Origin of the sequence: Lactobacillus sp. UMNPBX16, from assembly GCF_002553775.1 — a bacterium.
GTDB classification, from domain to species: Bacteria; Bacillota; Bacilli; order Lactobacillales; family Lactobacillaceae; genus Lactobacillus; species Lactobacillus crispatus.
Genome location: NZ_PCYU01000005.1, coordinates 1 through 57671, shown reverse-complemented (window position 1 = coordinate 57671; position 57671 = coordinate 1). Strand labels below are relative to the sequence as shown.

Annotated in this window: 51 protein-coding genes, 1 pseudogene and 1 other annotated feature (1 of these 53 running past the window's edge); of the genes and pseudogenes, 26 read left to right on the top strand and 26 right to left on the bottom strand. The window is 36.6% G+C overall.

What is annotated here, in order from left to right; translation table 11 throughout:
- The 4 genes from CP367_RS01225 to CP367_RS01210 all read right to left on the bottom strand — a co-directional run.
- Positions 1-1123 carry the 5' portion of an ABC transporter ATP-binding protein gene (locus tag CP367_RS01225; protein WP_089145716.1) on the bottom strand. It extends 464 nt beyond the left edge of the window, so the window shows 1123 of its 1587 coding nt (coding positions 1-1123); it begins with the start codon at positions 1121-1123; its stop codon lies beyond the left edge, outside the window.
- 365 nt (positions 1124-1488) lie between these two features.
- Positions 1489-3615 (bottom strand): ATP-dependent Clp protease ATP-binding subunit, encoded by a 2127-nt coding sequence (locus CP367_RS01220; protein WP_089145717.1) that lies wholly within the window; start codon positions 3613-3615, stop codon positions 1489-1491.
- Positions 3616-3944: 329 nt separating this feature from the next.
- Positions 3945-4835 carry an alpha/beta hydrolase gene (locus CP367_RS01215; protein WP_057726678.1) on the bottom strand — a complete coding sequence of 297 codons (891 nt, stop codon included), beginning with the start codon at positions 4833-4835 and terminating at the stop codon, positions 3945-3947.
- The gene (locus CP367_RS01210) at positions 4816-6123 is read right to left on the bottom strand and encodes a PTS sugar transporter subunit IIC (protein ID WP_089143215.1); all 1308 of its coding nucleotides are present in this window, start codon (positions 6121-6123) and stop codon (positions 4816-4818) included. Before CP367_RS01210 ends, CP367_RS01215 begins: the two co-directional genes overlap by 20 nt.
- Before the next feature lie 93 nt (positions 6124-6216).
- On the opposite strand from CP367_RS01210, the pseudogene CP367_RS01205 reads away from it, so the two are divergent.
- From CP367_RS01205 to CP367_RS01195, 3 genes and pseudogenes are all read left to right on the top strand, one after another.
- A pseudogene (locus CP367_RS01205) lies at positions 6217-6917 on the top strand (ABC transporter ATP-binding protein).
- A gap of 9 nt (positions 6918-6926) precedes the next feature.
- Positions 6927-9467 carry an ABC transporter permease gene (locus tag CP367_RS01200; protein WP_180706819.1) on the top strand — a complete coding sequence of 847 codons (2541 nt, stop codon included), beginning with the start codon at positions 6927-6929 and terminating at the stop codon, positions 9465-9467.
- A 46-nt stretch (positions 9468-9513) separates the two neighbouring features.
- Positions 9514-9750 carry a hypothetical protein gene (locus tag CP367_RS01195; protein WP_005721863.1) on the top strand — a complete coding sequence of 79 codons (237 nt, stop codon included), beginning with the start codon at positions 9514-9516 and terminating at the stop codon, positions 9748-9750.
- 102 nt (positions 9751-9852) lie between these two features.
- Here the strand turns inward: CP367_RS01195 and CP367_RS01190 are convergent, their stop codons facing one another.
- Positions 9853-11469, bottom strand: coding sequence for a polysaccharide biosynthesis protein (locus CP367_RS01190; protein WP_089143213.1), 1617 nt, complete (start codon positions 11467-11469; stop codon positions 9853-9855).
- 289 nt (positions 11470-11758) lie between these two features.
- Between CP367_RS01190 and CP367_RS01185 the strand changes: the two genes are divergently transcribed.
- The gene (locus CP367_RS01185; RefSeq protein ID WP_005719986.1) at positions 11759-12709 is read left to right on the top strand and encodes a GH25 family lysozyme; all 951 of its coding nucleotides are present in this window, start codon (positions 11759-11761) and stop codon (positions 12707-12709) included.
- 71 nt (positions 12710-12780) lie between these two features.
- Here the strand turns inward: CP367_RS01185 and CP367_RS01180 are convergent, their stop codons facing one another.
- The 9 genes from CP367_RS01180 to CP367_RS01140 form a co-directional block, all read right to left on the bottom strand.
- Positions 12781-13497, bottom strand: coding sequence for a DUF975 family protein (locus tag CP367_RS01180; RefSeq protein ID WP_060464163.1), 717 nt, complete (start codon positions 13495-13497; stop codon positions 12781-12783).
- 315 nt (positions 13498-13812) lie between these two features.
- Positions 13813-14754: a serine hydrolase gene (locus CP367_RS01175; protein ID WP_089143211.1), complete on the bottom strand. Its 942-nt coding sequence runs from the start codon at positions 14752-14754 to the stop codon at positions 13813-13815.
- Positions 14754-16040, bottom strand: coding sequence for a D-alanyl-lipoteichoic acid biosynthesis protein DltD (gene dltD, locus CP367_RS01170; RefSeq protein ID WP_089145286.1), 1287 nt, complete (start codon positions 16038-16040; stop codon positions 14754-14756). The genes CP367_RS01175 and dltD overlap by 1 nt, the downstream gene beginning before the upstream one ends.
- The gene (dltC, locus tag CP367_RS01165) at positions 16033-16272 is read right to left on the bottom strand and encodes a D-alanine--poly(phosphoribitol) ligase subunit DltC (RefSeq protein ID WP_089143209.1); all 240 of its coding nucleotides are present in this window, start codon (positions 16270-16272) and stop codon (positions 16033-16035) included. Before dltC ends, dltD begins: the two co-directional genes overlap by 8 nt.
- Before the next feature lie 58 nt (positions 16273-16330).
- The gene (gene dltB, locus CP367_RS01160) at positions 16331-17569 is read right to left on the bottom strand and encodes a D-alanyl-lipoteichoic acid biosynthesis protein DltB (RefSeq protein WP_089143208.1); all 1239 of its coding nucleotides are present in this window, start codon (positions 17567-17569) and stop codon (positions 16331-16333) included.
- Positions 17569-19083 carry a D-alanine--poly(phosphoribitol) ligase subunit DltA gene (gene dltA, locus CP367_RS01155; RefSeq protein ID WP_089145288.1) on the bottom strand — a complete coding sequence of 505 codons (1515 nt, stop codon included), beginning with the start codon at positions 19081-19083 and terminating at the stop codon, positions 17569-17571. Before dltA ends, dltB begins: the two co-directional genes overlap by 1 nt.
- Positions 19084-19098: 15 nt before the next feature.
- A complete protein-coding gene (locus CP367_RS01150) occupies positions 19099-19251 on the bottom strand; it encodes a teichoic acid D-Ala incorporation-associated protein DltX (RefSeq protein WP_054832847.1) in 153 nt (50 codons plus the stop codon).
- 148 nt (positions 19252-19399) lie between these two features.
- Positions 19400-19696: a hypothetical protein gene (locus CP367_RS01145; RefSeq protein ID WP_013087054.1), complete on the bottom strand. Its 297-nt coding sequence runs from the start codon at positions 19694-19696 to the stop codon at positions 19400-19402.
- A 25-nt stretch (positions 19697-19721) separates the two neighbouring features.
- Complete coding sequence (locus CP367_RS01140) at positions 19722-20858, bottom strand: YncE family protein (RefSeq protein ID WP_089143206.1); 1137 nt, start codon at positions 20856-20858, stop codon at positions 19722-19724.
- Positions 20859-21441: 583 nt separating this feature from the next.
- Here CP367_RS01140 and cbpB point away from each other — a divergent pair.
- From cbpB to CP367_RS01100, 6 genes are all read left to right on the top strand, one after another.
- On the top strand, positions 21442-21912 hold the full coding sequence (cbpB, locus tag CP367_RS01130; protein WP_089145290.1) for a cyclic-di-AMP-binding protein CbpB: 471 nt from the start codon (positions 21442-21444) through the stop codon (positions 21910-21912).
- 128 nt (positions 21913-22040) lie between these two features.
- Complete coding sequence (locus tag CP367_RS01125) at positions 22041-23903, top strand: heavy metal translocating P-type ATPase (protein WP_089145718.1); 1863 nt, start codon at positions 22041-22043, stop codon at positions 23901-23903.
- A gap of 145 nt (positions 23904-24048) precedes the next feature.
- A complete protein-coding gene (locus CP367_RS01120; RefSeq protein WP_060461825.1) occupies positions 24049-24705 on the top strand; it encodes a hypothetical protein in 657 nt (218 codons plus the stop codon).
- 60 nt (positions 24706-24765) lie between these two features.
- Positions 24766-24822: a sequence feature (sodium ion sensor (DUF1646 type); this cis-regulatory element may regulate processes involved in with the transportation of sodium ions), on the top strand.
- A 38-nt stretch (positions 24823-24860) separates the two neighbouring features.
- A complete protein-coding gene (locus CP367_RS01110; RefSeq protein WP_005721869.1) occupies positions 24861-26030 on the top strand; it encodes a cation:proton antiporter in 1170 nt (389 codons plus the stop codon).
- 107 nt (positions 26031-26137) lie between these two features.
- The gene (locus tag CP367_RS01105) at positions 26138-26446 is read left to right on the top strand and encodes a type II toxin-antitoxin system Phd/YefM family antitoxin (RefSeq protein WP_005719967.1); all 309 of its coding nucleotides are present in this window, start codon (positions 26138-26140) and stop codon (positions 26444-26446) included.
- Entirely contained in the window at positions 26433-26702 is a 270-nt protein-coding gene (locus tag CP367_RS01100) for a Txe/YoeB family addiction module toxin (RefSeq protein WP_089143204.1), read from the top strand. The genes CP367_RS01105 and CP367_RS01100 overlap by 14 nt, the downstream gene beginning before the upstream one ends.
- A gap of 24 nt (positions 26703-26726) precedes the next feature.
- Here the strand turns inward: CP367_RS01100 and CP367_RS01095 are convergent, their stop codons facing one another.
- Entirely contained in the window at positions 26727-28295 is a 1569-nt protein-coding gene (locus tag CP367_RS01095) for an ABC transporter ATP-binding protein (RefSeq protein WP_089145719.1), read from the bottom strand.
- A 345-nt stretch (positions 28296-28640) separates the two neighbouring features.
- Positions 28641-29258 (bottom strand): DUF4097 family beta strand repeat-containing protein, encoded by a 618-nt coding sequence (locus tag CP367_RS01090; RefSeq protein WP_065990193.1) that lies wholly within the window; start codon positions 29256-29258, stop codon positions 28641-28643.
- A 94-nt stretch (positions 29259-29352) separates the two neighbouring features.
- On the opposite strand from CP367_RS01090, the gene CP367_RS01085 reads away from it, so the two are divergent.
- Positions 29353-30213 carry a helix-turn-helix domain-containing protein gene (locus CP367_RS01085; protein WP_089145720.1) on the top strand — a complete coding sequence of 287 codons (861 nt, stop codon included), beginning with the start codon at positions 29353-29355 and terminating at the stop codon, positions 30211-30213.
- Positions 30214-30290: 77 nt separating this feature from the next.
- On the opposite strand, the gene CP367_RS01080 is transcribed toward CP367_RS01085, so the two are convergent.
- Both CP367_RS01080 and CP367_RS01075 read right to left on the bottom strand, forming a co-directional pair.
- On the bottom strand, positions 30291-30647 hold the full coding sequence (locus CP367_RS01080; protein ID WP_089145721.1) for a hypothetical protein: 357 nt from the start codon (positions 30645-30647) through the stop codon (positions 30291-30293).
- Between the two features lie 227 nt (positions 30648-30874).
- Positions 30875-32143 carry an MFS transporter gene (locus CP367_RS01075; protein WP_089145722.1) on the bottom strand — a complete coding sequence of 423 codons (1269 nt, stop codon included), beginning with the start codon at positions 32141-32143 and terminating at the stop codon, positions 30875-30877.
- 106 nt (positions 32144-32249) lie between these two features.
- Between CP367_RS01075 and CP367_RS01070 the strand changes: the two genes are divergently transcribed.
- Positions 32250-33119, top strand: a complete 870-nt coding sequence (locus tag CP367_RS01070) for a helix-turn-helix domain-containing protein (protein WP_089145723.1) — start codon at positions 32250-32252, stop codon at positions 33117-33119.
- A gap of 28 nt (positions 33120-33147) precedes the next feature.
- On the opposite strand, the gene CP367_RS01065 is transcribed toward CP367_RS01070, so the two are convergent.
- The gene (locus tag CP367_RS01065; RefSeq protein ID WP_013087063.1) at positions 33148-33801 is read right to left on the bottom strand and encodes a CPBP family intramembrane glutamic endopeptidase; all 654 of its coding nucleotides are present in this window, start codon (positions 33799-33801) and stop codon (positions 33148-33150) included.
- Positions 33802-33892: 91 nt separating this feature from the next.
- Between CP367_RS01065 and CP367_RS01060 the strand changes: the two genes are divergently transcribed.
- The 3 genes from CP367_RS01060 to ppc all read left to right on the top strand — a co-directional run bounded on the left by CP367_RS01060 (position 33893) and on the right by ppc (position 40195).
- Positions 33893-34996 (top strand): YdcF family protein, encoded by a 1104-nt coding sequence (locus CP367_RS01060; protein ID WP_089145724.1) that lies wholly within the window; start codon positions 33893-33895, stop codon positions 34994-34996.
- A 14-nt stretch (positions 34997-35010) separates the two neighbouring features.
- The gene (locus CP367_RS01055) at positions 35011-37350 is read left to right on the top strand and encodes an ATP-binding cassette domain-containing protein (protein ID WP_089145725.1); all 2340 of its coding nucleotides are present in this window, start codon (positions 35011-35013) and stop codon (positions 37348-37350) included.
- Positions 37351-37456: 106 nt separating this feature from the next.
- Positions 37457-40195: a phosphoenolpyruvate carboxylase gene (gene ppc / locus CP367_RS01050; protein ID WP_089145726.1), complete on the top strand. Its 2739-nt coding sequence runs from the start codon at positions 37457-37459 to the stop codon at positions 40193-40195.
- Positions 40196-40285: 90 nt separating this feature from the next.
- Here the strand turns inward: ppc and CP367_RS01045 are convergent, their stop codons facing one another.
- Entirely contained in the window at positions 40286-40891 is a 606-nt protein-coding gene (locus CP367_RS01045; RefSeq protein ID WP_005719951.1) for an ECF transporter S component, read from the bottom strand.
- A 305-nt stretch (positions 40892-41196) separates the two neighbouring features.
- Between CP367_RS01045 and CP367_RS01040 the strand changes: the two genes are divergently transcribed.
- The 5 genes from CP367_RS01040 (at position 41197) to CP367_RS01020 (ending at position 47235) form a co-directional block, all read left to right on the top strand.
- Positions 41197-42291 (top strand): BMP family protein, encoded by a 1095-nt coding sequence (locus tag CP367_RS01040; protein WP_023487778.1) that lies wholly within the window; start codon positions 41197-41199, stop codon positions 42289-42291.
- A gap of 141 nt (positions 42292-42432) precedes the next feature.
- Positions 42433-43518, top strand: a complete 1086-nt coding sequence (locus tag CP367_RS01035) for a BMP family protein (RefSeq protein ID WP_013087069.1) — start codon at positions 42433-42435, stop codon at positions 43516-43518.
- An 81-nt stretch (positions 43519-43599) separates the two neighbouring features.
- Positions 43600-45138, top strand: a complete 1539-nt coding sequence (locus CP367_RS01030; protein ID WP_023487779.1) for an ABC transporter ATP-binding protein — start codon at positions 43600-43602, stop codon at positions 45136-45138.
- On the top strand, positions 45131-46279 hold the full coding sequence (locus CP367_RS01025) for an ABC transporter permease (protein WP_005726928.1): 1149 nt from the start codon (positions 45131-45133) through the stop codon (positions 46277-46279). The genes CP367_RS01030 and CP367_RS01025 overlap by 8 nt, the downstream gene beginning before the upstream one ends.
- Entirely contained in the window at positions 46279-47235 is a 957-nt protein-coding gene (locus CP367_RS01020; RefSeq protein ID WP_005719946.1) for an ABC transporter permease, read from the top strand. Before CP367_RS01025 ends, CP367_RS01020 begins: the two co-directional genes overlap by 1 nt.
- Before the next feature lie 102 nt (positions 47236-47337).
- On the opposite strand, the gene CP367_RS01015 is transcribed toward CP367_RS01020, so the two are convergent.
- Positions 47338-48165 carry an aldo/keto reductase gene (locus CP367_RS01015; RefSeq protein WP_013087072.1) on the bottom strand — a complete coding sequence of 276 codons (828 nt, stop codon included), beginning with the start codon at positions 48163-48165 and terminating at the stop codon, positions 47338-47340.
- A gap of 126 nt (positions 48166-48291) precedes the next feature.
- Between CP367_RS01015 and nagB the strand changes: the two genes are divergently transcribed.
- From nagB to CP367_RS00995, 4 genes are all read left to right on the top strand, one after another.
- Entirely contained in the window at positions 48292-49011 is a 720-nt protein-coding gene (nagB, locus tag CP367_RS01010; RefSeq protein WP_005719942.1) for a glucosamine-6-phosphate deaminase, read from the top strand.
- Positions 49012-49305: 294 nt separating this feature from the next.
- Positions 49306-49953 carry a deoxynucleoside kinase gene (locus tag CP367_RS01005; RefSeq protein WP_005721875.1) on the top strand — a complete coding sequence of 216 codons (648 nt, stop codon included), beginning with the start codon at positions 49306-49308 and terminating at the stop codon, positions 49951-49953.
- Between the two features lie 17 nt (positions 49954-49970).
- Entirely contained in the window at positions 49971-50657 is a 687-nt protein-coding gene (locus CP367_RS01000; RefSeq protein WP_013087073.1) for a deoxynucleoside kinase, read from the top strand.
- Positions 50658-50770: 113 nt separating this feature from the next.
- Positions 50771-51229, top strand: a complete 459-nt coding sequence (locus tag CP367_RS00995) for a hypothetical protein (protein ID WP_089143196.1) — start codon at positions 50771-50773, stop codon at positions 51227-51229.
- Positions 51230-51276: 47 nt separating this feature from the next.
- Here CP367_RS00995 and CP367_RS00990 read toward each other — a convergent pair whose 3' ends face one another.
- Positions 51277-52077 carry a Cof-type HAD-IIB family hydrolase gene (locus CP367_RS00990; protein ID WP_005726925.1) on the bottom strand — a complete coding sequence of 267 codons (801 nt, stop codon included), beginning with the start codon at positions 52075-52077 and terminating at the stop codon, positions 51277-51279.
- A gap of 228 nt (positions 52078-52305) precedes the next feature.
- Here CP367_RS00990 and CP367_RS00985 point away from each other — a divergent pair, with 228 nt between their 5' ends.
- Positions 52306-53613 carry an NCS2 family permease gene (locus CP367_RS00985; RefSeq protein WP_005719937.1) on the top strand — a complete coding sequence of 436 codons (1308 nt, stop codon included), beginning with the start codon at positions 52306-52308 and terminating at the stop codon, positions 53611-53613.
- 62 nt (positions 53614-53675) lie between these two features.
- Here CP367_RS00985 and CP367_RS00980 read toward each other — a convergent pair whose 3' ends face one another.
- The 4 genes from CP367_RS00980 to CP367_RS00965 form a co-directional block, all read right to left on the bottom strand.
- Positions 53676-54875 (bottom strand): ATP-binding protein, encoded by a 1200-nt coding sequence (locus tag CP367_RS00980; protein ID WP_089145727.1) that lies wholly within the window; start codon positions 54873-54875, stop codon positions 53676-53678.
- A gap of 275 nt (positions 54876-55150) precedes the next feature.
- A complete protein-coding gene (locus tag CP367_RS00975) occupies positions 55151-55417 on the bottom strand; it encodes a hypothetical protein (RefSeq protein WP_061205036.1) in 267 nt (88 codons plus the stop codon).
- A 211-nt stretch (positions 55418-55628) separates the two neighbouring features.
- Positions 55629-56231: an ATP-binding cassette domain-containing protein gene (locus CP367_RS00970; RefSeq protein WP_061205035.1), complete on the bottom strand. Its 603-nt coding sequence runs from the start codon at positions 56229-56231 to the stop codon at positions 55629-55631.
- 4 nt (positions 56232-56235) lie between these two features.
- Entirely contained in the window at positions 56236-56769 is a 534-nt protein-coding gene (locus CP367_RS00965) for a hypothetical protein (protein WP_061205034.1), read from the bottom strand.
- Between the two features lie 562 nt (positions 56770-57331).
- Here CP367_RS00965 and CP367_RS00955 point away from each other — a divergent pair.
- The coding region (locus tag CP367_RS00955) for a transposase (RefSeq protein WP_199160531.1) at positions 57332-57671 on the top strand (340 nt) is incomplete at its 3' end.

Below are 57671 nucleotides of genomic sequence, written 5' to 3'. Positions count from 1 at the left end.
CATTTAATAAAGTTTTGAAAATTGTTGACTTTCCTACACCAGATGGTCCCTCAATCATCACATGACTATTACCTTTAACAGCAAAATTAATATCTTTTATCAATGCATGATCATACCCAAAACTAGCGTGATCAAATTCAAGTAAAAGATCCTTAGATAGATTTTGATAAGTTAAATTATTAATTTGTTGCTGCTTAGATTTATCAATCTCTGCTTCCAAAAGTGGAGTGGATGAATTAATCTGATTCAAGAACTGAACAGAACTCAAAATAGGACTCGTTACCCTATCGGCTGCCAAATATAGCGAAATAAAGGCACCAACTGTGATTTGACCATTCATAATAAACAACACACTAACTAATAGGGCAATAATTGTTGAAATCACATAAGTGGTATTTGATAATAAACGTGAAGTTTCTTGATGCAAGTTCATTTTAAAATACGCATTTTCTTCTTGCTTAAGCGAATGTGTAATTAGCTTTTGCATCTTAGCTGTAACGCCATAATTATTAATCAGATGAAAACCTTTAACTCCTTCCGAAACTTCTAAGTTGTACTTCTTATATTTAGCGGACCACTTCTTGGTTCCCTTTTCTAGCCATTTTTTAGTAAGCCTGGGAACAACCGTTGGTAAAAAACCACAAATAAGGTAGACCAATGCTACCCAAGAATTAATATAAAGAATATAGATTAGAGTGATCAATGCTTGTTCAAAGCAATAAATTACCATTACTACCGCATTGATAAACTGATTTTCAATTTGCTTTACATCTACATCTATAAAGGAAATTACTTTCGATTCATCGCGATTATCACTGGCAGTAATAAACTTATCATAAGCATCTGCACGCAATTTGGTATTAGCAACTTGAATAATTTTTAAATTAAAATATTGCCAAAACCAAAAAGCAATATTAGTAAATGTCATTGCCACAAAGAAAAGTGCAATAACTAACCAAACTCGATTAAATTGACGTTTTGTTAAAATATTCGTAAGAATTCCCATAACGGCGGGGGAAATAATGCCATCTAAGCCAGTAAAACCGCTAGCTATAACTAAGCCTAGCCACAAAGATGAGTGCCCTTTAAAAATATCTCGAAGATATATAAATTTTTGCTTCATAATTATTCCTCATTGAAGATCTTTTTTAATCATATTCAATACCGCTTCTTAAGTAGTTACTTACAAATCAAAATGAATTCCTTAAAAGAGCTTCTTTATTATCGTCTAAACAAAGATAATGAAGAATTAATTTTGTTTATAGTTTCCTTACCTGAGGTACTTAATCTGCCTAAAGTATCTCATAATTTTTCTGAACTTTTTCACCGAATTAAAAGCTTATAATTATCTCATTTTTTATATTTTTATAATACTCTTATTTTAATTTCAGATCAAACAACTTTGCAGAAATGCAAAACTAATTCAATTTCTGCACAAAAAGAGGATATTCCCTAGGAAATATCCTCTTTTTCTTTATTAACTATTAATTAATCTTCTTTTTTATCTTCGGCTTTAGTTTTGTCTTCCTTAATTTTTTCTTCAATCTTTGGAGAAATATCGAAGATTGCTTCACCGTTTAAGTACAAGTGCTTGTCATCTGCAGTGAATTCGATCTTCTTAGTGTCAGGCTTTTGTAAGATCAACTTAGCAGCTGGAGTTTCAAGATTTTGTTCAACTACTCTTCTAAGTGGACGAGCACCGAACTTCTTGTCGTAGCCCTTTTCTGCCAAGAATGCCTTAGCTTCGTCTGAAACTTCTACCGTTACACCCTTCTTAGCAAGAACATGAGACATCTTCTTCAAGTAAATGTTGATGATCTTGCCCATGTCTTGTTCAGTAAGTGAGTTGAATGGAACGATTGCGTCCAAACGGTTCAAGAATTCAGGTCTGAAGTAGTTTTCAAGGGCTGAGATTAACTTGTCTTGGTCAACCTTGCCATCTTCAAGCAACTTGTCTGAGAAGCCGGCGTTTGAAGTCATAATCAAGATAGTATCCTTGAATGAAACAGTTCTACCTTGTGCGTCAGTCAAACGACCATCATCCATGATTTGCAATAATGCGTTGAAGACTTGTGGGTTAGCCTTTTCAATTTCATCAAACAAAATTAATGAGTATGGTTGGTGACGAACTTTTTCAGTTAATTGACCACCTTCACCATAGCCAACGTAGCCAGGTGCAGAACCAATCAACTTGTTAACAGCCATTTCGTCTTGGTATTCACTCATGTCCAAACGGATTAAGTGTTCTTTGTTACCAAATAATTGAATTGCTAATTGTTTTGCAAGTTCAGTCTTACCAACACCGGTAGGACCAGTAAGTAAGAATGAACCAGTAGGACGATCGCTGTCTTTAAAGATTTGCTTACGAGCAATAGCGTCAGTAATTACATCGATTGCTCTGTCTTGGTCAATAACGTTTTGCTTTAACTTCTTAGCAAGGTCTAAGTTTTTTTGAGCTTCATCAGCGTGAAGTTCACTCATTGGGATCTTAGTCTTTTGTTCAATAATTGCGTAGATGTCTTTTTCAGTTACTTCTGGAGTATTCTTAGAATCTACATTCTTAAGTTGTTTCTCAAGTTCAGCAATCTTACTCTTAATTTCTGAAGCCTTGTCGTAATCCTCTGCCTTAGCAGCTTCAGTCTTCTTAGCTTCAAGAGCTGAGATTTGGTTCTTTAAGCTCTTTTCATCAGTTGGTTGTACAAGCAATGCCTTCTTAGCACCAGCTTCATCCATCAAGTCGATAGCCTTGTCTGGTAAGTAACGGCCTTGAATGTATCTTTCTGATAATTCAACAGCTAATTTAAGACTGTCGTCACTGTATTTTACGTGGTGGTAGTCTTCGTACTTCTTCTTTAAGCCTTCCAAAATCTTAACAGCTACATCAGTAGATGGTTCTGGAACTTGAACAGCTTGGAATCTACGTGATAAAGCTGGGTCTTTTTCAATTCTTTGGAATTCACTAGTAGTAGTAGCACCAATTAATTTCAATTGACCACTTGCCAAAGCTGGCTTCAAGATGTTAGCTGCATCCCCATTGTTGTTTTCTGAATCAGTAGAACCAGCACCAACGATGTTGTGAATTTCATCGATGAATAAAACAATGTTAGGATCGCTCTTAGCCTTATCAATAACCTTCTTTAATCTTTCTTCAAAGCTACCACGAAGACTTGAACCAGCAACCATGTCATTAATGTTTACTGAAATGATATGCATGTTAGCCATTTTAGCTGGTACATTGCCTGAAGCAATTCTTTCAGCTAAACCTTCTACAATAGAAGTCTTACCAACACCAGCAGGTCCGATTAAAACAGGATTGTTCTTCTTACGTCTTGAAAGAATTTCAATTACGTTATCGATCTGTTCATCACGACCAATTACTGGGTCAAATTTATTGTTCTTAGCTTCCTCAACTAAGTCAACACCAATTGGCTTTTCATTGGGTTGTTGTGGGTTCTGTTGAATTGTTTGTGGTGCAGCACCCATGCTGCTGGAGTAATTAATTGGAATTGAACCTGAACTGCCTTTGCTATTTCTTCTAGTGCCGAAGTCATCATTAAAGAATGAGCTGTTCAATTCGTTAAATAAGTTATCAAAGTCATTGTCAAAGTATGCCATATGTGCAACACTCCCTATCTCAAATTTACGTCTTTAGCACTCTAGCTTATCGAGTGCTAACTCATTACATTTAATAGTATATCATGTTATCCACAGATTGCAAGCTAAAAAGCAAAAGTTTTCCACATCTTCTTTATTTTTTGTGATTTTTATTAAAAAAGCACCACAAATGCTGTAATATAAACATTTGTAGTGCTTCACAAATTATAAAGAATTTCTTAAGATGGGCAAAAATTGATGATTATTTTGCTTAAAACTGTTGAATTTTAAGGAAGTTTTCCACAGATAAGAATAAGTTTATTACCATAAACTATTTCTGCCTACCTCTATTATTGCCCTTTTGCTTGTCCAGTATTTTGCGGTTCGCTCAACTTTCTCGGCTCAAGCAAATACTGTTTAATTACTTTGATTACCTGCTTATTCTGAGGTAAATCCGAGTGATCCGCTTCTACACCCGTTACTGTCATTGCAGTATAGCTCTTGACTTGATTCTGAAAAATATATTTTCCGGCTGCTACGCTAGCTTCTGGTACAATTCCATCAGACTCATAATTTTTTCCACCAGATAAGGAATAAACAATCAAGTTTTTCGGTAGTTTATCTTTGTTCTTGATAAAGGTTTCTAGCATTTGCGTTTTATGATTAATATTTTTTTCACCAAAATTATATGGCGTTCCTAGCGTCATCAGACGTTTGATTTTAATTTCATCAGAATAGTAACAGTAGTAATGTTCTAACCAATAGGTCCAGATCAAGCCACCGTTAGAATGCCCAAAGGCTTTAAAATTATTAAACTTATAGCTCTCTGATAAGGCATAAAAGGCTTGATCAAACCAGCTGGCTTGCTTCTTAATATTGCTATAACCATCGTGATTATTTTCAAAACCGACAATAATGAAAGGTTCGTTGTCGTTTTTATTGATTTTGCCTGAATATGATAGCGTTCCATTCGTTGAAACTTTAATTTTAAGCACGCTATGCTTAGTCGGTGTGTTCTGATTTAGCTGCTTCACTAATTGGTTAAAACGTTCAGTCGTTGCACTAGAACCTGGAATCATAATTACTGGTGACAAAAGCGATTTGCGTCTTTCAGCTCTAGCGTGGTTATCAGCCTTCATCCAAGAATAACCCGGAACAGCCAAAGCTACTAATAAGACTAAGACGATTGCCAACCATTTAAAATTAGGATTTTGAACTAAATTAATCATTCTTTTCTTCATAATCCTTTAGTCCCCTTTCAAGTCGCAAACCTAATTTCATAGTTGGAATAAACATTATTATATCTAAAATGAATAACAAAATAGAAAATACCAAGTTGCTCCAGTCACCATTGGAACCAAAGAAAGAGACCAAAATTCCTGGTGTCCCACTTAAAACGGGGTAAGCACAAGGTTGAATTAAATGGCAAAAAATTGCTCCAGCGGCTAGTAGAATATTAATAATTGGAATAATCACAATCGCCGGCAGTAACAATGGATTTAAAATAATCGGCATCCCGACCATCATGCCTCCAGTTGAGCCAAAAGCTGCTGGAAGCAGGTTAACCTTGGCAATATTTTCACTATCCTTATTTTTACTATAAATTAGGATAATTACAATCATCGCTAAAACAATACTCGCACCACCCATTTCTGCATAAGGATAAAACAAAGAACTACCCAAATACTTATATGGCACATTCCAAGCACTCCCATGTTTTAAGGCAAAATTTAAGTTAGCTGCTGCTGAAATACTATTAGAAGTAGTTGACAAAGAAGCTAGAGGATAACCTATTCCCATCCAGCTAAGTAAAAAGACTGGGATAGTCAGTAAAGCTATTAACAAAATATTATTTGATTCCTGTATTTGAGTAACTAGGCCTTTAAAAGTACTAGAATTCAAAAATTTGATTTGAAATTCATAAATTATAATCCCCAGAACTATCCCACAAAAAATTGCAAATATTGTCGGGATAAACGCATTCCAGGCTCTTTCCTTAATTCTAGCGGCATGTTCAAAATCGACTGGCTTGTGTTCCTTTCCTAGCCAATGAAAAATTTGCCCTACACCATAGCCAATTAACAAGGCCAGCAAGACAGCATTAATTTTTAAAACACTGGAAGAAAATGGTGAATGATCGCTGGCATTATTAGCTAAATTATTGGCATAAGCACAAAACATGATAACGATGACAGCCGTCATCCCGGCCATGGTTGAATCTTTACGGTATAAACGCGCAGTATAACGTGCCGCAAAATAAGCCGCATAAATACCAAATAAGCCGAAGGTTACCCGAACCATCCCCCGACTGACAAATGCTCCCGCATACCAAAAACGATCTGGCAAAGTGATATCAAAATTAAAAATATTGTAAATAAAACTATCGGGCGAAAAAAAGGCATCTCTGAACAACTTAAAATATGCCCCAATTACCGCGATCGGCATCAGCATAACCAACGTTCGCTGAAAAATTCTAAAGATTGCCAATCTTCTTAGTTTAAGAAAGATATTTGTGATTCTGTTTACCATGGTATTTCCTTTACCTATTTATTATAAATATGATTGAATAAAGTTAATTAAAACAATTATTAATTATACATCTATACTAGAAAGCTGATTATGATGGCTTACATTAACTTAAAAAATAATACTAAAATTTACCAATCTGGTGACACAACCATCTATGCCAATAAGAACATTACTTTTTCTATCGATAAAGGCGAACTAGTCATTATTCTCGGCTCATCAGGAGCTGGAAAATCTACTTTGCTTAATATTTTAGGCGGAATGGAGCCAAATACAAGTGGCGATGTAATTGTAGCGGGAAAAATATTGCAAAATATAACGCTAAAGAATTAACTACCTATCGGCGCAACGACGTTGGCTTTGTTTTTCAATTTTATAATTTGATTCCCAACTTAACAGCAAAAGAAAACGTTGAATTAGCTGCTCAAATTGTCCCTGATGCGATGAGCGCCGATGATGCCTTGCAGTATGTTGACCTAGGGCGACGAGAAAACAATTTTCCCGCTCAACTATCAGGCGGTGAGCAGCAACGTGTGGCAATTGCCCGAGCCATCGCTAAAAAGCCAGCCTTACTTTTGTGCGATGAACCAACCGGTGCCCTTGACTATAAAACAGGCAAACGAATTTTAAAAATTTTGCAAAATATGAGCCGGCAAAATGGCTCGACGGTCTTGATTGTAACTCATAACGCCGCTATTGCCCCAATTGCTGATAAGGTCATCCGTATTCACGATGGAAGTATTCAAAAAGTCCAGCATAATCTACATCCCGCTGACATCAGTACAATTGAATGGTAGGTGAGCGACATGCAAAAAACTATTCTATGGAAAGATGCTTGGCAAGCAATCATTCATTCACTTGGCCGTTATATCGCCATTATTCTATTAATTGCACTGGGGACTTTTGCTTTTACAGGCTTAAAAATGGCTGGTCCTGATATGCGAACAACAGGGGCAGACTTTTTTGCCAAACATAACTTAGCTGATGTCACTGTCACTTCAAACTATGGCATTAATTCAACTGATCGCCTTACTATTCAGAATTTACCGGAAGTAAAAGAAGCTACCTTCGGCTATTTTCAAGATGTTAAAATTAAAAATCAACCTGATACGCTCCGCATCTTTTCTCAATCAGATAATCTTTCAAGTTATGAATTGATTAAAGGTCATTTTCCTAAGAATAAAACAGAGATTGCACTGTCATATTTATTGCAGAAAAAATATCGCTTGGGGCAAAACATTACTTTTAATAAACCTGGCATTTTAAAAAATAAGACTTACAAGATTGTTGGCTTCGTCAAAGCTAGTGAGTTCTTAGATAAAAATCAAATCGGTCAAACCAACATTGGCAGTGGCCATTTAACTGGAATTGCGGTTGCTAATCATAACGCCTTCGCCGCACCAGTTTATCAAATTGCCCGAATCATTTTCAAAAATACCGCCAATTTAAGTCCCTTTAGCATAGCTTACCGCAACCGTGTTTATAACGATCAAACCAAATTGCAAACTGCTTTAAACCAAAATCGAGCCGACAAATATGACAAATATCGGGCCATGTATCAAAAGCAATATCGACAAGCTACAGCTAAACAATTACTTAAACGTGGCATCGTAGTTAACCCGGCGCAAATTAAAGTACCACAAAACAAGCTTAAAATTGCTTATCCTAACTACGTAATCAACAGCCGTGAAGAAAGTCAGGGTTATGCTTCTTATCGAGCAGATTCTGAACGAGTTGAAGTTTTGGCTAATGTCTTTCCTGTTTTCTTGTTTGCTGTAGCGGCTTTGGTCAGCTTAACTACAATGATGCGTTTTGTTGAAGAAGAACGGACTAATATTGGTACGCTAAAAGCACTAGGCTATGGTAATGGAGCAATTGCCATTAAGTTCTTGCTCTATAGCACCTCAGCTGCAATTTTAGGTGTTATTCTGGGGGCTAGCTTAGGTTACACCTTTTTGCCTAACTTAATCATCAAGGCCTATTTAGCTAGCTCAACCTTAGGAACTGATTACCAGCTGAATTTTGCTTGGGGACCACTATTAATTTCATTGACGATTGCACTACTTGCAACAACCGTCGTTTCAATGATTACTTTAGCTCAAACTCTGCGTGAACAGCCTTCAGCTTTACTTTTACCTAAACCACCTAAAAATGGTTCACGTATTTTACTAGAATATATTCCATTTTTATGGAAGCACATGAGCTTTTCAGCTAAGGTAACAGCCCGCAATATTTTCCGTTATAAGAGCAGAATGCTGATGACCATCCTAGGCGTTGCTGGTTGTACTGGATTACTAGTAATGGGATTTGGTATTCGTGATTCGCTACAAGGAATTGGCAATATTCAATATTCTGAAGTACAAAAAAACGATGTTATCGCTTTGAAGAATCGCCATGTTAACACGACTGAGCGACAAAAATTAAACAAAATTTTTACCAGCCATGATGTTACGCAAACTACTGCTGTACAATATCAACAATTGACTAAACACCTTGATAGCACTGGAGCAACTGAAAATGTAATGCTAATTGCGCCACAATCAACTAAAAGCTTTAGCAAATCTATCAATTTGCAAGAACGTCAAAGCAAGAAAAAACTTGTTTTGTCAAATAATGGTGTAGTCATTTCAGAAAAATTAGCTACTATCTTGCACGCTCATAAAGGTTCAACAATTTCCTTAAAAAATGAACATGGGAAACTACTTAAGTTCAAAGTTAGTGGAATCTGCGAAATGTATCTCGGTCACTATATCTTTATGAGCCCAGCTGAATATGCCAAAGCAACTGGCAAAAAATTTACTACTAATGCTTATTTAGTAACCATGGCCAAACATTCCCCAGGAAATATCAGCCATATTAGTCAAAAAATGATCAAAACAGGCGCAATCGAAACGGTTGTCTCAACTTCATCAAATAGAGAATTGCTGAGCAGTTTTACTGGTAGTCTAAATGAAGTCATTCTAATCCTAATTTTAATTTCAGGGATGTTGGCCTTAGTAGTCATCTATAACTTAACTAATATCAATGTCGCTGAAAGAATTCGCGAATTATCGACTATCAAAGTGCTAGGATTTTACGATAATGAAACAACGATGTACATTTATCGCGAAACAATCATCTTATCGGCACTAGGAATTATCGTAGGCTTTGGCTTTGGGTGGTGGCTACACCACTTTATTATCACTAGTTTGCCACCAGATGTCGCGATGTTCGATCCGAATATGTACCCGTTGAACTTCGTCTTCTCTGCGCTAATTCCCGCTATTATCACCGCTATTTTAGCAATTGTTGTCCATCACAAGATCAAGCGAATCAACATGCTAGATGCCTTGTCCTCCATTGATTAAGCGCTGTTATGCTATAATAATCACTATAGAAAAGGGTGGAAAAAACATGCCAAGAAAGCACTTTGAATTAAACAGTGATGTTAATAAATTAATCGAAAAATATGATGAAATTAATAATGTTGATTTCAATAAGTTAGTTAACAAGGCCTTGAGATTCTACCTTGTTAATCAAATGAACTACAAAGATGTTCAAGACGCCCTGAATAAAGCTGATAACGAAGCTTCTAAGTATATTGATGAAGCAATGCGTTCCAGCATGGGTGATATTAATCGAAATTATTAGAACATAACTAATCATGGAAAAAGCCATCTGTTTTGACAGCAGGTGGCTTTTAGTATTCATTACAAGATAATTTATTATAAAAACAACTAATTGATAATTTCTTTACTCAAAATGCTTATACCGATAATATCGATAACCTATCTTTTTACCAAAAATCGTCTCCGAAGTTTTCATCCAATTAGCCAGCAAAACATAAATGCCTAAAAAGACTAAACCGAAGATTGCTAAATAACCAAAACTACCAACACGGCCTAAGTCGTTGAAACGATAGCCAAATAAAATTTGGTAAACAAAGAGCAGGATAATGTAAATCTCGTTTGAAACAATGATCGGCAACAAACTCCCCATCTTAACGCCATATGTCTTATTAAGCTTGTGATAACTGAGCCAAATTACCAGTAAGAACGAAATATCAGTTGAAAGAATTGCACCATCTGCATTCATGAACATAGTCATCGGTACTTGCAGAATTATTTTTACTAAGACACCTTCAACCATATAGATCACAGCCAGTTTGTTCATGTTCAAAGCTAAAAGCAGTGTTAATGAATTCATCACCAAACCAGCAAACAAACTTTGAACAATATTTTCAACCAAATAATACGCACCTAAACTATCGTGTGAGAACAAGACCGTATAAATTGGAGAAGCCGCAAAAGCACCAAGTGCAACAACCGGAAGCAAGACAAATAATAGTAGTCTATAGTTCTCTAAAAGCAGCTGTCTAATGCTTTCTTGACTATCATTAGCCTTATACTTAAGCCCTGCTAAAAGCGGCAGACTAGTCTCAGAAACGGCTGTCGCAAGTGAAATAATCACCGTGGTAATCTTGCTTGGATTAGCCGAGAAAATTGTGTACAAGTAACTAACATAGCTTTTACTCATATGACTGAAGCTAATCAGGATTTGTTTAAACAAAAGTTGATCAACTAATTGCGTAACAGTAATGAACGATCCCAGCAAAACAAACGGAATTGAGGCATACCATAAGTTAAGCAAACTACGAGAAACATTATTAAGTGCTCTGGGCTCGCTATTTTCAATTAATTCTCGGTAATGTCCCCACTGCTTGCGCATATATGCAAAAAGATACAGGTAACTAGCTATAGCACCAACACAGGCGCCAAACACACTGAAATAAACCGCCGTTACGTAATCATGATGGAAGACTTCAATAATCAACAAAGTAGCCAGCAAAATAAACAAAATTCGAGCAAATTGTTCCCATAATTGGGAAATCCCATATGGCTTCATATCATTATTTCCCTGAAACCAGCCTCGAACCATACTCATTGATGGCAGAATTACTACGGCTGGCACTAATACTCGAATAGAAATTGTTGCACTAGCCACTGAATCCACTGGACTATTTTTGGCAATCATTGGTGCCGTCACATAAAGCAAAATACCACACGCTATTCCCATGACCAGCATAATAGCGAAGCCTAATTTGGTAATGTACAAACTGTCTTTATATCTATTTTGCGAATTTAATTGCGATACTTCCCGGGCAATAACTGAAGGAAGTCCTGCCGTCCCAATTGATAAAAACAGCGCATACGGCGTATATGACGAATTGAACAGCGCCTGTGCGTTTAATTGGTTGTGGTAGCTTCCCAGCATAATTAGCCAGGGAATCAAATAAACAACCCCGAGAATTCTAGATACAATGCTACCAAACGATAGCCAAAATGAACCGGATAGGATTTTTTTATTCAATAGAATAGCCTCAAATCTACGTTAGTTTCTCATTGTGCCTTCTTATTATACGTGGATTTTATAACTTTGTGGGAAATATGTACCAACTAGTTACCCTTTTTTAACAAATTTTTCAGCTCTAATAATACAAATCAGTTACATTATTTACTATATTGTTACCCAGCCTTTAATTTTACGTTAGACCCCTTGACCTAACCTTCTTTAATTATTATCCTTAAAATGTTTCTGTTAAAGGTCATAATTAGACAAAAATAATAATGTATTAAGAATATTCATCGGGGGAATTAAGTTGTCATTCAAGAAAAAGATTATCACTAAATTAGCTTATGTTGCTATGCTTTCAACTACTGGCGTTGCCGCAGCTGCAATCGTGCAACCACAAGCACATGTCCAAGCTTCTACCACTTCAGTTGCTGCTCGCTCACTCGGAATCGATGTTGCTAGTTACCAAAGTGCTGATCTTTCAGCTCACGCTAAAAGCGGTGCTAAGTTTGCTGTTGTTAAAGTAAGTGAAGGTACCAGCTACAGAAATCCTAAGGCTAGTGCTCAAATCGCTAGTGCCCGCGCTAAGAATATGATGCCAATGGGCTACCACTTTGCTACATTTTCTGCTAATAGCGCTGCTGCTAAAAATGAAGCCAACTACGCAATCGCATCAGCTAAGGCTGTTGGTCTTGGTGCTGGCTCATACCTTGCATGTGACTATGAGTCAGGTGACGGCAACAATATCTATGGTGGTAAGAATCCTACTGCTAATGCAATTAATGCCTTCATGAGCAAGGTTAAAGCTGCTGGTTACAAGCCACTTCTTTACGCTAGTTCATCAGTTTTAAGAAACAACATTAACACTAACTCTGTTGTTAACAAATTCCCTAACTCATTATGGGTTGCTGCATACGCTGTTTCAGGTCGAGTAGACAATCCTAACTTTGACTACTTCCCATCAATGAAGGGTGTTTCAATTTGGCAATTTACTGACAACTGGCGTGGTCTTAACGTTGACGGTAACATTAACGTTTTACCTCTTACTTCATCAGGTAGCGCTGTTTCTCAAGCACCTAAGAAGGCTCGCGTATTAAAGAAGAAGGCTCATGTATACAACAAGGCTGGTCACCGTACAGGCAAGACTATTAAGAAGGGCACTTCTATCACTACCCATGGCAAGAAGAAAACTATCAATGGTAAGAAATACTACAAGATTGCCAAGAATCAATACATTAGATCAGCTAACCTTTACTAAAAAGGCAAAATAAGTCATCAAAAAATGCACCAGGTAGAAATTACCTGATGCATTTTATTTTATCCAATTTTTTACTTGGCGAATTGTTCACCAGCTAAGTTACGGTAGAAGTTAGCCTTAGCTTGACGGTAATATGGGTTAACCCACAATAAACCGATCCCGCAGGAAATAATACCAAGTAGCCACCAGCCGATGAAACTTAAATCAAAAATAAACAAGTCCATCTTATGGCCATCCATCAACTTACGGCTGGCACTGATAGCTTCTGTGGCAGTCGGCTCATGACCACTATCTAGCATGTCACGCAAGATATATGGTGTCATTGCATATGAATAAGCCTTGATCAGCCCTGGAATAATCAGTAACCAAGTCCACAAAATAAGAAAAATTTCATACAAAATATAAGTTAAAAAGTTACTCTTAAAGTTTCTGGTAAATGGACTAAAGATACCTGAAAGAACATTTTCCTTAGTACCACTATCTCTAAAATGCAAGATAGTATAAATTACACCCCATGTGATTAAACCAATTGCAACTGAAACTACCAAAGTAATCAGCCATGCAAAAGGATTAACTCTTACTTTGTCTAGGTACATCAATTCAGCATTGTTACCGAAGCGGCGGACAATACCGTACACGATATCTTCGCCCTTTTCAAAAAAGTTTTCGATATCGGTCAAAATATAAACGATTAGCCAGCCAACAAATGACAGCAAAACTGCCCAGCCCCAGTTACCACGTAACTGGTCTCTAGCTTGTTCTTTTAATTCTTTTCTTGTAGTAGCCATTTTCTCTCCTCCTCACTTTTCTAATCATGAGTATTGTCGCCTAAAATCAGGGCAGAATCAATTAAAAGGACATCAAAAAAGCCTAATTCCACCAACATCGGAACTAGGCTCACACAGTGTTGACCGCCACTCTGACCACATATAGAAGATAACATTTTCGCTACCGGAGAAAATGACTACTAATAGCGACGGTACATGATAGATTTTAGCATTCAACTACCTAAAAAACAAGCAAAAAGACGGGTTGAATTAGCGGAATGGATACCAAAATTTACGGATAAAAAAGACGAGGTCTAAACCTCGTCTTCTTCATTACTAAAATTCAAGCATCATCGTCATTGCACGATTGATCTTCTTTTTAATCTTTTTAAACTCACCAGAAGCAGTATGATTATCCTGCAAAATGATCATGTTCTGGCCATCTTTAGTTGCCCGCATAAAGGTATAATACCCTTCACCAGCACCATTAGCAGCTTTATAATGCTTAAGATTATAAAGCCCGCCATTGTAGTAGCTAGGAGCTTGACCTTTGAATAGGACCTTTCTACTCTTGTTACTCAATATCTTGCCAGTCAGAATATACTGCATGGTCTTAGCTAAATCTGCGTTAGACATTACGATTGAACCAGCACCCAGCTCATTGTGAGCATCCTTAACGGCTTTAGCATGGTTCACTTTGACATATTCACCCTCACGCATTTCATAGCCTGGTACCCAATGACTAGCCAATAACTTAGCCTTGTCTGACCACAAGAACTCACTATGGGTTAGATTCAGTGGCTTGATATATATGTCATGGAACAATTGCTCGTATGACTTTTTCTCAAGCTTGGACAAGATTCCACAAAGGAAAATATAGTTTACTGAAGTATAGTGCCACTTACCTAATTTGCTAGCATCAAACACAGTATATTGTGCATCATGCTTGATATTCTCTTCATCAGAGATAAACTCAGGCGTACCTAATTGTTGACCAGCTTTCAAATCCAGCCCTGATGTCATATCAATTAAGTTGCTAATCTTGACTGAACTAGCACCATCTACATTTGGGTAGAATTTTGAAAGTTTATCGCTAAGCTTCAACTTTCCTTTCTCTACCTCATGCATCACCATTGCAGCTGTCATTGACTTTTGAACTGAATTGATCAAATAGCTAGTGTCAGGTTTATTGTCCGTCGCATAATTAAGCAAAACTTTGCCATGATTTATTACTAAAACTGAGCCTTTAACGCCCACATGGTCAATAGCCTGGCGCACTATTCCGCTTTTAAACGGTCTTTATTGCTTAAATCAACTCGCTTAACGTTATCCTTGTTTTGCCACTTCTTGGAGTAGAAGTAGTTAGACATATCATAGTCATAACGCTTATTAGGTTCCTTCATGAATGGACGAACAGCTTGATCAACTGCAACCCAGCCTTTCCAGCCTAGGTGAATAGTATCTTGCATAAAGTACTTTTCATTGCCTCGTCTTGAAAGATCTGCAATATTTTCAAAGCCTTGACTGGTTAACTGGTGTTCCATCTTGGCAACTGATTCTTGGTACATCTTGTTGGACAAACCAGTGTACTTCATCCACTTACCATTAATTGGTGGAATAATGAACAAAACATTGGTATGTTGCTTAGCGAATTGTTCCAACATCAATTGGAAGTCACCATATTCAACTGAGTGTACATAGTCAAAGTTGCGTTGACTACCCTTCAAACGCTTTAAGACCTTCTTTGGCAAACGGGTCCGATAGAAGGTGTTGTCAATTCCCAAGTTATTTGAAGTAGTATGTGCTGCAGCTTGTTCCTCAGCTACTTTATTTAAAGCAGCTACGGAATATGCCCCAGGTAATACTTTAGCCTTCTTTTGGATCTTATTTACACGGTCACGTAGTTGGAATGAGCTGAAGAAATTATCTTCGTTACGCAACATTCGACGACGGTTTTGTAAATAAAATTTTTGGAAGCTAGTCAACTTCTTGCCTTGAGCAATTTGCTTCAGACTATTCTTGATTTCACCTTTTACATCTGGCATTTCCAACAGACGTTTAGCTGCATAACGATCAGTTTTATTATTTTTCGCACTGAGCAAGAAATTACATGCTTGCAATGGTGAATAATACAATGCAAAGGCATTAGGATCTTGACCCCGCTTAGTAAACCATTGTGGTGAAATGATCACAACAGCCTTCTTGTTTCTAAGCTGCTTAGCTGTTCCTTGCATCCCCAAGAACTGAGCCAAAGATTGACTACCCGGTCCACCTAATAAGAATGGACGGTAGTTTCTATGATACTTTTCCGCAATTACACTAGGGTGAAGTGGGTCGAATCTTGACAACTCACTTGAACCATAGAATGGCACGTAGCCATCTTCAAAAGCTTCCTGCTTCATTGTGCTGCCCTTGAAGACAGTTGTGTTTTGTGAAGCTGCAGCCTCGTAAATCGTTTGCTTAGAAAAAGTTCTTTCCCAAGGAATAAGGAAAACAACTAACAAAAGGATAAAAGCGCAAAGAACTGGGCCAAAGATTTGCCACAGCCGGCGTTTATTACTCATTTTCTAAGCTGTCCACCTTTGCCACAATCTTGTTTGGAGTATCCCATTCAGCACGCTTGAATTCTGAAACGGGAACATCAATATCAAACTTTTCTTGTAAGCTCAAAAGCATTTGTACACTTGCCATTGAGTCCATCAAACCATTGTCAAAGATGTTTTCATCCATTTGATCTGATAAATCTTCACCAGTTAAATCGTTTAAAATGTCTAATACGCCTTGTTTAGTGTCCATAATTAATACCTCTATTCAACACAAATACTTAATTAATATCATTCCATATTATATAAGCTTATTTCCAACCGAACCATAGTTGACTAAGAAATCCTGAGAAAATCAAGAAACTGAAGCAAACTACGTTAAAGGTTAAGAAAATGGCGAACCATTCAGTAAACTTGTTAGATGGAATTTGCTTCTTATGCTTTCCCTTAAATCTAAGCCACATATCGTTGATACAAATAGCTGAAGCGTGGAAGATACCATAAACAATATAATACCACGTTAAGCCGTGCCAGAAACCCTGGATTAAGAACAACAGGAAGTAAGAAACTTGTGACAATCTAATTCGATTCTTAAACAATTTTTTCTTCATTGCAAAGAAAGAGAATCGCATATAGATGTAGTCACGGAACCAGAATGACAAAGTCATATGCCAACGATTCCAGAAATCTTTAATGTTCTTAGAAATAAATGGCTTATTGAAGTTCATTGGGGTATGAATACCCATGAAGTATGAAATTGATACGGCAAATAATGAATAACCTGCAAAGTCAAAGAACAAGTACATGCTGTAACAATACATGTAAGCAAGTACCCACCATGAAAGCTTCAAACCACCGTTTGCATTCCCAACGACTAAAGCAGCGGCACTGATCTTTGGTAACCAATAAGTACCAAAGAACCAGCCAATAATGAATTTATATAAAAAGCCTTGGAACAAGTATCTAACCGCATATTGCAGATCAGTAATATATGCATCACGTGTAGGTACCTTATCATAATCTTTTTTAAATCTACGGTAACGGTCAATAGGACCTGAAGAAATAGTTGGGAAGAAGAGTAAGAACCTTGCATAAGTAATCGGATCTACCTTCTTAATTGCCCCATCACGCATTTCCATAATAACTTGTACTGTCTTAAAGGTTACGTATGAGATTCCCAAGAAACCAATGACAAAGCCAATTGAGTTATCAGGAAAAGCGGTCAAATATTTAACTGCGGCTAATGGAATAATTGCCAAAATCACAGCCAAACTAAAGATCCAAGTCTTATTTTTACCGTGGTGACGATAATACTGATAAGCAAAGGTTAAGGCAAATTCGTAAACCAACCAGATTAACAGGTTAACCCCTTGCTCCCAGTGATCACCATCAAAAATCAAGAACAAGAAAACAATTGAAAAAATTGCTTCATATGTCTTGAGTCGATGACCGTAATAAAGCCCAACGATAATCGGAATTAAAGCGATCATCAAATAGACAAAGTATTGCGGGTTGGAATAAGGCTGTAAGTTAATGAAATTAAAATTCACTACTTATTAACCTCCTTAATTACCGCCTTAATATCTACCTTGCCGTTTTGCGAAATTGGTAACGCATCTTGGTAGACATAACGTTGTGGAATCATGTAAGGCATGACGTTCTTAGCTAGATCCTCACGAATCATCTTGGTTAAAGTGGCATCAGAGTATTGACGACGAACGCCTTCTTTTAATTCGATTTCGGCAACGATCTGCTTAACGGTATGATCCTTATTGTACTTAGGAGCCGCAACGCCATAACGAACCAACTTGTTCTTTGTTAAGTAGAAATTAATTTCCTCAAGTTCGATTCTATAGCCGTTAAACTTAATCTGGAAGTCAATTCGACCGCGGTAAAATAGCATATCGCCATCAAAGAAACCAGCATCCCCACTCCGGTAGCTACGATACTCAGCACCATCTTCATGGAAAAAGGCAGCTTCAGTCTTTTCAGGATTGTTCATATATCCTTTAGAAACACTAGGACCACTAATGATAATTTCACCTTCGCCAGGCTTATCACCCTTAGAAGTATCAATTGTAATCTTAGTGTCTTCTTTAACCTTACCGATTGGCAAACGGTCATACTTTTTAAGAACTTCATCAGTAATTTCAACTTGAGTAACAGCAACTGTTGTTTCAGTTGGACCATAGGTGTTGAAAATATGACTATCTGGGAACTTCTTCTTAAGCATCTCAGCTTCACTGTGTGGCAATTCTTCACCACAAAACAAGAAATGACTTAAGTCTGGATGGTGTTCTGCATCAAAAGTCTTGTCCAAGAAGCACATCTGTGCAAATGACGGAGTTGATACCCAAACATTGAACTGCATCTTTGGCAAAGTTTGGAATAATTTACCAAAGTTTTGAGTAACATCATGAGGCAAAACTACCAACTTACCAGCAGAAACAAGTGCTGGATAAAGACTCATTACTGACAAATCAAATGAGTAAGGTGCTTGTGCCAAGAAACTTGGATGTTCTGGCAAATTAAAGTCTGACAACTCCCAGTTAACGAAACTAAGCAAATTGTCGTGACTAATTTGTACACCCTTAGGCTTACCAGTGGTACCTGATGTAAAGATAATGTAGTAGTTGTCATCACCTTCAACGAAGTTCTTCTCGTCAACTTCAAAATTGCCGTCTTCAACTTCGCTAGCCTTAAGAACCTTAACATCAGTTAAATCAACTTCTGGTAACGGATCAATTTCCAAAACTAGTGGTGACTTAGAAACGTCTTGAATCATCGTTAAACGTTCTGCATTAGAATAGCTAGCAATTGGAATATAAGCGTGACCTGACTTAACACAACCAAGAAAACTAGCAATCATTTCAAAAGTTTGTCCGCCCCAAATCATAATTGGAGCATGCTCTGGAATATCTAAGCTAGCAATTTTATGTGCCCACGCATTTGAACGCTTTTTAAGGTCACCATATGTATTAGTTTCACCGAGATAGTCGTAAACAACACGATCTGGTTCGTTTGCGGCGATCTCATCAATTTTCTTAATAACATCTTGAATCATGTGATAGCACCTACCTTAAAATTCATTATAAATGAAGTGAACAGATGTTAGTCCACTATATTCATATAAATAGATAAGAGCCATCAGGATTCCAAAATAAACAATTGTTTTCAAAACAAACATACCAATACGTTTGCCTCGAGAATCAACCTTCGTCTTTTTATTCATTTTTTCTCCCTTAGGTAATCTTACTTTTGCTTTTGCCCTATATTACTACAAATAGTGGCAACAAATGCACTAACAGCTTATATTTTAACAAATTTAAACTTTTTCTTAAATCTTCAGTTATTTGTTTCAAATTGCGAATGCGTTTTCTTTACTGTTGTCTCTTGCAATCCCGATAAGCAAAAAATAATGGAATAAAGATAATAATTGCCACAAAAATTAATGCAAAAATCATCAAACGCATTACATTTTGTGGTTTAGCCCACATCTCACTTTTCGCGGTTGCCAACAAAAATGCCGCAAATAATGCAATGATAACTACTTCGCCTAAACAAAAGACTAAATGCGTGCTTTGCCACAAATACAAATACGTTGTTGCTGGAAATAAGCAAAACCAGCCTGAAAAACGTAAAAGAAAAATCTCTCTTTTCCGGTAGTCAATCTTCATTTTTCTTTATTTGTTCCTTTCTTGATTAGTTACCAAACAATGCATTTATATTCATCGATAAAATACGGTCCATAACGACGATCTCTGGTCTAGCATAGATCTTTGACCCAGATTCAAATACACAAAGCAGTTGACCTTTATAAGCAGTAATTTGTTCTAAATACGGTGGCATGGTAATCACCAACTCCGCATTTTTTTCGTCCAGAGCATTCAAAGCTGAGGTGGGAAAAACATAAAGCTTTGAATCACCACTACCATAAGATTGACTCAAAAAGATCTTATTTTGATAAATAGCAATCCCCTGAATTTGCTTATCCATTGACGTTTCACCAGTTGGATCGGACCAGCGTAGCGTTCCTGTAACGGATTTAACTTCATTATTAGTAATCGAGCCGCGATTTTTACCGCTACGTGCAATTGTATAAGCTGCAACCTTGCCGCGACCATACATGTTAAAGAAGCCTACGAACAGTTGACCATCATAATAGGTTACAGTTGAGGCTTTTTCAACCGCTGGAATCGCAATTTGATACTTATATTTAATCGGTATTTGGCTACCGGCTTTGTAAGACTTTAATTCCGCCATCGAAAAAGCAGCTAGCGCCGATGACCTTCCCATTGATCCAGTTACCCAAATATTTTTAGCAACCGGATCATAAGCAATGCCACCTAAGTGCGGCCGCCCTGCTACTTGAATTGTCTTGAGATATTTACCAGTCTTTTTGTCCAAAACATAGACGACTGAAGCATGTTCGTGTTCCCCATCATAGGCGGTTAACAAAATATACTTACCAGCTATAGTAATCCCTTGCGGTGTCATCGCAGTAGCTGTATTTACCTTTTTAGTTTTAAAATCATAGCTTTTGGTCGCCAGCAGTCCTGGTAAAACAAAGTCTTTTCCATCCCACGTGCGTGGTGGAACGTAGTTAGATACCTTATTAATAAAGGAATATTTTTCACGCAATGCCTTTTGATAATTAGAGAAATTATGCCAAGCAGGACTAGTATTTGTCCCATCTTTAGCAAGTTTTTCCTTTGGCCGTTGCCGAATCATCTCCTGCTTCTGCCACCATTGGTAACCGAAATAGCCTCCTGTTCCAACTCCTGCTAAAAGAAGAAGCACTAAAAAGAAGCGCAAGATTCTTTTACCAAACTTCTTCAAAAGATTACTCCTTTCTCATTTTTGTTTTGCTATGCACCTAATTATAGCGAAAAATAATTATTTTTTTGCTTTTAGCCCTTTGCTATAAGCAATTTTTACTAAAAAGATAATTTTTTTGCAAATAAAGCACATTCGTCACACTTTTTTCACAAATTAAGGTTATACTATTAAGTGTAGTGAGGGAGAACAATTCCTCTACTACAACTCAACTTTTTTGTTTTTCATTCATACTCCTCCAAGTAAATAATGAAAATAAAAAGAATTGACTTACTCCAATTAGTCAATTTCATATCTATCCCTTTCGGCTCACGTGCGTTGCGTGAGCTTTTCTTATGTCTTAATTTCTTCTCAAGTAAATCTTTACCTTTTCATAATAATTTGAACATTTTTACTTCACATTTACCCAGTATTATATAAATCGTAGCAAGGTGGTAGAAACTTGCTACAATACTCCCACTTTTTTATTTCATTCATTCTTACTCCTCCAAAGTAGATGAAACTAATAAGGTCCGCAAAAACTTGCGGGCCTTTTCCTTTTTCAGCACTTTTTTCTGTATAATTAAGGTAGAAATGAGGTGCCGCTATGTTTTCACCATCAATCAAACATTTAATAGAAGAAAAATCTGGTTCATTTTTAATCCCTGCTAGCCGAATTGCCTTTGTCCAAGCAGACAATCCTCTTTATCATGCCTTTTTGATTTTGACTAAGGTTAAATATTCAAAAATTCCAGTTTTAGACAAAGAAAAACGAGTCGTTGGCCTGCTTAGTTTGGCAATGATTACGGACAAGATGCTGACGACTGATGAGATCTCCACTGCCCCTTTGGATAAATTAAAGGTCGAAGATGTAATGCAAACTAAGTTTGATAAAATAAACTTCATTGAAACTACCCTAGAAACGCAACTGCATCTGTTAATCAATAATGCTTTCTTGCCCGTTGTTGATGATCGCGGCGTGTTTCAGGGACTACTTACTAGACGCGAATGGATTAAGGCATTTAACTATGTAGTTCACACTTATGACAAACACTACGAAACAAAACGAATAAAATAACCTCCAAGCAGCCTTTAAGGCTGCTTTTTTTAACTCCAACATTTATTGAGCAAAAATGTGTCCAGACCAATAAAGAATGTTAGAATTAAGCGGTAGACAGATATGTTTGTATTTTTGGGAGGGCAATTATGAAAAATTTAAAACGTCAATGGAAGTTTATTGTCGTTTTGATTGCTGGTGCAGTTGGATTAATTAGCCAATTTGCATTGCATTCAAAGAGCCTCTTCTCAATCGGGAATCTTCAATTTCCAGTTCATGCCATCATTATTGATATCATTGGTATCTTGATGGCAATTTCTTTACTATTGGAAATTTTCCACGATTGGAAGACAGGCCGTTACGGCGTAGACATCCTGGCTGTTATCGCTGTTGTTTCTACCATATTGATTGGTGATGTATGGGCTGAATGGATGATTTTGGTAATGATGACCGGTGGTGAAACGCTGGAAGATTACGCAACTGGTCAAGCCAACAAGGAATTACGTGCCTTGCTTGATAAAACGCCACGTATCGCCAACAAGTTAGTTGACGGGAAGATCACCGAAGTTAAGGTTGATGACCTGCAGGTCGGTAATACTGTTTTGATCAAGCCAGGTCAACAAGTTCCTGTCGATGGTCAAATCGTTAAGGGCACTTCAAGCTTCGACCAATCTTCATTAACTGGTGAATCAGTTCCTGTGACCAAGAACCCTGGCGACGACTTAATGTCCGGTTCAGTGAACGGTGATGTGGCGGTAGAGATGAAGGTAACTAAGGCTGCTAAGGACTCAGAATATCAGTCTATTGTTGCGTTAGTTAAGTCTTCACAAGCTCAACCTGCTAAGTTCGTTAAGATGGCTGACCGGTATGCCATTCCATTTACTATCATTTCATTAATTATCGGTGGTGCTGCTTGGATCGTTTCTGGGGATGCAACAAGATTCGCGGAAGTTATGGTTGTTGCTTCTCCATGTCCACTGTTGATCGCTGCTCCTGTTGCTTTGGTATCAGGGATGAGCTCAATGTCAGCTCACCATATCATCGTTAAGTCAGGTCCAACACTTGAAAAGTTGGCCAAAGCTAAGACTTTTGCCTTCGATAAAACCGGTACCTTGACTGAAAACCAATTGATCGTTGACCAAGTGGTAGCTGCTGATGATTCAGTTGATCAAAAAGAATTACAAAGCTTAGCTGCTAGTGTTGAACAACAATCAAGCCACGTTATTGCCAGTTCCTTAGTTAAAGCTACTAATAAGGATTGGATTCATGCAGTTACTAACTTGAAAGAAACGACTGCTCAAGGGGTCGAAGGCGATGTTGACGGCAAGCACGTTAAGGTAGGTAAATTATCTTTCGTTGCTCCAGATGATGAAAAATTAGATGTTACTTCAACTGCCGTCTACATTTCAATCAACGGTAAATTCGCAGGTTATATTACCTTGAAAGACAAGATGCGTCCTGAAAGTCCTGAGACTATCGCTCGTCTTCGTCGTCAAGGTGCCGAGGACATCATGATGCTTACCGGTGACCACAAGCAAGTTGCTGAAAAAGTTGCTAAAGAAGCTGGTATTACTGATGTTCGCTCAGAACTTTTGCCATCACAAAAAATTCAAGCTATCAAAGATGTACCTAAGGATCTTCGTCCTGTCGTTATGACTGGTGATGGTGTTAACGACGCGCCTAGTTTAACTGCCGCAGATGTTGGTATTGCCATGGGGGCTAAAGGTGCTACTGCTGCCAGTGAAAGTGCCGATGCTGTTATCATGGTTAACGATATTTCTAAAGTTAACGATGCAGTCGCTATTTCTAAACACACAATGAAGGTTGCTAATATCGATGTTTTAACTGCAATTGGTGTCGTTATTATCATTGAATTGATTGCCTTCACTGGTGTTATCCCAGCCTTCTGGGGCGCTATTTTGCAAGAAGTAGTCGACATGATTACGATCAGCTTAGGTTTACTTGCTAAGACTAAGCCAAGTGATAAGCAATTTGGTTTGGAAGAAAAATAGACTAGATGTGAAGAAGCTCCAGAATCGATTTGGTTCTGGAGCTTTTTTATGCATTACTTGTATTTCAACAAAATCATAGTATAATCATGATCAACAAATGAGATTATGAATAAATAATTATAAATTATATTGGAAGGATGATTTGATGAACAATACGAAAAAATTTATTCGTTCACGGCGAATTTCTAGCATCCTTCCCTGGCTAGGTATTTTAGGTGTATTAATCCTAGTTTTCTCTCTTATCATGCATGGTTTTTTATTATTTTTTACGGAATTAGGATTTATTGCTAATTTTTATTATTTTATCGATGAATATAATTGGGTAGCAGATCGAATCATGTTTGATCGTGAATTACTAATAACCCATGCTCGAGATAAAATGGTCTATCTTGCCATGACTATTTCTACAGTACTTGCATTAATCAATACAGCTATTTTAGCCTATTTGAGACACCAGAGCTTTATCGCTTTTTGCATTGGTATCTGTTTCATTAGTGGTCTTTATTTTGCTAGTCGTCTTGCAGAAAATATCCTAGTTATTCTGCATATTGCATTTAACAATTGGAAAAGATTTTATATTTTAGTAGCTGCTATAACTATCATCTTGACTAGCTTTAGCATTGTGCTGCTCTGTCTAAACCTATTTGCTTACTTCATACTATTTGCACTTATTTGTACTGGCTACGTATTGACTTATCATATTTTAATTGAACTTTACAATCGAACTAAAGGAAATCTTGGTGGACACAAATACTTCATCGATTTACCCGATAAACGTTTTGATTCTAAATTTAAATATTAGATCTATTTGCATCTAAGTTAAAAAACTATTAAAATTATACTCAACTAAATAATTTTTAGTGGTTGGGTTTTTATCACAATAAAAACTTTCAAGATTCGCTTCTTTGGGTCAGGAAGCACTTGAAAGTTTTTTGTTTTTTTACAGAAGGGGAAAATATGCATTTTTTAGGACAACTTATCTTAATCCTCTTAACTACAGTTTTGCTGGGGCAATTATTCGCCCGCTTCAATATGCCTGCAGTTATTGGACAACTATTATCAGGAATTTTACTGGGACCAGCTATCTTAAATTGGGTTAAGCCAAATGATATCATCAGTCTATTCTCCGAGTTCGGGGTTATTCTGCTGATGTTCTTAGCTGGGCTTGAGAGCGATCTAGATTTATTAAAAAAATACTTCAAGCTAAGCTTTACTGTCGCCACAGTCGGCGTTATCCTCCCCGTTGTTTTCATGGGCTTAGCCAGTTACTTCTTTGGCATGCGCCCTCTTGAAGCACTCTTTATCGGGATTGTCTTTGCAGCAACTAGCGTTTCTATCTCCGTTGTGGTGCTGCAAGAAGCACACCAACTACACACCCGTGCCGGCACAGCCATTTTAGGTGCTGCCGTAGTTGACGATATCTTAGCCGTGGTTGTTCTGAGTCTATTCACTACATTCAGTCATGAAGGTGGCAAGAGCGGCTTAACTAATAACTTTTTGCTTAATATCTTGATTGAAGTAGTTTACTTCGTAGTTGTTTGGCTGATTTTTAAATTTGTTGCGCCATACTTTATGAAAGCTTCTGAAAAAATCGACGTTGACTATTCCGTTGTTATCGGTTCATTGGTTTTAGCCTTAACCATGGCTTGGGCCGCTGATTTTGTTGGTCTTTCAGCTGTTGTTGGTGCATTTTTCGGTGGTTTAGCAATTCGTCAAACACCACAATACAAAGAAGTTCACTCTTCTGTTTCCGCAATCGGCTACTCTGTCTTCATCCCCGTCTTCTTCGCTGATATCGGTCTTTCAATGACTTTTGCCAGCTTTTTCAAGGATATCTGGTTCATTATCGTTATGACCGTTTTAGCTATTTTATCAAAATTCTGGGCCGGAAAATACTCCAGCGAAATCTTTGGCTTCAATAAGAATGAAGGCAATATCGTCGGTGCTGGAATGGTATCACGTGGTGAAGTTGCACTGATTGTAGCGCAAATCGGAATTAACCACCATCTCTTCCCTGAGGATATTTATTCAAGTCTGATCCTAGTAATTATCGTTACAACAGTTATTTCACCATTTATTTTGAATTACTTTATTAAAAAGAGTCAAAATAGTACGGAATTTATGTAGAAAAAGTCTAGCATTCGCTAGATTTTTTAATAGTTTAATTTTACAAGTGGCTTATCATAGACGCAATTGTGTCTACATGGTAAAATCAATAGTGAGAGGTGAGAAATATGTTACAAACTCCAAACAATATTAGAGCTGTTACCGCTCGTGACCTGCGCAATAATTTTAAGAAAATTGCTGATGATATTAATGACTATGATACTACCGTTATAGTAGCTCGTCCCAAAGATAAAAATGTTGTGATTATTTCTCAAAAAGAATATGATTCATGGCAAGAAACTTCATATCTTCTAGGAACTAAAGCTAACCGCGATGCATTAGCTGAAGCTAAACAATCATTTGAAAACCAAGATCAACGAAATAAAGTTTTAACCCCAGAAGAATTCGAGGCTTTAACTAAAGATGACGAAGCTTAACGTTAATTTTAACTACAATGCCTGGAATGAATATCTTGAATGGAAAAAAGAGGATAAGAAGACTTCCCAAAAGATTGATAATTTTATTAAAGAATGCCAACGCCATCCTTTTACTGGGAAAGGAAAACCTGAGCCGCTAAAAGCGAATTTAAGTGGTGCATGGTCTCGACAAATTAATCATAAAGATCGCATGGTTTATTCAGTTACCGCAACAGAATTACAAATATGGCAGTTAAAATACCATTATTCCAAATGAAAAAGCTCTTTCGAGCTTTTTTGTTTAACCCAATTTTCCTAAATCGATCACTTGGTCATACTTCTGCAACTCATTTGATTCATAGTGGTGAATTACTTCAATAAAGGTAAGGTTTGAGTTTAACAAGTAATTATGGATTTGGTCTGATGTCTTCTTATCAAGGGATGCATTAATTTCATCTAGTAGCAAAATCGATCTATCGGCCAAAATTGCCCGTGCTAGTTCGATTCTAGCTAGCTGTCCCTCAGACAATTGATCCGCATTATCACCCAAGGAATAGTCCCAGCCCTTTTCAGCAATAATTTGATCCAAGCCTAACTTTTGGCACACCTCGCTCACCTTTTCCCGGGAAATATTTGCACCTAAAGTGAGATTAAACCACAAGGTATCGGCAAAAATTACTGGGGACTGGCTAGCATAAGCGAATAAATCTGTAAACGAGCCTGGCTTTTGCTTTTTGTCGTTAAGCAATATTTCCTTGGCATGACCATGCTTTCCGGTTAATAGGAATTGTAATAACGTTGATTTACCTACACCAGATGGTCCAATAACTGCAACTTTTTGACCTTTTACAACTGCAAAGTTAATTTGATTAGCTAATTCTTTACCTTTTCTAGTAAGATCAAGATCTTCTACTTGAATTTTTGCAAAATTATAATTGGTCTCTTTCTTTTCAACCTTGCCCTTGGCAATATATTTTTCTGCCTTAGCGACAATTTTCTTAGTTGTTGATAATTTGTTTCGATCTTCTAAAATAGTCAAAATTGGATTAAGAAATGAATTTGACAGTTGAACGATTGCAAATAAGGCACCTAAAGTAGTTTGACCCTTAACCACCATGTAAATTCCCACTAAGAATGGGGTTAAGAACGTAAATAAACTAGCAATCAAGTTAATCCAAGAACTAGTATCTAGATTGAGTAAGTTCATTTTACGCAAAGCATCTTCTAATTGATTGATCAAAACTTGATTTTTCTTAACCGCATTATCGCGCTTGTTGTATAAATTTAATGTTGTGCTACCAGCCAGAAAGTTTTTAATATGACTAACATATTTATCATTAGCAGTTGTCCAATTTTCTGCTGTAGTTTGAATCTTCTTTTGAAATAAATTAGAAACCAGCATCGGCAAACATGAACCGATTAAAAATAATAATGTAACTAACCAATTAACATATAAAGCATACCCTAGCGCAAAGACAATCATATAGGCCTGCATCATTATTTCAATTTCGGCATCAAAACGATTAGTTTCCAGCAGTTTAAAATCTGTAGTTAAAAAGCCTAAGCTAGCAGTATTTTCTTCGCTAGTCTGACCCAGCATCCCCTTTAAAATGCCAGCTCGCAGCGTCGTATTAGTCTCTTGAATAGCACTTGTTTTTAACCGATTGAAAATCAGCGAAGCAATAAAAGTCGCAATAAACGCCCCAATAACAATAACTAGAAATTGTGCTAAATCGCCAAACCTTCTTTGCGTACCAACATTGGTCAATGTCTGTACCATATATGCAAAAATGATTTGTTGTGTACTAGCAATCAAGCCTAAAATAGTTAACATAATGAATTTTGCATGTGAAGAATATTTGTAAATCATTTTTTGTCCTCCTGTATTTTACTTGAGGCTAGTATCGCAGGATAATGACGTAAAATGCAGAAAATTTGCAGATCTGCAAATTTAAGCTGGTTAAAACTAAGTAAAAATCGAGAGGAGGATTTATTATGTTGCCGTTTGGGGCTTCAATGAAGCAAGATCTATTTTACCTACATATAAATGGCTAAATAATGATGGATTTAGCCAAGAACAAATCAAGTTTTTCAAAAAGTTTATGCATTCCAATGCTCACTTAATTTTCAAATATGCAAAGCAACATAAGCCAGATCTTCTTGATTAAAAGCATTAAAAAAGCGCAATCTACAAAATTGCGCTTTTTTATCATTCCTAATTTACTGTGATATTTCCATTTGAAGTATCAATCTCTAGCACATTATCCCCGACGTCATTTTGGCTATACGTGTCGCCTTCATCTTGTCCATTCACTGTAATTCGTCCGTTAGATGTATCAAGGTCATATCCTTGAGCCACACTATTTCTAACCACAACACTACCATTTGACGTGTCGATTTTACCTTGCTTAAGAGCAAGATCTTTCACTGTTACATTACCGTTTGAACTGTCAATTGTCACTTTATCAAGCTTCTTTTTAGGTATTTCAATTGTAATCGTAGGTACAATCGAATTCTTCTTAAACAAATCAAAAATATTTGCATTAATATTTACAGATCCATTATTACGTTCAACCTTTAAAACACTATTTTCAACTTTAACTGCCGGTACCATTTTTTCTCTACCGTTATAGATTACACGATAACTGTCACCTTTTTGAATCTTAATATTTGCGTTAGCAACATTTACATCGATTTGATTAAACTGTTGATGTGTCAGCTCTTTTTGGACGATCGGACCTGCATTACCTTTTCTAAACATTAAACTCGCTCCAATTACTAAAGCCAAAATTACTACTAATATAGATACTTTCAAAACTCTTTTACCTTTCATTTTTTCCTCCAAGTACTTGATGTATTTTGATTATCGCAAGATAATAAGCCTAAATCTAACATATTTGCAGATCTGCAAATCGAGGTATAAAATTATGTTCAAATATGGTTCAGTTTACAAACAATTGCGCAAAGATCAAGAAATCACTCAAACTGAAGCCTGCAAGGGTATTTGTTCAATCTCCAAGTTATCACGCTGGGAAAACAATCAGGTAGAAGTTGAGTTTAGCACTGCCATTGCATTACTCAGGCGCATCAACATTACGCTTAACGAATTCACGCATTACGCTGCAATGAAAACAGAATTTACATTGCCAGACGACATTATAACGGCCATTAAAGACAATGATACAAAGGTACTCGAAAAATTTGTTCAGGAGCAGCTAAATCATTATCACGCCACCAAAAATATTCTCGAACTCAAAAACATCATTCTTGTCTGCAATCAATTATTTCTCATGACTGGTAAAAACTATCTAACACCTGCAGACATTAATCGAATCGGTTCATACCTGCTTCACAACACCGTTTGGTCTAAATACAATATCTTGCTCTTTGCTAACTCACCGTTTTTGCTAAATTCTAAAATCGGCTATCAAATTGCTCTGCGAATTATTCACAACTTTCATCCTACAGAAAGTTTGAACGAAAACACCACCATTTTCATAGGCGGTTTATCTGATACAGTTATTGCCTTAGTTTTCAAAAAGAAGCTAGATTACGCTCAAAAAATTCTTAATGAATTAAAAAAGATAGAACTTCCCTTCTATCTCATGTTCTTTAGTTTAACATTGACCCTTTTACAAAAAATTATCGACTACTGTCATACTCTCGACGCACAGCCTGTATTGGCAATGATTGATACCATAGTTCAGTTGAATTGCATGGAAGTTGCTCAAAAATGGCTTGAAATTTTTAAAGACGTACAACAAATCTGGCCAGAAAAAGAAAATTAAAAACCGTAAAAGTAATTTACTTTCACGGCTTTTGACATGGTATTCATTATGCAAGCTTACAAATTTTTAGCTTTTAATTAATCCTTTACAACGTCTTTGATGTTCAACCATTGACTCTTGTTGATCTTGACGATCTTCTTGCCAGCAGCTTTCTTAACATCCTTAACGGTGTAAGTTGAACCCATTGAAACCTTTTGGCTAGTCTTGTGACCTTGTGCGTCCAAAACATTAACTTTTTGGTTCTTAGTGTCCTTTACAGTAACAAAGATCTTGTCACCCTTTTTAATTGCAGGATAAGTTGGCATAGTTTCGGCAACACCTAACTTTGGAGCAGGAAAACTAGCTGCTTGACTAACTGAAGCACCAACACCCATTAAACTCATTGAAGCAACTGCGATTGAAACAACTTTAACTAAATTCTTTGAAACTAACATAATGAATACCTCTAATTTATATATCACTTAACTTGTTGGAACTTTTTGTTCCCTTATTCCTTGCATCTTTATTGTATAACATATGTTATTAATTGCAAGGGATAATTCAAAGTTTTTCAAAAATAATTCAGTCGTCTGAAAGTGTTGCTATAATAACGATGGCGGGGATTTTTTGTCCAAAAGCATTAAAAAAGTGTCTGAGAAACCGTTCTTTCCCAAACACTTTTTTAAGCAGCTGCTACTTCGTTTGAATTTTGAGTCACTTTTCTAGTTTTTAAACTGACAAAAATCGCTACAATTAATGTTATTACCTGGATTACTAATAATGTAACCAAAGCAACAGTAACATTGAATGAACCAGAAATTGTGGTTAATACTGTTGTCATAATTGGAGCAACAGCCATTAAGATTGTATTTAATAATCCAACAGTTGAAGCCAAGATTTTATGATCAACTGATGTTACTAGCCATTGCTCCATTTTAATTGAAGCAACTCCTGCAATAGCTGCCAAGAAAAACATTGTTATCATAATTACGTAAGTATTTCCTAGGAAAATGCTTGTTGTAGTAACAATACTTAAACTGGCAGAAATAATTACTAAACTAAAAACTGTTAATTTTTTGAATAATTGTGGTCCAAACATTGAACCCAATGCAAAGCCTGCGCCAGTAATCACACCAAACAAAGCAATAGTAAAGCTATAAGTGCCGATTAGCATAGTTGAACGATGAGCTGCAAGTACAATTGTTGTCAATGGAGTAATGGTATCTAAAGCTCCATTTAATAATGCGATTACTAATACCACAGTCAATAATCCTGATTGTTTCTTCACTTGGGTCAATGAAGTTTTCATTGTTTGGAAAAAGTTTTGATCATTAACTTCCTGTTTTTCAAGTGGCTTCTGATCCTTCTGATGTTTTAAGCCAACACTGGCAAATAACAAACCTGCTAACAAGAAAGTACCTGCATTAACAAAGGCTAAAGTTGAGTATGACATTACTAGCAAAAGTGCTGAACCAATGAATTGAGCACCCATACTAATAATTTGATTTACGCCGCCATTAAAGCCTACTGCATTCCCGTATTCTTTTTTACCAACAATATCAACAATTAATGGTGCAACCAAGCCACCTGAATATGAACCAATAGTATCTGATAAGAAATTCACAACAACGATGATTAAAACCAAATTCCACTGTGACATTTTAGTGATAAACAATAATCCTACTAAACCATATAAGATGAATCGGACAAATGCTGCTAAAAAGATATTGCGAAACTTTTTCTTAGTCTTATCAGCAAGGTAACCACCAAAGATCTCGAATAATTTTGGAACTGATTCAGAAATTGCAATTAATGAAAGTGCTAATGAGTAGTTTTGTAATTTGCTAGCATAAGTCATGAAAGCCAAGTAGAAAAGAATATCGCCTGCGCCTGAAAGAAAACTAGCTACTGAAAATCTTCTAAAGTCTGCGTTTTTAAGAAATACGTTCATAAATCTTACCCCTTTTTCTTTGTTTCGTTTGTTGTTGAAATTATAATAAAGTGAAAAAGAAATTGATTTTAAAAAATGGCGTATTCGACATTCGGAGGATAAACCTATGACAATTGGTGAATTACTCAAAGAAAAAAGACTAGCAGAAAACAAAACTCAAAAAGCATGGGTTGGTCATATTATCAGTACTTCTTATTATGCTAAAGTTGAAAAGAATATTCATAGAATTACAGCAGAGGATTTATTAGCCATTCTTAAACATAATGATCTTTCAATTACTGACTTTTTCGAAGAATTAGCAGACAAAAAGGATGAACTAAAAGCACAAGTAAACTCGCTAAATAAAACAGTAATTGATGCTGTTTATCATTCTGATATTTCCAAAGTTAATGAAGTCATTCAAATTATTAAAAAAATGGATCTACCGACTAAGCAAAAACAAGAACTTGTCTTAATCAATAAGGGGTTTATCGAAACTATCAAAAATGATCTAAGTGACAATTATCATCCAGATAAAAACATCGTTCAACAACTAAAAGATAAAATTTTTAGTATTCCTAATTTTAATAGATTCAAACTTGAACTCTATACTAATTTCATGCAATTTTATGATTATACAACTAATATTATGATCACCAAACAAGTGATCCATAAAATAGATCAGTTTAAGAGCGATAAAGAGTTATTAGCAATCGCTGGTATTCTATTCAATCTCCTTTCACAATTAGTCGAAGAACATCATTATCAAGAAACTGCACCATTTATAGCAGCTAGTGAGCATTTACCCTTTTTACCAGACTTATACTTTCCTCAAACCGGAATCTCATTGCTAAAATACATTATTAGTTATCATTTTAATAAAAAACCAGCAGATTTAGCTAAAGCTGAGATGATCGCACAAACTTATCAAATTACTGGTCTAGAAGATTTTTGTAAAGGTGCGCAAGAAATTATTAATGAAGTTAAAGAGGACTAGCTTTAAGCTAATCCTCTTGTTTCAATCTCTAAATAAAACCTAACGCGTTATAGCACATGTGCACCAAAATTGAATAGCGCAAATCCTTGGTTGACATATAGACCCAAGCTAAAACCATGCCTAAGACCCAATATACTAAGATATACTTACTTAATGCCGGATCATGCATATAGCCAAATAAAAATCCGCTTGCAACAATACCTAGCCACTTATTTCTAGTATTTTTCTTAGTGAAAAAGATATTGAAAAACATCCCTCTAAAGATATGTTCCTCACAAAATGGCGCGATGAAAACTACTAGGATCCTAAATAAACCTGCATTGTATTCCGCTATTTTATTCAAGCTTTCCTGGTTCTTTGAAACGCCGCCACCAACTAGATTAAGCATCACAATCGAACCTACTACAATCAGTACAAAACCGATCATCGCTATTCCGATTCTGCGCCAGTCCCAGTGTGGTGTTTCATCAAAGCCCCAATCATTTTCTTCTTTTAATTGCCTGCGATAAATATAGGAAATTGCAAACAAAACTATTACCGTAGCAAGCGCCGTAACGAAGACGCGATATTGCCCCAAATCAAATCGCTGAGGTCTAAAGTAAAGTACTTCTAATTCAGAATACATTACCAAAGCCAACACAGCCCCTGCAATATTTCCCAGGTAATGTCCAAATCTCTTCATTTTTCATTCACACCTTGATTCTTTCAACTAGTAATCATTGTTTCTATTATAATGTAAATAAGAAAAAATACCTAAGGAGGAGTATCTATCTATGCTTAATCAGATCATCGCTTTTTTGGGGAGACGCGGTGAGTTCTTCTACATTTCAGTCTTTATGTTACTGATATTTTTTGTCTTTTTAATCTCTTGGCTTATCGAACCAAGACGTTTGATTAATGGCGTTTTGTTTACTATCTTTATAGTCTCAATGCTCTCTTGGATCACCGTTATGGTACACAAAAGTACGAGTCACGGCTTGCAACGTGCCTATGACCTACTAGTTCTAGCTGCATTATTTGGCGTTGCATTGCTATTAATTTTTGCTTGGATCTTTCTGTTTTGGAACGCCTATTTCGTTTGGAAATATGAAAGCCATACCCTACCTAATTTACTCACTTTGATTTCTGGATTTTTGGCTTTAATTATTAGTATCATCGTGATTTTAGGACCTGGTAAATATTTGCCACGCTGGCTCAGCATAGCCCTAGCTTCAATTCCAGCGATTGCAATCTACCTAGGATTGGTACTCTACAATTTTTTACTAAATTTGCTCCTATACCAAATCTATCCTCGCACTTATCATCAAGACTATTTGATTGTTTTGGGAGCTGGCTTGATCAATGGCGACCAAGTATCAAAACTGCTTGCGGCTAGAATTAATCGGGCAATTCAATACTCTAACCGCCAGTATCAAAAGGGCCGCAAGCGCCCTATCCTGATCATGTCAGGTGGTCAAGGCGCTGACGAAAAAATCTCTGAAGCACTCGCTATGTCTCGTTTTGCACAACGGCGTGGCGTTAGTGTTGACCGTATCTTATTAGAAGATCAATCGAAAAACACATACGAAAACATGCTCTTTTCTAAGCGTATTGCCACAAAAGATTTTGGTAATTCCCACTTCAAGGCACGCTTCTTTAGCAATAATTACCATATTTTTAGAGCTGCTCTCTTGGCTAAGGAAGTTGGTTTAAAAGCCAATGGTGTCGGTGCTTACACCAGATTCTACTACTTGCCTAACGCAATTATCCGCGAATTTGCCGGTGTGTTTGTCATGCATAAACGCCGTCATTTCGTTATCATGGGATTAATCGTTTTATTCTTTATCCTGCAAGCTATCTTAGTCATGACAGGATTAGAAAGATTTACTGTAATTTAGAAAAGAGGGATGCAATGCTTCAACTAAAGCATATTTTTAAGTCATATAAGGTGGGGGACAACATCACCCACGCTTTAGACGACGTTACAATCTCGTTCCGTGATCAGGAATTCGTCGCTATCTTAGGTCCGAGTGGTTCTGGAAAAACTACCATGTTAAACGTAATTGGCGGACTTGACCGTTACAACCAAGGTGACTTGATCATCAACGGCAAATCTACCAAGAATTTTAAAGAGACCGACTGGGATGCTTACCGCAACAATACCGTTGGTTTTGTTTTTCAAAATTATAATCTAATCCCCCACTTGTCGATCATCGCCAATGTGGAACTAGGGATGAATTTGTCTGGTGTGCCTAAAAAACAGCGCCATGAAAAAGCAATTGCGGCGTTAATAGAAGTGGGATTGAAAGACCATCTAAATAAACGTCCTAACCAGTTGTCTGGCGGTCAGATGCAACGAGTAGCGATTGCTCGAGCAATTGCCAACGACCCTGATATTCTACTTTGTGATGAACCAACTGGTGCACTTGATACTGAGACTTCTGTCCAAATTATGAAGTTGATCAAAAAACTATCTAAAGATCGACTCGTTATTATGGTGACTCACAATCCTGAATTAGCTAAAGAATACGCCACAAGAATCGTTAATTTCCAAGACGGTAAGATTCGTCATGATTCTGATCCTTTTAGCCCTAATAAGGAAGAAGACAAATTTAACCTCAAGCGTACCAAGATGTCTTACTGGAACGCCATCAAGTTGAGTTTCACCAATATTATGACAAAAAAAGGTCGAACTCTGCTAACTGCTTTTGCTTCAAGCATCGGGATTATCTCAATTGCCGTAGTTTTAGCTATCTCTAATGGTTTTCAAAAGCAAATCAATACCACAATGAGCAAAGCTTTAGCAAAATATCCGATTTCTATTTCACAGACCGCAACTGACATTACTTCAGCTAATGCACGTAAAGAATCGGATAAAAATGTCAAAAACCGCGGCTATGTAACGGCAGAACAAGACCAAAGCGAACAGGCCCAACACGTTAATAAAATTAGCACAAAGTATGTTAACTACATCAAGAAGATCAATCCTAATTATGCCAATAACGTGTCTTACCAACGCGGCGTAAGCTTGAATTTATTAGCTAAAAACAAGGGAAAAATTGAACGCGTGCAATTTTCAAATACGGATCCTGATCAGACTAATTCTGTTCTAGCTGCTAGATCCCAAGCGATGAGTTCAATGGGACTGGGTTCAAGTGTCTTTCCCACTACTTTAAATAAAGAGAAAGGCTCATTTTTGAAGCAAAATTATCAATTGCTCTCAGGCACTTGGCCTACTAAGGCAACCGACTTGGTTTTAGTTACTGACAATAAAAATACTGTTAACATCAATGCCTTAAAAAATCTTGGTTTCGATTTAAAGAATAAGGAACACGTCAAATTCGGCCAATTAGTAAATAAGCAATTTCGTGTAGTTGCCAACAATGATTACTATCAGCAATTGCAAACTGGCATGTTTATTCCTAAAAAGGTAAATAACGCCATGTATAACGGTGCTCAAACCAAGCTAAAGATTGCTGGTGTCATTCGTCCTAAAAACGAAGATTCAATGGCCTTGTTATCAACTGGAATTGCTTATAGCGATCAACTTTCACAACGCGTGATTAATGAAAATAAAAACTCTGCAATTGTAAAGGCACAAAAGAAGAGTAACCATAGCGTATTAACTAACCAAAAACTAAATGCCAATGAAAAGAAAGCTACAATGCAGACTCTTGGCGGTACCAGCATCCCTACTGGCATCATGATTTATCCCAACAATTTTGATGATAAAGATAAAGTACTTGATTATCTTGACAAATGGAACAAGGGGAAGAAAAAATCAGACAAGATTCTCTATACTGACATGTCAAACGCTGTTACCACAATGACTGGCGGCCTCTTAAGCGGGATAACGACCATCCTTGTCGCATTTGCTGGTATTTCATTAATCACATCTATGATTATGATTGGTATTTTAACTTATACCTCAGTACTTGAGCGAACTAAGGAAATCGGGGTACTCAAGGCATTAGGTGCCCGTAAAAAAGACATTACTCGTGTCTTTGATGCCGAAACCTTCATCCTAGGTGTTTTCTCTGGTGTATTAGGCATTCTGATTGCTTACCTACTAACATTCCCAATTAACAGTATCATTTACAAGATTACTGATCTGGCAAATGTAGCCCAACTAGATCCTACTGCTGCTATTGTTTTGATCATTATTTCAACTATCCTCACCCTCTTAGGTGGTCATATTCCAGCACGAATGGCTGCAAAGAAAGATGCTGCAATTGCATTGCGGAGTGAATGAATTTAATAAAGAATTTGTTACGTTGTTCACAATAACCTAAATTTTTAGCAAAATATGTGGTATCTTAGCTTTAGCAAAAACAAGTAAGAAAGGAACTTTTTTCACCATGACTGTTAAAAAATTAGAAAATAACAGCGATGTTAATGTAGTGGCAGAAGAAAGCAAAGTTTTAACTAATTTACTGAATGAATCAACTAAGCAAGTAATCGGTCAAGCAGCTTTCGATAAGATCCAAAACTTAATTAAAATCTCTGCCGCCAAAGATTATCAAGAACTTGAAAAGCAAATTGCTAGTCTTAACAATCGCGAAATGATTGTTGTTGCACGTTATTTTGCTACTCTCCCACTCTTGATCAACATTTCAGAGGATGTAGAACTAGCAAGTAAAGTTAATGTGCTTAACAATACTCATCAAGATTATCTAGGTAAATTGAGTGACACAATTGACATTGTAGCCCAAAAGAAAAATGCCGAAGAAATCCTTGAACATGTAAATGTAGTACCCGTTTTAACTGCCCATCCTACTCAAGTACAAAGAAAAACCATTTTGGAATTAACCGATCAAATTCATCAACTTTTGCGCAATTATCGTGATGTGAAGAATGGCACAATTGATCGCGATGAATGGACTGAACAAATGCGGGCTTGCATTGAAATTTTGATGCAAACTGACATTATTCGTGGTCACAAATTAAAGGTAGCTAATGAAATTACCAATGTTTTGGCTTACTACCCTAAGGCTTTAATCCCTGCAATCACCAAATTTACTAGTCGTTACAAGGAATTAGCTAAAAAACACGGGCTAAACGCTAGTCATGCTACGCCAATTACCATGGGAATGTGGATCGGCGGCGACCGTGACGGTAACCCTTATGTAACGGCTGATACGCTAGAACTAAGCGCTACTTTGCAAAGCCAAGTAATCTTTGAATATTACATTAAGCAAATCAATAAGCTTTATAGAGCCATTTCCATGTCTACTTCTTATATGGAGCCATCTGACGATGTAATGCACCTATCTGAGCTTTCTAATGATGATTCACCATTCAGAACTAACGAGCCATATAGACGAGCATTCTACTATATTCAAAGCCGTTTAGTGCACACTGAACAAAAATTACTGAATATTACTAACAAGAACACTTTCTTAAAGAAACGTGACCTCCAAAATCTTGATAAAATCCCTTGTTATCAAAATGCTCAAGAATTTAAAGCCGACTTAGAAATCATCAAAAATTCACTTGAAGAAGACCATGATCACGCCGTAGTAGACAGCTACTTTACTCAAATTCTTGAGGCTATCAACATCTTCGGCTTCCATCTAGCTACAATTGATATGCGTCAAGATTCTAGCGTTAACGAGGCCTGTGTCGCTGAGCTACTTAAGAGTGCTGGAATTTGTGACAATTATAGCGATTTAAGCGAAGACAAAAAGATCAAGCTTTTACTCAACGAATTGAACAATGATCCACGTAACTTACACGCCAATAACAAACCCAAGTCTGAGTTACTACAAAAAGAATTAAAGATCTACAAGACTGCTCGTCAATTGAAAGACCGTTTGGGTGAAGACGTCATCAAGCAACATATTATTTCTCACACTGAGAGTGTTTCAGACATGCTAGAACAAGCAATCATGTTAAAGGAATACGATTTACTTGATAATCAAAAAGCCCGAATTCAAGTGGTACCACTATTTGAAACGGTTGAAGACTTGAATAATGCCCGGGAAATAATCAAGGAATTCTTAAGCTTTGATATCGTCAAGAAGTGGCTTGTTTCTCAAAATAATTATCAAGAAGTTATGCTAGGCTACTCAGATTCTAATAAGGACGGTGGCTACTTAGCTTCATGCTGGAACCTTTATAAAGCTCAAAAGGATCTAACTAAGATCGGTGAAGAAATGGGTATCAAGATTACCTTTATGCATGGCCGTGGCGGTACCGTTGGTCGTGGTGGTGGTCCATCATACGAAGCAATTACAGCACAGCCATTCAAGTCAATTAACGATCGGATGCGGATGACTGAGCAAGGTGAAATTATCCAAAACAAGTATGGTAATAAAGACACCGCCTACTACAACCTAGAAATGTTAGCTTCAGCAACAATCGATCGAATGGCTTCTAAACAAATCGTTAGCGAAGATCATGTCGCAGATTTCCGTTCTTCAATGGATCAAATCGTAGCTAAAAGCAACGAAGTTTACCGGAAACTAGTATTTGAGAATCCTAACTTCCTTAAGTACTTCTTCCAAGCAACTCCAATCAAAGAAATCTCTGGTCTTAACGTAGGTTCACGTCCAGCTTCAAGAAAGAAACTCACTGACTTTTCTGGCTTAAGAGCCATCCCTTGGGTTTTCTCTTGGTCACAAAGCCGTGTAATGTTCCCTGGTTGGTATGGCGTAGGTTCTGGTTTCAAGTCATTTATCGATGCCGATCCAGCCAACTTGAAGGAATTACAAAATATGTACCAAGGTTGGCCATTCTTCCACTCCCTGCTTTCCAATGTTGATATGGTTTTATCTAAATCAAATATGAGAATTGCCAAGCAGTATGCGGATCTTTGCGAAGATGAACAAGTTAAATCAGTCTTTGATATCATCAATCAAGAATGGGAACTAACTAAGAAAGTCATCCTACAAATTGAAGGTCATGATGAATTAATCGAAGATGCACCTACTCTTAAGAAGAGTCTGGAATACAGAATGCCTTACTTCAACATTTTGAACTACATCCAATTAGAAATGATCAAGCGTGATCGTGAAGATGAGATTCAAGGTGTTTACCAAAGTATTATTCCAATTACTATCAACGGTGTGGCTTCCGGTTTACGTAATTCAGGATAAAAAACACATAAAATTCAGCTAAAAAAGGCTCCTCATTGCCTGTTTTATCAAGCATTTGAGGAGCTTTTTTTAATTTATTAAACTTTTTAGTTACGCCTTTTTCATAACTAAGTTAAGTGGCGTTACAATTACTGGAACGACAATGGCTGTAAAAATTGCTTCTACTAAACCGTTCATGCCCAGTGCCATAATTAAAATTAAAATCAATGGCGTACCTGAACTGTAATTTCCTAGGTAATGAGTTAAGCTTGCTGGATCATGCATGAAGAAAATACTCGTCAGCAAAATAACCATCACGGTATTAGTTAACGAAGTGACTGCTCCACTTATGATATAACCCAATTTCGCATATTTAGTCTTACTCATACCCTTCGCAATAATTCCCGGGAAATAGCCAGCCAAAATACTTGGTACCAATGAAATTACCGGATTTTGGAACAACATTAAGCTGACCATATCGCCAGGTTGAGTATATGCAACAATCAATCTGGTAATACCCCAGAATAAGCCAAAGCCTAGACCCGCCTTTTGTCCCATTAACGTGCCATAGACGGCAATTGTCATTGGAATAGTAGTTACAGCTGGCAAAGCCGGGATAATTCTTACATAGCCAACATTTGGCACAAAAGTCTGTACAATCAATAAAGCAGCAAAGACAGCAGTAATTGCTAATCTTTTAGTTTCTTCTCTTCTCATATATTTCTCCAACTTAATTCTTTAGACTCAATTAAACCATAATTAAGATTTTTTCTCAGCAAAAAAGTTTATTATACAATATCTAGGTATATTTTATCTAATATGACAAGATATTGTATTTTTTATTATTTTTTTACTTAATTATGCATTATCCTTACTCTCTCTAATGCATAATCGTGTTCTATACCAATTAAGAATCCCTTTATATCAATACTTTATGTTGTATGTCAATTTTGACATAGCCACTAAATATTGTTAATCTCGTTTTGTGTTAAAAATCATTTGATGGAGAGAGGATCAATTTTATGAATAAAAAAGTCAAAAAATTACTATCTATTGGTGTGCTTGCATTGAGTTTAGGTGCAATTTTAACCGCCTGCTCTGGTAAAAAACAGGGTGCAAGCAATAATAAATCAAGCGATGCCAAGCACTCTATTGCATTAATTACTGACGGTAATGGTGTAAATGATAACTCTTTTAACCAATCTGCTTGGGAAGGATTTCAAAGTTATGGCAAAGAGCACAACTTGAGCCGCGGTCGAAACGGTTATCAATATTTTCAATCAAGTAGTGCTGCTGATTTCACTCCTAATTTTGATCAGGCAGCTAAAGCTGGTTATCAAACTATCTTTGGCGTTGGTTACAGTTTAAAAGATGCCGTAGCTTCTGCCGCCAAACGCTATCCTAAAAAGAATTTTGCCATTATTGACGATGTAATCAAGGGACAAAAGAATGTTGTCTCAGCTAATTTCAAGAGTGAACAAGCTTCCTACTTAGCTGGTGTCGTAGCTGCTAAAGAAACCAAAACCAACACGGTTGGCTTCATCGGCGGTGCTCATGGCGATATTGTCGACCTTTTTGATGCCGGATTTACTCAAGGTGTTAAAGATCAAGCCAAAAAAATGCACAAAAAAGTTACTATCTTAAACCAATATATTGGCAACTTTACTAGTTCAGACAAGGCCAAATCAATTGCTCAATCAATGTACACCAAAAAAGCCGACATCATCTTCCATGCTGCTGGTGGTGCTGGTGATGGTCTTTTCCAAGAAGCTAAAGCCATTAATCAAACTAGACCAGCTAAAGATAAAGTGTGGGTAATCGGAGTTGATGTCGATCAATCTCATCTCGGTAACTACACTGCTAAAGGCGGACAAAAATCTAATTTTGTTTTGACATCAGTAATAACTGGAGTAAATGTTGCTGTTAAAGATATCGCCAATAGAGCTTATAATAATAAATTCCCTGGTGGTAAAAATTTAGTTTATGGGCTTAAAAACAATGGTGTTTCTATTGAACGAGGACAGATTTCAGCTTCAACTTGGAAAGATGCCCAAATTGCTAGAGCTAATATCCTAAAAGGCAAAATTAAGGTTGCCATTCATCCTAACAATAAATAAAAGCATACTAGTATAGTTTGCTTTTTATAATTACAATCAATTATTTTTTTGCCTGATCAATATTTTTATTGACAAAATACGTATTAATTAATAAACTTATTTATAAATTGTTCGGTATTAATATTGTGGAGGACAGAAATAATGAACGTAAAGTTCAAGAAAATTTTATCATTTGGTGTCGTTTTAGCATCAGTTGGCTTGATTCTAACTGCTTGTTCGGGTAAAAAGTCTGGTCAATCAGCCAACAAAGATACTAAACATGGCATTGCCCTAATCACAGATGAAAATGGTGTTGATGATCATTCATTTAACCAAGCTGCATGGTCAGGATTTAAAGCATACGGCAAGGAACATGGTTTAAAACAAGGAAAAGGTGGTTATCAATACTTCCAGTCTAGCAGTGCCGCAGACTTCACTCCTAACTTTGATCAAGCCGCTACAGCCGGCTACCAAACCATTTTCGGTGTTGGCTATCAATTAGCCGACGCAGTCAAGCAAGCAGCCAAGAAGAATCCTAAAAAGAATTTCGTTATCATTGATAGCGTTGACTCTGGGATTAAGAACGTCGCTTCTGCAACCTTTGAAAGCAATCAAGCTTCTTATCTTGGCGGATTGGCCGCAGCTTACACCACTAAAACCAACAAAGTAGGTTTCATTGGCGGTGCTAAGTCATCTATTATTGATTTATTCGAAGCCGGTTTTAAGCAAGGTGTTGCTGACGGTGCTAAAGCTCTTCACAAGAAGATTTCAGTTCAAACCCAATACATCGGTAACTTCACTTCAACCGATAAGGCTAAATCAATCGCTCAATCAATGTATGCTAACCGCGCTGATATTATTTACCAAGCAGCCGGTAACGCAGGTAACGGTGTTTTCCAAGAAGGAAAAGATTACAACCAAGCCCGTCCAGCAGCTAAAAAGGTTTGGGTAATCGGAGTTGACGTTGACCAATCTAACCTAGGTAACTACAAGTCAAAAGATGGTAAGAAAGAGAACTTCACTTTAACTTCCGTCTTAAAGGGCTTAGATGTTGCTACTAAGTCAATTGCTAATGATGCTTACAATGGTAAATTCCCTGGTGGTAAGCACTTAGTTTACAGCTTAAAGGGTAATGGGGTTTCAATCACCAAAGGTAATTTAAACGCTAAAACTTGGGCAGCAGTACAAAAGGCTCGTCAACAAATTATTGATGGCAAGATCAAGGTTGCTACTGCTCCAACTAAGTAATTCAGCTGCTTAGTATTTTGAGAACTCTTCGTTTTTTAGCGAAGAGTTTTTCTATAGTTAATTAAGGAAGTATTTATTTACATGAAAGAACAGAGAAATAAAGTAATCGAGATGCGCCATATTGTCAAAGATTTCGATGGTTTCAAGGCAAATGACGATATTAACCTTACGCTCTATCAAGGTGAAATTTTGGCTTTGCTTGGCGAAAATGGTGCAGGTAAATCTACCTTAATGAGAATTTTATCTGGCTTACTTGAACCAACAAGCGGTGAAATTCTGGTTAATAATCAAAAAGTAAATATTAAAGATCCAACTGTCGCTAAAAAATTAGGCATTGGGATGGTACACCAGCACTTCATGCTTATGGACTCATTTACCGTTTTAGAAAATATTATTCTAGGACATGAATCAACTAAAGGACCAGTTATCGATCTGAAAAAGGCAAGAAAACAGGTCCTAGCTCTTGCACAAAAATATGGCTTTGCTATTAATCCAGATGCCAAAATCTCTAGCATTACTGTCGCCCAACAGCAAAGAGTTGAGATTCTAAAGGTACTTTATCGTGGTGCAGATATTTTAATTTTTGATGAACCAACTGCTGTTTTAACCCCACAAGAAATTTCTGAATTTATTAAAGTACTCAAAAATTTAGCTAAAGAAGGCAAATCAATCATTTTGATCACTCATAAATTAGAAGAAATCAAGGCTGTTGCAGATCGAGTTACAGTTATCAGACGTGGTCACGATGTTGGTACTTTTGCTGTTGATCAAGTTAGTGATGAACGATTAGCCGAATTAATGGTGGGGCGGCATGTCAACATGAAGCTAACCAAACCAGCACCTAACTTGGGCAAGCAAATTCTAGCAATCAAAAACTTACAGGTAAAAGGAAATCACGGTGCCTTAAGCGTTAAAGACCTTTCCCTTTCAATCCGTGGAGGTGAAATTTTAGGGCTAGCCGGAATTGACGGCAATGGACAAGATGAACTGGTTGAAGCAATCACTGGTTTACGCCATGTTAAGTCAGGGCAAATTTTAATTAATGGTCAAAATTTAACCAACCAAAAAGTTCGCAAAATCACCGAAGCTGGCGTAGCGCATATTCCTGCAGACCGGCAAAAATATGGCTTAATTCTTCACATGTCATTAGCTGATAACTTAGCGCTGCAAACTTACTACCAACGTCCCTTCTCTAATCATGGCATCATTAATCATCAAGCAATCTTGAAGCATGCCGTAGATTTAATTAAAAAATTCGATATTCGAACTACTAGCCCTGCATTGCCAGCTAGCGACCTATCGGGAGGTAACCAGCAAAAAGCAATTATCGCTAGAGAATTAAATAGAAACAGCGATCTAATCATTGCATTCCAGCCCACTCGCGGTTTAGATGTTGGTGCAATTGAGTATATTCATAAGCAGCTTTTAGCTCAAAGAGCAGCAGGAAAAGCTATCCTATTAATTTCATATGAACTTGATGAAATTATGCAATTATCTGACCGGATTGCTGTTTTGCATGATGGTCAAATTTCAGGCGAAGTATTACCTGAAAAAACTACAGATCAAGAACTAGGTCTTTTAATGACCGGTGTTAAGAAAGAAGATGCAACAATTGATTAAAGTTACACCTAAAGTCAAAAATATTCTAGTACCAGTTATCTCAGTAATTGCTGGTTTTATAGTTGGTGCTATTATCATGCTGATTTGGAGCTATAATCCTTTTCAAGCATACAGCTCCATGTTCTCTAGCGCACTGGGCAATATGAATGGTATTGGTGAAACTATTCGTGAAGCTACGCCATTAATTTTTATTGCTATCGGTTTTGCAATTGCCTCAAAAGCTGGCTTTTTTAACATCGGTTTGCCAGGTCAAGCACAAGCTGGTTGGTTGACTTCTATTTGGATTGTATTGGCCAATCCTCAATTGCCTAAGCCAGTATTATTGCCTTTAGCTATTATTGCAGGCGCTATAGCTGGTGCTATTGTGGCAGGAATTGCTGGCTATTTAAGAGCTCAATTTGGAACTAATGAAGTAATTACTACTATCATGCTTAACTATATTGTGCTCTATACTTGTCAATATTTAATGCAACAAGTAATGTCCTCAAAATTAAGAATTGATACCGATACTACTAAAACAATTCCAGCCAATGGCAGCTTAAAGCTTAACTGGTTAACTAGCATGTTTGGTGATTCGCGAATCAATGCTGGTATTTTCTTAGCAATAATTGGACTTATTTTTTATTGGTATTTAATGAAAAAAACTACCGTTGGTTTTGAAATCAAGGCAGTTGGACTCAATCCTTTTGCTAGTCGCTATGCCGGGATGTCTTCTAAAAAGAATATTATTATTTCAATGTTACTTTCAGGTGCATTTTCTGGCTTAGGCGGTGTAGTACAAGGACTTGGTACCTACCAAAACTACTTCACTCAAACAACTAGTTTGGATATTGGCTGGGACGGGCTTTCAGTTGCCTTACTTGGTGGTGGAACTGCAATTGGTATTTTATTAGCTTCACTTCTTTTCTCAATTTTAAAAATTGGTGGTTTGGGCATGCAAACTATTGCCGGTATTCCTTATGAAATCGTATCTATCGTAATTGCTGCCATCATTTTCTTCATCGCTATCAATTACGTCATTGGTTTGCTTTTTAAAACTAAGAAGAACCGCAGTGATTACTACATTCCAACCAGAAAAGAAAAAGGACCCAACAATGGTGTTGATGGTCCAGGTAGAAAAGTAATCGAAGGAGAAAAATAATGAATTTCGTTACAATGATGGCGTTAATTGTTTCATCCACTTTAGTTTATTCTGCGCCTCTAATCCTAGCTTCTCTTGGTGGTGTTTACAGTGAAAACTCTGGGATTGTTAATATTGGCCTGGAGGGTATCATGACCATGGGAGCCTTTGCGGCGATTGTCTTCAACCTAACTTTCGCTTCAACTTTTGGTGCAGCTACTCCTTGGCTTGGCACTCTAGTCGGCGGAATTGTTGGTTTGATTTTTTCATTGCTTCACGCTGTTGCCACAATCAATTTTCACGCTGATCATGTCATTTCCGGAACAGTGCTGAACATCATGGCACCACCTTTGGGTGTTTTCTTGATCAAGGCAATTTATGATAAAGGCCAAACTGAAAATATCACCGCTAACTTCGGCTACTTCAGCTTTCCTGGTTTAAGCAGCATTCCCATCGTTGGGCCAATCTTCTTCAAAAACACCTCTGCCCCTGCTTGGATTGCCATTATTCTTGCTATTTTGATGTGGTGGATTTTATATAAGACTCGCTTTGGCCTACGCTTACGTTCATGTGGTGAAAATCCTCAAGCAGCTGACACAATGGGAATCAATGTCTATGGCATGCGTTATGCAGGTGTATTAATTTCCGGCTTTATGGCAGGTCTTGGCGGTGCCGTCTTTGCTCAAGCAATATCTGGTAACTTCTCTGTTTCTACTATCGTTGGACAAGGATTCATGGCTTTAGCTGCCGTTATATTTGGTAAATGGAATCCAATCGGTGCAATGCTCTCATCCCTTTTCTTTGGTTTTGCTCAAAGCTTAAGTATTATTGGACATCAACTGCCAGGAATCGATCAAATTCCATCCGTTTACATGCAGATTGCACCTTACGTTATTACAATCATCGTTTTGGTCCTCTTCCTCGGCAAGTCAGTTGCACCTGCCGCAGATGGGGTTAACTACATCAAATCGAAATAAGAAAAAAAGGTTGTTTCACATGAAACAGCCTTTTTTACACATGTCCACATAGTTATCCACAAGATATAGTGATTATATGTGATAATCTTACTATATCTTGTACTAAATAACAGCCAACGGCGTTTTCTCAGTTGGCATTGGAAAATCACTGTTAAGCAATCTAAGCTCATCATCTGTAAGTTTAATCTTTTGTGTTGCAATATTTTCCTTCATGTGTTCTACACTACTTGCCTTAGGAATCGTTAAAACATTGCCATTGCGCATCGTCCAAGCTAGCATTATCTGATGAGGCGTAACGCCATGATCACGTGCAACAATTTTCAAATTACGCGTAATTCGAATTGTGTTGCCCTTGCCTGAATTAAATGGTGAATACCCAATAAAGTTTACACCGTGCTCTTCTTGCCAAGCTTGCAGATCAAATTCTGTCCCACGTTCACTGATATTGTATAAGTCTTCATTAGCAAAGCATTCTTCTCCACCTGGCACTGTAAAAAGCTCCTGCATATCAGCCGTATCAAAGTTGGACACACCCCAATAACGGATCAAGCCATCTTTTTGTAATGCTTGTAAGCCGCGGATCGTATCAGACAAGCGGTGACTGCCCCGCCAGTGTAACAGATAAAGATCCAGATGATCTGTTCCAAGGCGTTTTAGACTGGCTTCTAGACTCTGACGTTCTAATTTTGGCGTTGCATGATAGGGGTAGAATTTTGAAATCAAAAATAATTTTTCGCGATCATATCCTTTAATCGCTTCACCAATTAGCTCTTCGCTTTGGCCATCCCCATACATTTCGGCTGTATCAATTACACTCAGGCCATGATCAAGGCCATAGCGAATAGCTGCTATTTCATCTTTTTTCTTTTTAGGATCTTCACCCAAACCCCAGCTGCCAATTCCTAAACCTGTTAGTTTTTCAAAATTCATCCTCGTTCACTTCCTTATGTTCAAATTTTAACATAATTGATTCGTAATTATTTTTATCAACCAATTGACAAAATGGTCTATTCCATTTTATAATGGACTAGACCAGTAAATGAGGAGGTCTTAATTATGAAAGTTATTGTTACCGAAAATAAAATTCAAGGTGGAGCAAAAGCATTTGAAATTTTTGAAAAAGGAATCAAGAACGGTGCTAAAGTCTTAGGGTTGGCAACCGGCTCAACCCCTGAAACACTTTACCAAAACTGGGTAAAAAGCGATCTTAACTGTGAAAATCTTACCAGCATTAACCTCGATGAATACGTTGGTTTAACCCCAGATAATCCTCAAAGCTACCACTACTTCATGCAAAAGCATTTATTTGACAAGAAGCCATTTAAGAAGACTTACGTTCCTGACGGTATGGCAAAAGACGTTGATGCTTTTTGTAAAGAATATGATCAAATTATCAAAGACAATCCTATCGACATTCAACTATTAGGAATCGGCCGCAATGGTCACATTGCCTTTAACGAACCAGGCACTCCATTCAACATCGGCACTCATGAAGTTAAGTTAACCGAAAATACTATCAAGGCTAATGCTCGCTTCTTTGACAGTATCGATGAAGTGCCAAAGAGTGCCATCTGCATGGGTACTGCTAATATTATGCAATCTAAGAAGATTGTTTTGATGGCTTTTGGTGAAAAGAAAGCTCACGCAATCAAGAAAATGATTGAAGGCAAAGTCACTGAAGAAGTACCTGCATCAATTTTGCAAAAACACCCAGATGTAACGGTGATCGTAGACGAGGCTGCCGCACAAGAATTAGACGACAAATACAAGAACTAAAAACAATAATTTAATTATTAGCATAGAAAAAGCTAGGCTTTCTACAATCGTGGAAGACCTAGTTTTTTTATTTAGCAGCCTGTATCTACAATGAAATATACTTCACAAAATTGCATTTTTATATAAAAAATGAAGCATAATTCAGTTTTTTATTGAATTATGTTTCATTCCTATTCGATTTTTTATTTCTACCCTTGACTTTTAGATGTGAAACATAATCAAAAAATCACTTGTGTGCCACAACATATCGTATTAAACTTAATAATTGTCTACATATGGTATTTAAGAAAGAATGTGATTCAAGTTATTGTTTTAAGTGGGCCAATTGGAGCCGGTAAATCCAGTTTAACCAGTATTCTAGCTGAACATTTAGGGACTCAGGCATTCTATGAGGGCGTTGATAACAATCCCGTATTGCCTTTATACTACAAGGACATGAAGCGTTACACTTTTTTGCTTAACACTTACCTCCTTAACCACCGTTTAGCACAGATCAATCAAGCAATTCAAGAAAAAAACAGTGTCTCCGATCGTTCTATCTATGAAGATGCACTGTTCTTCAAGATGAACGCCGATAGCAAGGTCGCTGATCCAACCGAGTTCAAGATCTACGATGACTTACTCGACAACATGATGGAAGACACTCCTGGCAATCCAAGTAAGAAGCCTGACTTACTGATTTACATTCATGTCTCCCTTGATACTATGCTTAACCGAATCAAGAAGCGCGGTCGTTCATTTGAGCAAATCAGCACTGATCCAGGTTTGAAAGATTATTACGCAAGACTTTTAAAGTACTACGAACCATGGTATGAAAATTATCATGCCTCACCAAAGATAGAAATCAATGGCGACAAACTTGATTTTGTTACCAACATGGATGCACAAAAAGAAGTACTTAAAGAAATTGATGAAAAGTTGCATGAAATCGGCAACTTATAAGAAAAAGAAGGAACGTGATGACAGTTATTGTTTTAAGCGGGCCAATTGGAGCCGGTAAATCCAGTTTAACAGGTATTTTATCTAAATATTTAGGGACTAAGCCTTTCTATGAAAGTGTTGATGACAATCCAGTTTTGCCACTTTTTTACGCTGACCCTAAAAAATATGCATTCTTATTGCAAGTATATTTCTTGAACACACGCTTCCACAGCATTAAAGACGCGCTCACTGAAGATAATAACGTCTTAGATCGTTCTATCTATGAAGACGCCTTATTCTTCCAAATGAACGCTGATATCGGCCGTGCTACTTCTGAAGAAGTTGACACTTATTATGAATTGCTTCATAACATGATGAGCGAACTAAAACGGATGCCTAAGAAGAATCCTGACTTGCTCGTTCACATTAATGTTTCTTACGATACGATGATCAAGCGAATTCAAAAACGTGGCCGTCCTTACGAGCAGCTGAGCTATGATTCAACCTTGGAAGACTATTACAAGCGTTTGTTGCGCTACTACAAGCCATGGTACGATAATTACGACTACTCACCTAAGATGGAAATTGATGGTGATAAGCTTGACTTCATGGCTAATCCAGCTGATAAGCAAATAGTCTTGGATCAAATCACTGACAAATTAAAAGAAATGGGCAAGTTGCCTGCAGATTGGAAAAAGCCAACCGATATTCAAATCGAAGCATAAATAAAAACATTCAATTTGCGTACGAATGCATTTTGAATGATTTTTTGTTTACAGTGAATTTTTCGCTTTATTTTTGTATAATTTGAAAAAATGTGTTTAAAGGAGGAGTTTTTATGTTATCAACCGTAACCGGTGGACAATGGTTTTTCCCACTTATCATAGTTTGCTTAATTTTGGGCATTGTCGCAATCATCGCTCAAAAGAAAAAGTTGACTAAACTAAAAAGAATAACCGATAACTTTGCCTATGCAATATTAGTTATTCTCTTAATCATTGAATGGATTCTATATTTTCAAAAACAATTTAATTTTATTACTCCAGCAATCTACACCCTTGTTGTCATCTATCTTATTGGACGGCAATTACTAACCAGATACCGTTCTTCTCTATTGAAAAAATTAGGAAGCAAATATAAGCAACTGACAATTGGACTTGATACTATTTATATTCTCCTGGTTGCCCTATTACTTTTAATTGGATCTAAATTTTCAACTATGGGCTGGATCATTGCTGGGTTAGTTATCGTAGCCTTTGGCTTCGTTAGCTACATCTTTGAAAAAGACAAACAATAATTTCCCAGGAAATAATAAATCGCATAGAGCTTCTATGCGATTTTTATTTATTCAATTTTTGCTAATGCCTTCGCAACCCCATCATGATTGTTATCAGCAGTAATTTGTTCCGGAGCAAATTTTTGTTTTAGTTCTGCTGGGGCATTACCCATTAAAAATGGATACCCCACTTCTTCCAACATATCTTCATCGTTATAGTTATCGCCAAAAGCAATGCAATTTTGCAAGTCTACGCCATATTCTTGAGCAACTATTTTGACTGCACTAGCCTTGCTTACACCCTTTAAAACAATTTCTAATAGATTCTCTGCTGATCTAACAAAAGTCAAATCAGGATATTTAGCAGTTAATTCTTCTTGCATACGATCAAGATCCGCTGAATCTCCCATAATTAGACCTTTATGCACGCCCTGCAGTTTTTCAAGTTGATTAATTGTAGTCGGTGTTGCTTTTACATCGACAATTCTTTCTTCATTTTTAACCCGTGGGCTCTTTTCTTCACTACAATACCAAACATAGCCACTATAGATATTCCAAGCTGCATCATTATCTTGCTCATCAACGTAGCGGCAAATTTCAGCTGCTTCTTTTGCATTAAAAAAACGGCTGATTAGTACTTTGCCTGTTTCATCAAGGGCTAAAGCACCGTTATACGCGATAAACGGACAAACTTTCAAAATTTGATTAACCACTGTCATCATCCCTTTAGGAAGACGTGCTGATGCAGGAACGAAAATATTACCATTAATAATTTGTCTACGAATTGCATCCCGCGTTGCGGCGGTTACCTTTAAATCATCATTAATTAATGTGCCATCAAGATCTGAAAAAATAAGTTGTGCGGACATTCTTTCACCTTTATTTCTTTTTTAATTCTTATATCCTAGGATAATGCTTTATTTATGCTAATGAAAGCTGATTCAATTAAATGCTTTTCCTATCATTTAAAGATAAATTGCAATAAATGCCCAAGTAATCATTAAAATAATTCGCGTTTACAAATTTATTTATCAATGCTAAAGTATAAGAGTTGTGTTCAAGAAGTTAAAACACGAACAATATTTTGGGGAGATAAAATGAATTTTATAAAAAGCTACTTTCAATTAGATAAGTACAAAACCAACATTCGAACTGAATTTATTGCTGGTTTAACTACCTTTATCAGCATGTCCTATATTTTGTTTGTTAACCCTAGCGTACTGGGCGCCAGCGGTATGAATACCGGTGCAGTCTTCACCGCTACTGCTTTAGCTGCCGCTCTTGGTACTGCAATCATGGGGATCGTTGCCAACTACCCGATCGGTGAGGCACCAGCTTTGGGAATCAATGCCTTCTTTGCTTACACCGTATGTATTGGGATGCATGTTTCATGGGAAACAGCCTTGGCTTCAGTTTTCGTTGCATCAATTATTTTCATCTTAATTACTTTATTCAAATTAAGAGAAAAGATCATTGATTCAATTCCAGCTGACTTAAAGTTTGCCATTTCTTCTGGGATCGGCTTATTCATTGCCTTTTTAGGTTTACAAAATGGTAAATTGATCGTTGCTAATAAATCAACTTTGGTAGGTTTAGGATCATTACACGATCCCCTCGTTTGGATCACTATCTTTGGTTTGCTAGTAACTGTCATTTTGATGATCTTGAACGTTCCTGGTGCAATCTTTATCGGAATGGTTCTTGCCGCTATCTTCGGGATCTGCACTGGGCAAATTGCATTGCCACACAAGGTGATTTCTACCGCACCTAGCTTAGCTCCAACCTTTGGTCAAGCTATTTTCCACGTAAAGGACATCAACTCCGTGCAAATGTGGGTTGTTGTCTTAACATTCCTGCTTGTTACTTTCTTCGATACTGCAGGTACCTTAATCGGACTTGCTCAACAAGCTGGTTTCATGAAGAACAACAAGATGCCACGTGTAGGTAAGGCCTTAGCAGCTGACTCAAGTGCGATGGCTGTTGGTTCAATCCTTGGTACTTCACCTGTTGGTGCCTTCGTTGAATCAAGTGCTGGTATCGCCGTTGGTGGCCGTACCGGTTTAACCGCAGTTTTTGTAGCGATCTTTTTCTTAATCTCAATGATTTTCAGTCCATTGCTTGGTGTTTTCACTAGCCAAGTTACTGCTCCTGCCTTAATCATTGTTGGAGTATTAATGGCACAAAATACTGCTCATATTCATTGGAACAAGTTGGAAATTGCAGTTCCTGCATTCTTGATTATTTTAGGGATGCCTCTTACTTACTCAATTTCAGACGGTTTATCATGGGGCATGATCACCTACCCTATCTGTATGCTTGCTGCTAAGCGTGGCAAGGAAGTCACACCGATGATGTGGGTACTGTTTGTAGTATTCCTGATCTTCCTGTGGGTGTTGAATTTTTAAGGAAATAATTAAATTTTGAAAAAGAGGACCAGCCAATTTTGACTAGTCCTCTTTTATTGCGGTTATTTTTCAAGCAAAAAATCAATAATATTCTGATGAATTATCCCATTGCGACTCATATCAAACTTGTCCATTGAAAGGACATATTTTGGATAATTGTCCGCAATGCCATCATATGCACCGAATTCACGCTCGATCGTTGTTTGACTACCAAGGATATATGTTACTTGATAATAACGTTTATCGTTGCCCTTTTGTGCAACAAAATCAATTTCTTTCTTATCATTTATACCAACAGAAACCTTATATCCTCTTCGCAGTAACTCAATAAAAACAATATTCTCTAAAATCTGATCAATATTTTGTTGATTACTATCTAGCATGGTTTGCCGTAAGCCATGATCAGTAATGTAGTATTTATCGTTAACTTTTAAATTTTGTTTACCCTGTAAATGCGTTCGTGGGACTCGCGTAAATAAGTAGGCATCACATGTATAAGAAATATAATCTAGAATAGTATCTATTGAGCTTGTCCGATGTTCATTCTTTAAAAATTTTGCTATCCCAGTTGCAGAAACAGGAGAACCTATCTCACTACTTAAATAGCTAGTTATTCTCTGTAATAAGTCAACGTTTCTAATAGCATGACGATCGACAATATCCTTTAAAACTACAGAACTATAGATATCCTGCAAATATGTATTACAAGCTTGCTGGTCAGAATATATTAGTGTTAAAAAGGGCATACCACCTAATTCCATATAAGTGGCAAAATCACGATCAAGATTTTGGCGATCAGAATTTATCGCTTCTAAAAATTCAGCAAAATAAAAAGGATAAACCTTAATTTCAACATAACGACCAGCAATTTCAGTAGCTAGTTCACCAGATAGCAATTGGGAATTCGAGCCGGTTATATAAATATCACAATCATAGCTAGCGCGTAAAGAATTTATCGTCTTTTCCCAAGAGGCTACCTTTTGAATCTCATCAAGAAAAAGATAAGCTTTGCCGTCAATTTGCTCAATTCTTTTTACCAATTCTTGATTAAGATCTCTATAATCTAACAATGCTTCATATTGCAAATTTTCAAAATTCATATAAATGAAATTAGCTTGTTTTTTGCCACGTTTAACTAATTCAGTTTGAATTTGCTGCAACAAAACAGATTTTCCACTGCGACGAATACCTGTAATTATCTTTATGATGTCTTTATCGATGAATGGCTCAATTGGGTTTAAATATATTGTCTGCTTAATCATTCACTCACCTCATTTATTATCGATTATAGTCGATAAGATTATTAAAAATGGATGTTTTATCGATTGTAATCGATATTTGAACGATTACTTGCATCTTTTTTTCATTCCCCAGGAAATATTACCGCCCTACTTCCAAACAATAGGATTTTTCATGACAATTAGGGCACACATACGCTACCACCTTGTAATAGCCCTTTTAGCCTATAATATGACATATTGCTTAAACCGATTTAACTAACACCACGCGTATTAGTATGGGTGTAGCCTATGCTTTTTTATATCAACAACGTAAAAATCAGACGTAAAACAATTAATATAGCACTAGCTTTACTCAAAGTAATGATTGTAGAATAGCGACAAAACCAAATTAAAATGCCTATAGTTAATAATCCTACACCATCAAATACTAATCCAACCCAAGAAAAATACTTTACTAAAATTAAAAATTGTGGCAAAAAAGCTAATACTATATTTAGTAAATCTAATTTAATACCTAGTTTAACCCGCTGATAAACTGTTAATTTTCGTATTTTAATTAACATAGAAATTTCCTCATAATTAGACTGACAACGATAAATTATCCATACTTGCCAGCCTAGAGACATGAAAGACGTTAATAAAAGTAGTGGCGTATACCAACAAAAACCAAGAAATATCACATTTACTATTTTTTGAGGATTTAGTTGCAATTGCATTAAAATCCACACGATACAAGTTATCAATACAGCTAAGCAATTATCATATTTATTAGTCCTAATCATTTTTCTGAACTATTCCATTATTAAAAATATAATGTTGAGTATAATTTATTCCTCGAACTAAGTCATGTGAAGCAATCATAATTCCACAACCTTGTCGTTGCAGAGCATTAATTAATTTAACAAATGTTTGTAATGCCTCAGCATCTAAACCACGGGTGGGCTCATCAAGCAAAACTATATTCTGTCCTTCCATAATCGTTTGAATAATTCCCGCTTTTTGCCTCATCCCTACTGAATATTTACTTAAATGCTGGTGATTCTCAAAATCTAATCCTAAATTTAAACAGAGCTCACTGGTATATTGCTCATCAAAATGATTTTTCAAATTAGCTAAGAACTTTAAATTTGTTTTTAAATCTTCAAATTCCAAGAAACCTGGATTTTCAATTAATGCACCTAGTTGATCATCCGCATCCAAAGAGACTTTTCCAGAAGTTGGCTGATAAATACCCACGATTATCTTAAACAATGTAGATTTTCCACAACCATTAGGACCCGTTATATGTATAATATCACCCGAACGTAAAGATAAAGTTGCATCCTTTATAATGGTCCTATTTTTAAAATTCATTTGAACATGTTGTATTTTAAGCATAATTCTAACCTTTCAAAATCAAATTAATGAATTGCACTCCAAATATTAATCGTTCAACGTAATAATGATAAAAGTATGTTATAGCAATAACTAGAGTGATTATTACCCATATTTTCTGACTATTAAAGAGCATGGCTATCAAGACACTATCGATTAATAAAATTAAATATTTACCCAAAATTATTAATAAAGTTAGTTTCACAACAAGACCCGTTCCTAATTTTGCTCCTAAACAAAAAGAAACTAAAAATATAGTCCCATAATTAAAACTAAAAATGAACACGTTGAATATTACTAAAGCTACAAAAGCCTGAAGTTCATAATTACGAATAACAATAAAATTGTAGCTACGCCTAATGGTACATACATATTCACAAGCTAAAAATATTGCTATTCCTTGGGGAATCAACGTTGACCAATTATCAATATTATTAAAAGCTAGATATTTACTAGTAAATACTGGTGCACTCAGAAGTCCAACAATTATAGCTAACAAATAATTATTAATACTCTTACGATTAAAAATTAATTCATTCATTTTATAATCGTCCTTTCTGAGCACTCTTTATATAATAAAAGAATAAAATGTAAGTAATTACTATGTAAAATAAAATAGTAAACAAACAGATAATTGCTAAGGGAATAGACGGCTCACCTCCTATAGTTATGTTACCTGGAGATTGCAGATTTCCTATAAATGGTAGATACATTAGTATTTTTACAACAGAATTTTTTGTTTCCGTAACAGCAGGAATAATAATTAAAAATACATCTAACAATAATGTAGCGGGTAAAATTAATATAGTTTTCTTAATAAAGAGAAAAACACTATAAAATAATGCACACCATAGACTCCAACCTACAGTTGAAAATAATATATACATAATGAAGTTCATCAATATATTATTTGAAAACACTATATAACTTCTACCTATTTTTTCATTAAAGGTTGTAGACATTGAAAAATCTAGAGACTGTAAAATAGTTTGTGTAAGGATGAATGATTCCTTAAATTTATTTCTTTAAACATTAGAAAAAGGAGTTCCTTTCTCGTATGATTGGTTTGAACAAAAAACACATACAGAAAGAAGAACTCCTTCATGAATGATTTTACCAAAGATTTTGCTCAAGCTCTATTCAATCCAGACAAAATAAATGATTTATTGCGCAAAGAGCTACAACAGGCTGTTAATAACTTGTTAGAAGCTGAATTGACTGCATTTCTGGGCTATGATCCCTATGCCAGAAATGGCTGGAATACTGGCAACTCTAGAAATGGTGCTTATTTCCGCAAAGTTGATACGCAATTTGGCCCAATTGAAGTGCAAGTGCCTCGGGATCGCAACGGTCAATTTCATCAGCACACGCTGCCTGACTACAAGCAGCACTCGGATATCTTGACAAGCACAATTATCAATCCTTACCCAAAGGCCGTGACAC

Excerpts from the sequence above, each read along its gene's own strand:
- CP367_RS01220 (WP_089145717.1), bottom strand. The coding sequence starts at position 3,615 with ATGGCATACTTTGACAATGACTTTGATAACTTATTTAACGAATTGAAC.
- CP367_RS01215 (WP_057726678.1), bottom strand. The coding sequence starts at position 4,835 with ATGAAGAAAAGAATGATTAATTTAGTTCAAAATCCTAATTTTAAATGG.
- CP367_RS01210 (WP_089143215.1), bottom strand. The coding sequence starts at position 6,123 with ATGGTAAACAGAATCACAAATATCTTTCTTAAACTAAGAAGATTGGCA.
- CP367_RS01200 (WP_180706819.1), top strand. The coding sequence starts at position 6,927 with ATGCAAAAAACTATTCTATGGAAAGATGCTTGGCAAGCAATCATTCAT.
- CP367_RS01195 (WP_005721863.1), top strand. The coding sequence starts at position 9,514 with ATGCCAAGAAAGCACTTTGAATTAAACAGTGATGTTAATAAATTAATC.
- CP367_RS01180 (WP_060464163.1), bottom strand. The coding sequence starts at position 13,497 with ATGGCTACTACAAGAAAAGAATTAAAAGAACAAGCTAGAGACCAGTTA.
- dltD (WP_089145286.1), bottom strand. The coding sequence starts at position 16,040 with ATGAGTAATAAACGCCGGCTGTGGCAAATCTTTGGCCCAGTTCTTTGC.
- dltC (WP_089143209.1), bottom strand. The coding sequence starts at position 16,272 with ATGGACACTAAACAAGGCGTATTAGACATTTTAAACGATTTAACTGGT.
- dltA (WP_089145288.1), bottom strand. The coding sequence starts at position 19,083 with ATGATTCAAGATGTTATTAAGAAAATTGATGAGATCGCCGCAAACGAA.
- CP367_RS01150 (WP_054832847.1), bottom strand. The coding sequence starts at position 19,251 with ATGAATAAAAAGACGAAGGTTGATTCTCGAGGCAAACGTATTGGTATG.
- CP367_RS01145 (WP_013087054.1), bottom strand. The coding sequence starts at position 19,696 with ATGAAGATTGACTACCGGAAAAGAGAGATTTTTCTTTTACGTTTTTCA.
- cbpB (WP_089145290.1), top strand. The coding sequence starts at position 21,442 with ATGTTTTCACCATCAATCAAACATTTAATAGAAGAAAAATCTGGTTCA.
- CP367_RS01125 (WP_089145718.1), top strand. The coding sequence starts at position 22,041 with ATGAAAAATTTAAAACGTCAATGGAAGTTTATTGTCGTTTTGATTGCT.
- CP367_RS01120 (WP_060461825.1), top strand. The coding sequence starts at position 24,049 with ATGAACAATACGAAAAAATTTATTCGTTCACGGCGAATTTCTAGCATC.
- CP367_RS01110 (WP_005721869.1), top strand. The coding sequence starts at position 24,861 with ATGCATTTTTTAGGACAACTTATCTTAATCCTCTTAACTACAGTTTTG.
- CP367_RS01105 (WP_005719967.1), top strand. The coding sequence starts at position 26,138 with ATGTTACAAACTCCAAACAATATTAGAGCTGTTACCGCTCGTGACCTG.
- CP367_RS01100 (WP_089143204.1), top strand. The coding sequence starts at position 26,433 with ATGACGAAGCTTAACGTTAATTTTAACTACAATGCCTGGAATGAATAT.
- CP367_RS01095 (WP_089145719.1), bottom strand. The coding sequence starts at position 28,295 with ATGATTTACAAATATTCTTCACATGCAAAATTCATTATGTTAACTATT.
- CP367_RS01090 (WP_065990193.1), bottom strand. The coding sequence starts at position 29,258 with ATGAAAGGTAAAAGAGTTTTGAAAGTATCTATATTAGTAGTAATTTTG.
- CP367_RS01085 (WP_089145720.1), top strand. The coding sequence starts at position 29,353 with ATGTTCAAATATGGTTCAGTTTACAAACAATTGCGCAAAGATCAAGAA.
- CP367_RS01080 (WP_089145721.1), bottom strand. The coding sequence starts at position 30,647 with ATGTTAGTTTCAAAGAATTTAGTTAAAGTTGTTTCAATCGCAGTTGCT.
- CP367_RS01075 (WP_089145722.1), bottom strand. The coding sequence starts at position 32,143 with ATGAACGTATTTCTTAAAAACGCAGACTTTAGAAGATTTTCAGTAGCT.
- CP367_RS01070 (WP_089145723.1), top strand. The coding sequence starts at position 32,250 with ATGACAATTGGTGAATTACTCAAAGAAAAAAGACTAGCAGAAAACAAA.
- CP367_RS01065 (WP_013087063.1), bottom strand. The coding sequence starts at position 33,801 with ATGAAGAGATTTGGACATTACCTGGGAAATATTGCAGGGGCTGTGTTG.
- CP367_RS01060 (WP_089145724.1), top strand. The coding sequence starts at position 33,893 with ATGCTTAATCAGATCATCGCTTTTTTGGGGAGACGCGGTGAGTTCTTC.
- CP367_RS01055 (WP_089145725.1), top strand. The coding sequence starts at position 35,011 with ATGCTTCAACTAAAGCATATTTTTAAGTCATATAAGGTGGGGGACAAC.
- ppc (WP_089145726.1), top strand. The coding sequence starts at position 37,457 with ATGACTGTTAAAAAATTAGAAAATAACAGCGATGTTAATGTAGTGGCA.
- CP367_RS01045 (WP_005719951.1), bottom strand. The coding sequence starts at position 40,891 with ATGAGAAGAGAAGAAACTAAAAGATTAGCAATTACTGCTGTCTTTGCT.
- CP367_RS01040 (WP_023487778.1), top strand. The coding sequence starts at position 41,197 with ATGAATAAAAAAGTCAAAAAATTACTATCTATTGGTGTGCTTGCATTG.
- CP367_RS01035 (WP_013087069.1), top strand. The coding sequence starts at position 42,433 with ATGAACGTAAAGTTCAAGAAAATTTTATCATTTGGTGTCGTTTTAGCA.
- CP367_RS01030 (WP_023487779.1), top strand. The coding sequence starts at position 43,600 with ATGAAAGAACAGAGAAATAAAGTAATCGAGATGCGCCATATTGTCAAA.
- CP367_RS01020 (WP_005719946.1), top strand. The coding sequence starts at position 46,279 with ATGAATTTCGTTACAATGATGGCGTTAATTGTTTCATCCACTTTAGTT.
- CP367_RS01015 (WP_013087072.1), bottom strand. The coding sequence starts at position 48,165 with ATGAATTTTGAAAAACTAACAGGTTTAGGAATTGGCAGCTGGGGTTTG.
- nagB (WP_005719942.1), top strand. The coding sequence starts at position 48,292 with ATGAAAGTTATTGTTACCGAAAATAAAATTCAAGGTGGAGCAAAAGCA.
- CP367_RS01000 (WP_013087073.1), top strand. The coding sequence starts at position 49,971 with ATGACAGTTATTGTTTTAAGCGGGCCAATTGGAGCCGGTAAATCCAGT.
- CP367_RS00995 (WP_089143196.1), top strand. The coding sequence starts at position 50,771 with ATGTTATCAACCGTAACCGGTGGACAATGGTTTTTCCCACTTATCATA.
- CP367_RS00990 (WP_005726925.1), bottom strand. The coding sequence starts at position 52,077 with ATGTCCGCACAACTTATTTTTTCAGATCTTGATGGCACATTAATTAAT.
- CP367_RS00985 (WP_005719937.1), top strand. The coding sequence starts at position 52,306 with ATGAATTTTATAAAAAGCTACTTTCAATTAGATAAGTACAAAACCAAC.
- CP367_RS00980 (WP_089145727.1), bottom strand. The coding sequence starts at position 54,875 with ATGATTAAGCAGACAATATATTTAAACCCAATTGAGCCATTCATCGAT.
- CP367_RS00975 (WP_061205036.1), bottom strand. The coding sequence starts at position 55,417 with ATGTTAATTAAAATACGAAAATTAACAGTTTATCAGCGGGTTAAACTA.
- CP367_RS00970 (WP_061205035.1), bottom strand. The coding sequence starts at position 56,231 with ATGCTTAAAATACAACATGTTCAAATGAATTTTAAAAATAGGACCATT.
- CP367_RS00965 (WP_061205034.1), bottom strand. The coding sequence starts at position 56,769 with ATGAATGAATTAATTTTTAATCGTAAGAGTATTAATAATTATTTGTTA.